Source organism: bacterium (assembly GCA_030699905.1).
Classification (GTDB): Bacteria; Patescibacteriota; Minisyncoccia; order Phycocordibacterales.
This window is the reverse complement of record JAUYKQ010000022.1, coordinates 1-48,347: the sequence shown is the minus strand read 5'-3', so window position 1 is coordinate 48,347 and position 48,347 is coordinate 1. Positions and strand designations below refer to the sequence as shown.

General features: G+C 43.9%; 46 protein-coding genes. 29 read left to right on the top strand and 17 right to left on the bottom strand.

Annotated features, from left to right (window positions below; all coding sequences use genetic code 11):
* A partial coding sequence (locus Q8P86_02725; GenBank protein ID MDP3996583.1) for a hypothetical protein occupies positions 1 to 213 on the bottom strand: 213 nt, incomplete at its 3' end.
* Here Q8P86_02725 and Q8P86_02720 point away from each other — a divergent pair.
* The 4 genes from Q8P86_02720 (at position 212) to Q8P86_02705 (ending at position 5,686) form a co-directional block, all read left to right on the top strand.
* On the top strand, positions 212 to 2,332 hold the full coding sequence (locus tag Q8P86_02720) for a polyribonucleotide nucleotidyltransferase (protein ID MDP3996582.1): 2,121 nt from the start codon (positions 212 to 214) through the stop codon (positions 2,330 to 2,332). The two genes, Q8P86_02725 and Q8P86_02720, sit on opposite strands and share 2 nt — an antisense overlap.
* 163 nt (positions 2,333 to 2,495) lie before the next feature.
* Positions 2,496 to 3,440, top strand: coding sequence for a hypothetical protein (locus tag Q8P86_02715; protein MDP3996581.1), 945 nt, complete (start codon positions 2,496 to 2,498; stop codon positions 3,438 to 3,440).
* 231 nt (positions 3,441 to 3,671) lie between these two features.
* Entirely contained in the window at positions 3,672 to 4,031 is a 360-nt protein-coding gene (locus Q8P86_02710; GenBank protein ID MDP3996580.1) for a TraR/DksA C4-type zinc finger protein, read from the top strand.
* A gap of 86 nt (positions 4,032 to 4,117) precedes the next feature.
* Entirely contained in the window at positions 4,118 to 5,686 is a 1,569-nt protein-coding gene (locus tag Q8P86_02705) for a YifB family Mg chelatase-like AAA ATPase (protein ID MDP3996579.1), read from the top strand.
* 223 nt (positions 5,687 to 5,909) lie between these two features.
* Here Q8P86_02705 and Q8P86_02700 read toward each other — a convergent pair whose 3' ends face one another.
* Positions 5,910 to 6,920 carry a M23 family metallopeptidase gene (locus Q8P86_02700; protein MDP3996578.1) on the bottom strand — a complete coding sequence of 337 codons (1,011 nt, stop codon included), beginning with the start codon at positions 6,918 to 6,920 and terminating at the stop codon, positions 5,910 to 5,912.
* A 366-nt stretch (positions 6,921 to 7,286) separates the two neighbouring features.
* Here Q8P86_02700 and Q8P86_02695 point away from each other — a divergent pair, with 366 nt between their 5' ends.
* Together Q8P86_02695 and rsmA are read left to right on the top strand one after the other, a co-directional pair.
* Positions 7,287 to 9,251, top strand: coding sequence for a UvrD-helicase domain-containing protein (locus Q8P86_02695; GenBank protein MDP3996577.1), 1,965 nt, complete (start codon positions 7,287 to 7,289; stop codon positions 9,249 to 9,251).
* A gap of 107 nt (positions 9,252 to 9,358) precedes the next feature.
* Positions 9,359 to 10,207 carry a 16S rRNA (adenine(1518)-N(6)/adenine(1519)-N(6))-dimethyltransferase RsmA gene (rsmA, locus tag Q8P86_02690; GenBank protein ID MDP3996576.1) on the top strand — a complete coding sequence of 283 codons (849 nt, stop codon included), beginning with the start codon at positions 9,359 to 9,361 and terminating at the stop codon, positions 10,205 to 10,207.
* A 232-nt stretch (positions 10,208 to 10,439) separates the two neighbouring features.
* Here rsmA and Q8P86_02685 read toward each other — a convergent pair whose 3' ends face one another.
* Positions 10,440 to 11,489 (bottom strand): peptidoglycan-binding protein, encoded by a 1,050-nt coding sequence (locus Q8P86_02685; GenBank protein MDP3996575.1) that lies wholly within the window; start codon positions 11,487 to 11,489, stop codon positions 10,440 to 10,442.
* Positions 11,490 to 11,599: 110 nt separating this feature from the next.
* On the opposite strand from Q8P86_02685, the gene Q8P86_02680 reads away from it, so the two are divergent.
* From Q8P86_02680 to Q8P86_02625, 12 genes are all read left to right on the top strand, one after another.
* Positions 11,600 to 12,559, top strand: a complete 960-nt coding sequence (locus Q8P86_02680) for a hypothetical protein (GenBank protein MDP3996574.1) — start codon at positions 11,600 to 11,602, stop codon at positions 12,557 to 12,559.
* A 130-nt stretch (positions 12,560 to 12,689) separates the two neighbouring features.
* Positions 12,690 to 14,555 (top strand): hypothetical protein, encoded by a 1,866-nt coding sequence (locus Q8P86_02675; GenBank protein MDP3996573.1) that lies wholly within the window; start codon positions 12,690 to 12,692, stop codon positions 14,553 to 14,555.
* 8 nt (positions 14,556 to 14,563) lie between these two features.
* A complete protein-coding gene (locus Q8P86_02670) occupies positions 14,564 to 17,815 on the top strand; it encodes a hypothetical protein (GenBank protein MDP3996572.1) in 3,252 nt (1,083 codons plus the stop codon).
* Positions 17,816 to 17,832: 17 nt separating this feature from the next.
* Positions 17,833 to 18,777 (top strand): hypothetical protein, encoded by a 945-nt coding sequence (locus Q8P86_02665; GenBank protein MDP3996571.1) that lies wholly within the window; start codon positions 17,833 to 17,835, stop codon positions 18,775 to 18,777.
* Positions 18,778 to 18,902: 125 nt separating this feature from the next.
* Entirely contained in the window at positions 18,903 to 19,358 is a 456-nt protein-coding gene (locus tag Q8P86_02660; GenBank protein ID MDP3996570.1) for a PrgI family protein, read from the top strand.
* Positions 19,359 to 19,374: 16 nt separating this feature from the next.
* Positions 19,375 to 19,773 (top strand): GxxExxY protein, encoded by a 399-nt coding sequence (locus tag Q8P86_02655; GenBank protein MDP3996569.1) that lies wholly within the window; start codon positions 19,375 to 19,377, stop codon positions 19,771 to 19,773.
* A 91-nt stretch (positions 19,774 to 19,864) separates the two neighbouring features.
* The gene (locus Q8P86_02650; protein ID MDP3996568.1) at positions 19,865 to 20,512 is read left to right on the top strand and encodes a hypothetical protein; all 648 of its coding nucleotides are present in this window, start codon (positions 19,865 to 19,867) and stop codon (positions 20,510 to 20,512) included.
* A gap of 144 nt (positions 20,513 to 20,656) precedes the next feature.
* A complete protein-coding gene (locus tag Q8P86_02645; GenBank protein ID MDP3996567.1) occupies positions 20,657 to 22,468 on the top strand; it encodes a DUF87 domain-containing protein in 1,812 nt (603 codons plus the stop codon).
* Between the two features lie 12 nt (positions 22,469 to 22,480).
* On the top strand, positions 22,481 to 22,975 hold the full coding sequence (locus Q8P86_02640; protein MDP3996566.1) for a hypothetical protein: 495 nt from the start codon (positions 22,481 to 22,483) through the stop codon (positions 22,973 to 22,975).
* 65 nt (positions 22,976 to 23,040) lie between these two features.
* Positions 23,041 to 24,042 (top strand): hypothetical protein, encoded by a 1,002-nt coding sequence (locus Q8P86_02635; protein MDP3996565.1) that lies wholly within the window; start codon positions 23,041 to 23,043, stop codon positions 24,040 to 24,042.
* 4 nt (positions 24,043 to 24,046) lie between these two features.
* The gene (locus tag Q8P86_02630) at positions 24,047 to 24,874 is read left to right on the top strand and encodes a pilin (GenBank protein MDP3996564.1); all 828 of its coding nucleotides are present in this window, start codon (positions 24,047 to 24,049) and stop codon (positions 24,872 to 24,874) included.
* Between the two features lie 11 nt (positions 24,875 to 24,885).
* The gene (locus Q8P86_02625) at positions 24,886 to 26,106 is read left to right on the top strand and encodes a hypothetical protein (GenBank protein ID MDP3996563.1); all 1,221 of its coding nucleotides are present in this window, start codon (positions 24,886 to 24,888) and stop codon (positions 26,104 to 26,106) included.
* A 184-nt stretch (positions 26,107 to 26,290) separates the two neighbouring features.
* On the opposite strand, the gene Q8P86_02620 is transcribed toward Q8P86_02625, so the two are convergent.
* From Q8P86_02620 to rpmH, 4 genes are all read right to left on the bottom strand, one after another.
* Complete coding sequence (locus Q8P86_02620; GenBank protein MDP3996562.1) at positions 26,291 to 26,776, bottom strand: R3H domain-containing nucleic acid-binding protein; 486 nt, start codon at positions 26,774 to 26,776, stop codon at positions 26,291 to 26,293.
* 4 nt (positions 26,777 to 26,780) lie between these two features.
* On the bottom strand, positions 26,781 to 27,584 hold the full coding sequence (locus Q8P86_02615; GenBank protein ID MDP3996561.1) for a YidC/Oxa1 family membrane protein insertase: 804 nt from the start codon (positions 27,582 to 27,584) through the stop codon (positions 26,781 to 26,783).
* 31 nt (positions 27,585 to 27,615) lie between these two features.
* Positions 27,616 to 27,957 carry a ribonuclease P protein component gene (gene rnpA / locus Q8P86_02610; protein ID MDP3996560.1) on the bottom strand — a complete coding sequence of 114 codons (342 nt, stop codon included), beginning with the start codon at positions 27,955 to 27,957 and terminating at the stop codon, positions 27,616 to 27,618.
* 70 nt (positions 27,958 to 28,027) lie between these two features.
* Positions 28,028 to 28,174, bottom strand: coding sequence for a 50S ribosomal protein L34 (gene rpmH, locus Q8P86_02605; GenBank protein ID MDP3996559.1), 147 nt, complete (start codon positions 28,172 to 28,174; stop codon positions 28,028 to 28,030).
* A 303-nt stretch (positions 28,175 to 28,477) separates the two neighbouring features.
* On the opposite strand from rpmH, the gene dnaA reads away from it, so the two are divergent.
* From dnaA to Q8P86_02590, 3 genes are all read left to right on the top strand, one after another.
* The gene (gene dnaA, locus Q8P86_02600; GenBank protein MDP3996558.1) at positions 28,478 to 29,830 is read left to right on the top strand and encodes a chromosomal replication initiator protein DnaA; all 1,353 of its coding nucleotides are present in this window, start codon (positions 28,478 to 28,480) and stop codon (positions 29,828 to 29,830) included.
* A gap of 245 nt (positions 29,831 to 30,075) precedes the next feature.
* A complete protein-coding gene (dnaN, locus tag Q8P86_02595; protein ID MDP3996557.1) occupies positions 30,076 to 31,194 on the top strand; it encodes a DNA polymerase III subunit beta in 1,119 nt (372 codons plus the stop codon).
* Between the two features lie 59 nt (positions 31,195 to 31,253).
* Positions 31,254 to 31,508, top strand: a complete 255-nt coding sequence (locus tag Q8P86_02590; protein ID MDP3996556.1) for a hypothetical protein — start codon at positions 31,254 to 31,256, stop codon at positions 31,506 to 31,508.
* A 199-nt stretch (positions 31,509 to 31,707) separates the two neighbouring features.
* On the opposite strand, the gene Q8P86_02585 is transcribed toward Q8P86_02590, so the two are convergent.
* Positions 31,708 to 34,218, bottom strand: coding sequence for a transglycosylase domain-containing protein (locus Q8P86_02585; protein MDP3996555.1), 2,511 nt, complete (start codon positions 34,216 to 34,218; stop codon positions 31,708 to 31,710).
* A gap of 84 nt (positions 34,219 to 34,302) precedes the next feature.
* Between Q8P86_02585 and tyrS the strand changes: the two genes are divergently transcribed.
* Entirely contained in the window at positions 34,303 to 35,712 is a 1,410-nt protein-coding gene (gene tyrS / locus Q8P86_02580; GenBank protein MDP3996554.1) for a tyrosine--tRNA ligase, read from the top strand.
* A 33-nt stretch (positions 35,713 to 35,745) separates the two neighbouring features.
* Here the strand turns inward: tyrS and Q8P86_02575 are convergent, their stop codons facing one another.
* The 5 genes from Q8P86_02575 to Q8P86_02555 form a co-directional block, all read right to left on the bottom strand.
* Positions 35,746 to 35,874, bottom strand: coding sequence for a hypothetical protein (locus Q8P86_02575; GenBank protein MDP3996553.1), 129 nt, complete (start codon positions 35,872 to 35,874; stop codon positions 35,746 to 35,748).
* Between the two features lie 225 nt (positions 35,875 to 36,099).
* Complete coding sequence (locus tag Q8P86_02570; protein MDP3996552.1) at positions 36,100 to 36,864, bottom strand: crossover junction endodeoxyribonuclease RuvC; 765 nt, start codon at positions 36,862 to 36,864, stop codon at positions 36,100 to 36,102.
* Positions 36,861 to 37,193 (bottom strand): four helix bundle protein, encoded by a 333-nt coding sequence (locus Q8P86_02565; GenBank protein MDP3996551.1) that lies wholly within the window; start codon positions 37,191 to 37,193, stop codon positions 36,861 to 36,863. Before Q8P86_02565 ends, Q8P86_02570 begins: the two co-directional genes overlap by 4 nt.
* A gap of 58 nt (positions 37,194 to 37,251) precedes the next feature.
* Positions 37,252 to 37,785, bottom strand: coding sequence for a YebC/PmpR family DNA-binding transcriptional regulator (locus tag Q8P86_02560; protein ID MDP3996550.1), 534 nt, complete (start codon positions 37,783 to 37,785; stop codon positions 37,252 to 37,254).
* Entirely contained in the window at positions 37,755 to 38,606 is an 852-nt protein-coding gene (locus tag Q8P86_02555) for an LAGLIDADG family homing endonuclease (GenBank protein ID MDP3996549.1), read from the bottom strand. The genes Q8P86_02560 and Q8P86_02555 overlap by 31 nt, the downstream gene beginning before the upstream one ends.
* Before the next feature lie 165 nt (positions 38,607 to 38,771).
* On the opposite strand from Q8P86_02555, the gene Q8P86_02550 reads away from it, so the two are divergent.
* Entirely contained in the window at positions 38,772 to 39,074 is a 303-nt protein-coding gene (locus Q8P86_02550; protein ID MDP3996548.1) for a hypothetical protein, read from the top strand.
* 64 nt (positions 39,075 to 39,138) lie between these two features.
* Here Q8P86_02550 and Q8P86_02545 read toward each other — a convergent pair whose 3' ends face one another.
* The 4 genes from Q8P86_02545 to Q8P86_02530 all read right to left on the bottom strand — a co-directional run bounded on the left by Q8P86_02545 (position 39,139) and on the right by Q8P86_02530 (position 42,982).
* Complete coding sequence (locus tag Q8P86_02545; protein ID MDP3996547.1) at positions 39,139 to 39,300, bottom strand: hypothetical protein; 162 nt, start codon at positions 39,298 to 39,300, stop codon at positions 39,139 to 39,141.
* A 14-nt stretch (positions 39,301 to 39,314) separates the two neighbouring features.
* Entirely contained in the window at positions 39,315 to 39,533 is a 219-nt protein-coding gene (locus Q8P86_02540) for a hypothetical protein (protein MDP3996546.1), read from the bottom strand.
* Positions 39,534 to 39,926: 393 nt separating this feature from the next.
* Complete coding sequence (gene ruvB / locus Q8P86_02535) at positions 39,927 to 40,955, bottom strand: Holliday junction branch migration DNA helicase RuvB (GenBank protein ID MDP3996545.1); 1,029 nt, start codon at positions 40,953 to 40,955, stop codon at positions 39,927 to 39,929.
* A 350-nt stretch (positions 40,956 to 41,305) separates the two neighbouring features.
* A complete protein-coding gene (locus Q8P86_02530; GenBank protein MDP3996544.1) occupies positions 41,306 to 42,982 on the bottom strand; it encodes a GspE/PulE family protein in 1,677 nt (558 codons plus the stop codon).
* Positions 42,983 to 43,117: 135 nt separating this feature from the next.
* Here Q8P86_02530 and Q8P86_02525 point away from each other — a divergent pair, with 135 nt between their 5' ends.
* The 6 genes from Q8P86_02525 to Q8P86_02500 form a co-directional block, all read left to right on the top strand.
* Positions 43,118 to 43,663, top strand: a complete 546-nt coding sequence (locus tag Q8P86_02525; protein ID MDP3996543.1) for a hypothetical protein — start codon at positions 43,118 to 43,120, stop codon at positions 43,661 to 43,663.
* 355 nt (positions 43,664 to 44,018) lie between these two features.
* Complete coding sequence (locus tag Q8P86_02520; protein MDP3996542.1) at positions 44,019 to 45,029, top strand: hypothetical protein; 1,011 nt, start codon at positions 44,019 to 44,021, stop codon at positions 45,027 to 45,029.
* An 81-nt stretch (positions 45,030 to 45,110) separates the two neighbouring features.
* Positions 45,111 to 45,359 (top strand): hypothetical protein, encoded by a 249-nt coding sequence (locus Q8P86_02515; GenBank protein ID MDP3996541.1) that lies wholly within the window; start codon positions 45,111 to 45,113, stop codon positions 45,357 to 45,359.
* Between the two features lie 96 nt (positions 45,360 to 45,455).
* Positions 45,456 to 45,911, top strand: a complete 456-nt coding sequence (gene tsaE, locus Q8P86_02510; protein ID MDP3996540.1) for a tRNA (adenosine(37)-N6)-threonylcarbamoyltransferase complex ATPase subunit type 1 TsaE — start codon at positions 45,456 to 45,458, stop codon at positions 45,909 to 45,911.
* Positions 45,912 to 46,146: 235 nt separating this feature from the next.
* Positions 46,147 to 46,905 carry a hypothetical protein gene (locus Q8P86_02505; protein ID MDP3996539.1) on the top strand — a complete coding sequence of 253 codons (759 nt, stop codon included), beginning with the start codon at positions 46,147 to 46,149 and terminating at the stop codon, positions 46,903 to 46,905.
* 100 nt (positions 46,906 to 47,005) lie between these two features.
* On the top strand, positions 47,006 to 48,347 hold a 1,342-nt coding region (locus Q8P86_02500), incomplete at its 3' end, for a 5'-3' exonuclease H3TH domain-containing protein (protein ID MDP3996538.1).

Sequence of the window (48,347 nt, the reverse complement as noted above, 5' to 3'; positions counted from 1 at the left end):
ATCCGCGTCTTTCTTTTCAATTTCGGCTACGGCTTCGCAAAAATTATTCAACAGATACTCTGTATATGCCTCATAATTTTTGCTTCGCCTCGCTCGAAATTGAAAAGAAATCCATCGGAAGCGAGTTTCGTAACTCAAAGTATTAGAGAATAGAAATTTCGCGCCGACTCCTTCGCGAATATTTGTGAATTCGCATCCATCCTCAATTAGCATGCGCAATCAAAAGTATTCCATTGAAATTGGCGGAAAAACTTTAACCGCTGAATTTACGGATTTAGCCGAGCAAGCAAACGGCTCTGTCATAGTGCGTTATGGCAACACAACCGTTTTGGCAACCGCCGTAATGTCGGAAAAACCAAAGTCGGGAGTTGACTATTTACCCCTCTCCGTTGAATACGAAGAACGTTTCTATGCCGCCGGCGAAATACTGGGCAGTCGTTTTATAAGACGAGAAGGCAGACCAACAGATGAGGCGGTGCTTTCGGGACGGGTCGTTGACCGCACGATACGGCCTCTTTTTGACCATTCAATGAGGCATGAAGTGCAAGTGGTTCTTACCGTACTTTCAATAGAAGAGGATGACCCTGATATACTCGGAGTTTTAGGAGCTTCTTTGGCTTTGGGCGTATCAAATATTCCTTGGAATGGGCCGGCATGCGCGGTTCGCATAGGTAAATTGAAAGATAATGGACTTGTCATAAATCCGACTTACAAAGACCGTGAACAAAATGATGCTTTTGAAGCCGATATCGTGGCTTGTGGCAAAGACGGGCTTATAAACATGATAGAAGTTGGCGGAAAAGAGGTATCGGAAGAAGTTATTATCTTGGCCTTGGAAGAAGCGGGCAAGGAACTGGATAGATTGCAAAAATGGCAAGAAGACATAATAAAAGAACTGGGCTCGGAGAAAAGAGCGGTAGAAAAACCGGTCTGTCCCGAAGGCGTGAATGTTTTGTTTGAAGAGAAAGTGCTTCCAAAATTTGAAACGGCGGTAATGAGCGGTAAACCGGGTAAAAAAAGCATAGATGACCTTAAAAAAGAGTGGCTGGAAATTTTTTCGGAAAAAATGCCGGAGAGTTCCATCTCTTTTGCAGATGATTTTTACGAGGAAAAAGTCAACGAAATGCTTCACAGAGAAGTTATAGAGAACGACAGACGACCTGACGGGAGAGGGATGGATGAGGTAAGACCTCTTTTTGCCAAGGCGGGAGGGGTGTCACCCATACTTCACGGTTCGGGAATTTTCTATCGCGGAGGCACTCATATTTTATCCGTTTTGACTTTGGGTGGCCCGCAAGACGCGCAATTTATTGACAGCATGGAAATCCAAGAGTCCAAAAAACGTTTTATGCACCACTACAATTTTCCGCCATTTTCAACAGGTGAGACGGGAAGAACCGGCGGAACCAACAGACGAATGGTCGGACACGGGGCGCTTGCCGAAAAAGCACTGCTACCAGTAATTCCTTCCAAAGAAACTTTTCCTTACACTATCCGATTGGTTTCAGAGGCCTTTTCTTCAAACGGCTCTACTTCCATGGGTAGCGTTTGCGGTTCCACTTTGGCTCTGATGGACGGAGGAGTTCCTATTTCCTCGCCGGTTGCGGGTATTGCCTCCGGTCTTATGATGGAAAACACAAAACGCTACAAGATACTGACAGACATTCAAGGGCCTGAAGATCATCATGGAGACATGGATTTAAAAGTGGCGGGCACAAGAAAGGGCGTCACGGCAATACAGATGGACGTCAAAGTTTCCGGTGTTTCAATAAAAATCCTCACGGAGGCCTTGGAAAAAGCCAAGATGGCGCGGTTTCAGATTTTGGACGTTTTAGAAAAAGAAATTTCCGCGCCGAGAGCCGATATTTCTCCTCGAGCTCCAAAAATTTTGGTTATGAAAATAAAACCGAGCTTAATCGGCATGGTTATCGGTTCAGGAGGCAAAACGATAAACGAAATTCGTGAAGCCACCGGCACGGAAATAGAAATAGAAGATGACGGCACCGTATTTATTACAGGAAAAGACGGTGGAGCGGAAAAAGCCAAAGAAATCGTTGAAGAAATGACCAGAGAATACAAAGCGGGGGACAAAATGCAGGGAGTCGTCACTAAAATAGCGGACTTTGGAGCTTTTGTCCGTATAGGGTACAACACCGAAGGGTTGGTTCATATTTCCGAAATTGCGCCGTTTAGAGTGAATAAAGTCAGTGATATTTTAAAAGAAGGCGACAAAGTGCCGGTTGTAATCAAGGAAGTTGATTCTGAAAAAGGAAAAATCCGCTTGTCTATAAAAGACGTTGACCCGAATTTTGCCAAACAGAAAAGTGTTTAAGGAAAACCGCCCCGTCCGCGACAAGCGCGTACGGGGCGGTTTTTGTTTTTGAAAAGATATCTTTTGCGTGTAACCGAAAAATTTGAGAGAATTAACTTAACTTCGCATCGCGAACGCCTTTATGTTTGCTCAAAAACAATCAAACAACTTGATACCGCAAGACATGGTACCGTCCACTCCTTTTCCTAACGGGGAATACATTCCAAAAGAACCGCCGGAACGGACAAAAAACAACGACCGGATTTTGAAACCTTTGCGCACATACGAAGGCGACGTAGCCGAAGCTCTCAAAAGTAAAAAAGGAAGTATCGGTAAAATAGTAATAGCCGAAGACAAAAGACGCAATGAAAAGGAGGGTTACAGTTTAACGGCTCCTGAAAAACCTGAAAGAAGAACCGGCCTTGTGGTGGTCGCTTTATTTCTCATTATATTGGGAGCCGGAGCATGGGGAGGAGTGTATTTTTGGAACAAAAAAAACAGTCCGCTTGAAAACAATTTCTCTTTTTCTCCTTTGTTTTCCGCGGACACCCAGAAAGAGGTGGATATTACCGGTAAAAAGGGGAGCGATGTTTCGGCTTATTTAAACGCTTCGGTGGAATCACCCCTCTCTCTGACTTCAGTAGTCGGAATGTACTTTGTTCAAAACGACGGTCTTGAAAAAACAGTGGTTTCGGGTGGCGACTTCATATTGATTCTGGAAACTGACGCTCCGGCGGCTCTTTTGCGCACGCTGACAGGCCCGGCGATGTTTGGCATTCACTCTCTCATAGAAAACCAGCCGTTTTTCATAACGCGAGTGGACAATTTTGAAAATGCTTTTGCCGGAATGCTTTCTTGGGAAAAGAACTTGACTCATGACCTTGGACCGATTTTAAGTCCGGCCATAAAGAAAATGACTGCGGGCGCGACAACCACCAGACCGACTTATTACGGCGAATTTCAGGATTTTATAATAAAAAACAAAGATGTAAGAGCCCTTAAAGACCAGTCCGGCAATATTTTGCTTCTTTATTCTTTTCCCGACCGTTCCACTCTTGTAATAACTTCAAACCCCGACACATTTGAGGAAATTCTAAGAAGACAACTTACGATAAAAATGGTCAGATAGTGAGTGGAACATGTTTCGTGTCATATGTCCCATATTTTCTGTGAATTACGAAATGTCTTTTTCGGCGAGGTCTTCGTGGCGCACAAAGATTTTTTACTAAAAATCTTCTCTCTCCGGCGCCAGCCGCGCCTCCGAAGGCGCCTCTCAAACCTCGCCTCAACACCATTTCGTAATTCAAGGATATTTTTTCAATGTCTTGCATGTTTCACGAGCCATGCTATGCTTTTCTTCATGACCATAGACAAAGAGCATTTTAAAAAAGAGCTGGAAAAAGAGCTTTCAAACATTGTGAAAGAGCTGAAAAGTGTCGGCCGAATAAATCCCGACAATCCGGCGGACTGGGAAGCCCTGCCGGACAAAATGGATGTTTTAGCCTCGGACGAGAACGAGACGGCGGACAGTATAGAATCATACGAGGAAAATACCGCCATATTAAAACAGTTGGAAACCAGATACAACGAAATCATAAAAGCTCTAAAAAGAATCAAAGACGGGGGATATGGTGTTTGTGAAGTGGGGGGAGAAGAAATAGAAAAAGAACGATTGGAAGCAAATCCCGCCGCCACGACTTGTATAAAACATTTGGAGTAGCCAGAGCCATATAACCTGCGACCAAAAAAGTATCAAAGTCAGCAGAATAGTTAATATTATTTTCAATCAATCATTGGTTGTCTAACATGTCTTTCGCTCGCGCTTACAGTGCCCAACCATCTATTTTAGGCGCCGATATAATAACGGTGGAAACCGACATTTCAAAAGGCCTGAATGCTTTTTCACTAATCGGACTTCCGGACAAAGCAGTTGACGAATCACGAGGCCGAGTATCGGCCGCGGTAAAACACGCCGGTTTTACTTCTCCCAAACAATCAAATCAAAAGACGGTCATAGCATTGGCCCCTGCGGATCTTAAAAAAGAGGGTCCTTTTTTTGACCTGGCCATGGCTCTTTCTTACCTTTTGGCGGATGAAGAAATAAAGTTTGAAACGGAAAAGAAACTTTTTGTGGGGGAACTTTCTCTTGACGGAAACCTTCGTCCGGTAAAAGGAATTTTGCCCATAGCCAAAGAAGCAAAAGAAAAAGGATTCCAAGAGATTTTTGTTCCTAAAGAAAACGCCGCCGAAGCCGCTCTTATAGACGGTATTTCCATTTTCGGGGCCCATACTTTAAAAGAAGTTTTAGACCATCTGGACGAAAAAGACGGTCCTGACGACAGTGAGATAAATTCTCAAATAAAAAAATTCATAACGAAGCAGGAAAAAACCAAAGTAAAATACAGGGAACCGGAATATGCAATTGATTTAAGCGACATAAAAGGACAGGAGAACGCCAAAAGGGGACTGGAAATAGCGGCCGCGGGAGGCCACAACATCGCCCTCTACGGACCTCCGGGCACCGGAAAAACGCTTTTAGCCAAAGCATTCGCTTCTCTTTTGCCACCTTTGACGTTTGAAGAGATTCTGGAAGTAACTTCCATACATTCAGTAGCCGGAACCGTTTCAGGAGAACTCGTGACACACCCGCCGCTGCGGTCACCTCACCATACCGCTTCGCACATTGCCATTACAGGGGGCGGTTCAGTCCCTAAACCGGGCGAGATAACTCTGGCTCACAGAGGGGTCTTATTTATGGACGAGTTTCCGGAATTTGACCGCAGGGTTATAGAAACCTTGCGCCAACCGCTTGAAGAAAGGACTGTTTCCGTTTCCCGCGCTCGCGGTTCCGTTTTGTTTCCGGCAAATTTTATTCTCATCGCCACGTTAAACCCATGTCCTTGCGGCAACTTTGGCAGTAAAAAGAAAATTTGCACTTGTTCGCCTTTACTGATTCAACGCTATAAAAGAAAAATTTCCGGTCCTATTATGGACAGAATAGACATGTGGATAGAGGTTCCCCATATGGAGTACGAGGACTTGCAGGCGGACAAAAAAGAAGGAAGTAGCGTGGAAGCGAAAGAAAAAATATTGTCGGCGCGTAAAAAACAAAAAGACCGTTTAAAACGTCTCGGTTTCCTCGGCGACTTAAATGGAAACTTATCCGCAAAAAACATTGACGCGGTTATTCCTCTTTCTGACGAAGTGAAAAACTTTGTCCGCCTTTCGGCGGAAAGGTTGTCTCTTTCACCCAGGGCTTATCACAAAGTTCTGAAGCTGTCCCGAACCATTGCAGACATGCTGGGAGATGACGAAGTCAATATTGAGCACATAAAAGAGGCGTTAAGTTACAGACCAAAGGAAGAGATAATGTAATATGAGTGCGGGGCACGGAGCATCTTAAATGCAAAGAAAGGGCTTCTTTTCTTACTCTACTTTGAGTTACGAAACACCTGCTTTACCCCCCCCACGAGGAAAGTCACAAAAAAGTGACTAAGACCGGGCAAGCGCCCTTGGAGCGGTTACTTTTTTGGGAGCTTTCCCTCGTGGGGGGCACTTACCGTATTTCGTAATTCAAAGTTTCTTACCGTTTTGTGACTTAAAATGGATTTTTCGCTCCTCTGATTTCAAAATGCACGTGAGGACCCGTGGTGCGACCGCTCATTCCTATATACGCGACAACTTGCCCTTTTACAACCTGCTGACCGACAGATACGATGTTTTTGTTAGTGTGGGCATAAAGCGTTTGAGAACCGTTACTGTGAGATATGACAACGTAGTTTCCATAGCCCCCGTTCCAACCGTACTCTTTGCTTACAATGACAGTTCCACTCGCTGAAGCCATTATCGGTGTTCCCACCGGAGCGGCAAGATCTACGCCGTTATAACTGTGGAGTCCTTGGGTTTTTCTGCCTCCAACGATAGGTCTTATATAATAACCTTCATAGCTCGGACCGCTCGCACCTTTAACATACTTGGCTGAAGAGCCGGCAGAAGAAGGCGATGGTTTTGGAGCGGCGATTTCTCCATCAGGAATAACAACCGTATCCCCAATAGCAACGGAGGCGTTTTCAGGCAAGTTATTAAAGTCAAGCACTTCTTTTAGGTCGGCTTTGTATTTTTTTGCAATACTCTCTAACGTGTCACCTTTAACTACCGTATGTTTTACACCCGTTATGGGCAAAATCACAAGGGTTTGTCCTTCGCGAATAACAGAACCGCGAATGTCGTTAGCCCATATAACGGTATTGACCGATACGTTAAACATCCGAGCAATCTGGGAAAGAGAATCCCCCGGGCGAACCACGTATAAACTTATTTGACCGGAAGAAGCGAGATGGTCTTCTATGTCAACGAGAGTGCCTTGTGGCCCCGTTTCAGACAACAGGGCGGTTCCTCCCACTATGGTTATGTCGCCACCTCCTTTGGCCGGATTGGGGTCTGTGTTTAAAGCCGCCTTTAAAATGTCCATGTTTTGAGAGTTAAGGACACTCGCCGAAGCATCGGTAGCGATTTTTTCAGAACTAAAAATGCCGGCAACAAATGACATTATGCCGGCATGCGCAAAAACGGGTACTCCCACAATAAAAACACCCACTGCAAACCGCAAAACAAATAATTTTGCAGCGAAACGTAAAACTTCTCTTTTTTTCGCCTTCCCCGACAAGTAGAATTTCTTAGGTGAGGAAGGGTCTTTTTGTTTAAGTAAAATAAGCCGATAAAATTAAGGTATTTCTGTCTTACTCTCGATAAAATGGCTTTGTATAGCCATTTAAGCTTTAGCCCCCGTAACAAACATGCTGTTCATTATATCCTCATGTGTTTAAAAGTCAATCAAAAGGTATTGGACGACAATGTCCAAAAATGTTGCCGTTAAGGCGTATTTGAAGAGGACTTTTGGTTATCCACAATTTCCTGGAACACACGACATTTTGGAATACAAAAATATTCCAAGCTACATGTTATAGTATCCCCCATGACCGACTACTTAGACGAGCTAAACGATCGACAAAAAGAAGCCGTCCTCCACAAAGACGGCCCTCTTCTTATCATAGCCGGAGCGGGGGCGGGCAAAACAAAAACAATCACCCACAGAATTCTCCATTTGATCAAAAACGGCGTACCACCGGAAAAAATCCTGGCAATCACTTTTACCAACAAAGCCGCGAAGGAGATGAAAGACAGGGTCGCGCGTTTGCTTGGCGGCAACTTTTCGCTTTCCGATTTGAATTTTAAACTCCCTCATGTTTCCACATTCCACTCTCTCGGTGTTAGAATTTTGCGTTCTGAACACTTGAAGCTCCGTCTTCCCAAGCATTTCACCATTTACGACAGGGACGACTCCAAAAAAGCCATAAGAGAAGCCATGAAAAGGGAAGGAATTGACCCAAAGTCCTTGGAACCGGGAAAGGCACTTTCAATAATAAGCCGTGAAAAAGGCGACCTTGTCACTTCCGCCGATTACGAGAAAAGAGCATCAAGAAGTTTTTTAAGCGACACCATCTCAAAAATCTGGAGGCAATATGAAAAAATACTGGAGTCGGAAAAGGCGGTGGACTTTGACGACCTTCTTTTAAAAACAGCATTTCTTTTGAAAAAAGATCCGGAAGTTCGCGCGAAGTACCAAAGAATGTGGCAGTATGTGCACATTGATGAATACCAAGACACCAACGAAGTCCAGTACCAAATCGTTAAAATAATTTCGGCGGAACACCGAAACATAACCGTCGTCGGAGATATAGACCAAAACATTTACGCGTTTCGCGGAGCCAGCATAAAAAACATTTTGGATTTTGAAAAGGATTATCCTGACGCCAAAGAGGTTCTTTTGGAAGAAAATTACCGCTCTACGCAGACAATTTTGACTGTCGCCAACCGCATTATTGAAAAAAACAAGGAAAGGAAAAAGAAAAACCTTTTCACCCGCAAAGAAGAAGGCGAGAAAGTAACGCTTTACGAAGCGTACGACCAAAACGACGAAGCTCGCTTTGTGGCGACAAAAGCCGGTGAAATTATAAACGAACGCGGTGTACCGCCCAAAGAAATAGCCGTTCTTTACAGAGCCAACTTTCAAGGACGGGCTCTTGAAGAAGCGTTTCTTGCCGCCGGAGTGCCTTATCAAGTTTTAGGAGTAAGGTTTTTTGAAAGAAAAGAAATAAAAGATGTTATTGCATATTTGAGAGCTTCGCTATCTTCCGAAAACCTTACGGATATTAAACGGATAATAAACGTTCCCACTCGCGGTATCGGCAAAGTGGCGATGCTTAAGATTTTTTCGGGAAAGGACTCCGAACTTCCGCCAAAAACCAAAGACGTATATTTTCGTTTTAAGCAAACATTGTCGGGTATAAAGGAAAAAGCTTTTAAAGAACCTTTGTCTCAAACGGTAAAATTCATCATGAAAGAGAGCGGGCTGGAAGAAGAATATCGCGACAGGGCAAAAACCCGTGGCTATGGTTCGGAGGAAGGCGCGGAAAAACTGGAAAACATGCGAGAGCTTGTAACGTACGCAACCAAATACGACAACCTAAAACCGGAAGAAGCGGTAGAAAAATTTCTAACGGAAACCGCTCTGCAGAGCGACCAGGACGAACTGAAAGAAGAACTGAACGCCGTTCGACTGTGCACCGTTCATTCATCCAAGGGTTTGGAATTTGACTACGTATTCGTAACCGGACTGGAAGACGGCCTGTTTCCACACAAAGGGTTCTCGGAAGAAGGGGAGTTAAGCGGTAAAAGAGCCGAGGAAGAACGACGCCTCTTTTACGTTGGCATTACGAGAGCGCGCGCGAAAATATATCTTTCTTGCGCCAGCACAAGAGCGATATACGGCTCTATTCAAGTAAACGTCCCGTCAGAATTTATCTTTGACATTGACGAAGAGTTTATTGAAAGGGAGGAGAGGTTTGAAGGGGGAGGAAAGACCATATACTTGGACTAAATTTATGGAACACGGGACATGGAACATGTAACAAAGACACAAGAAAATTCTTTTCTTTGCGTTTCAAAATGTTACATGTTCCGTGTGGCGTGTTCCATCGAGTGGCAATGAACTACCGAAATAAAAACAAAATATTAGAAGATAAAGAACGTTTGTTTCCTCGCAAATCATTAGGCCAGCATTTTTTGAAAGACAGAAACATTTTGAAAAAAATTGTTGACGCCGCCGAACTGTCGCCGGAAGATGCGGTGCTTGAAGTCGGGCCCGGAGAGGGAACTTTAACAGAACTTCTTTTGGAAAAAGCGGGCAGAGTCATTGCCGTTGAAAAAGACGCGCGCCTCATCCCGAAACTGGGCGAGAAATTCAAACAAGAAATTGATAACGGACATTTAATTCTACTCAATAAGGACATATTGGAATTGGATTTCAATGACTTGTGTTCCATGTTGCATGTTCCATGTTACAAGATAGTAGCCAACCTGCCTTACTACATTACCGGTCAATTTTTGCGGAAATTTTTAAGTACAGAGAAACAGCCGGAAATGATGGTTGTTCTTCTTCAAAAAGAAGTGGCTAAGCGGATTGTTGGGCAGGGCGCCACCTCCACCAAAAGCGACAGGCCAAAAAAAGAGAGCTTGCTTTCAATAAGCGTCAAGGCGTACGGAAACCCGATTTACATTGACACCGTAAAAGCAGGCAGTTTTTCGCCACCGCCAAAAGTGGACTCGGCGATTTTAAAAATAGAAAATATTTCAAAGAAAAACTTTGAAAAAATCTCTGAAGAAAAGTTTTTTGAAATTTTAAAAAAAGGATTCTCAAGCAAACGAAAACTTCTTTCAAGTAATCTGGGTATCAAGGCCGACATTTTTGTTTCATGCGGGATAGAAGTGAAATCTCGCGCCGAAGACGTTTCTTTGGAAAAATGGAAGAAGCTCACGGAAAAAATAATGAATTAACCGCTCTTTCCTTTAAGGGACTGTTACCGAATATCCATTTTGGCTGATTTCCCCAAAATTCGGCTGCGGCTTGTTTCAAATTTTTGGCCAATACTTCCAGCATTAAGCCATAAATTTGAAACTTCGCCTCGCACGAATTTTGAAAAAATCACCTCAAAAGCCTATTCGGCAACAATCCCTTAATTTCTTAATGAATTCTTGACTCTTCTCTCTTGTTTCTTCTTTCGCGATTCTACGGTGTCCGTGACGAACCCAACCTCGGCGAGGTTTGCCCTTGAGAAGGCAAACTTACACAAGATATTCCGGCATAGAATTGACATTGGCCTCCTTGCTGGTAAAAACCGACAAGCCACCGCGTAAATGGCGTATTATAAGAAAGATATGCCTGCGCGCCCTGATAGTGAGTAAGAAGCGCTATGTACCTTGGTGGAAAAGGTCTCATTGTTATAAGCCAGTTCCCCGAACAAGTGCAGAGGAACGGGAAAATCACCATACTACCAAAACATATCTGGTTACCCTGTTCGCATCTGCCTTGTGGCGCTTGGGCATGAGCTGTTGGCAGAAGATAGTTCCCTATGTTGCTGAAAAAACTCCCGAAGCTCGGGCCATTTGTGTCGTAGATAGAGCTAAAATCAGGAAGTTCGTTGTTCTTTAGTTGTTCTTGCAAAAAAAGCGCTTGATAATCGGTAGTTGTGGCCAGCGCTTCAGTGACTTTTTCCTGCATAAAATCAAGCTCCTCAAGCGAGTAGCCCTGTTCGGACCCAACAGTTCTAATAGCCCCGACAAACTCTTCATAATGTTCAAAGTTCGGATGATTTTCATATCCTTCCGGAATATTTGGATTCTTCATTGGCTCTTCCACGGCAATTTTCGTCTCATCCGAGTTCATAATTTCCGGCCTTTGACCATGACTCTCCGAGGACTGGATTTCAGTTCTAAAATCATAAATTTCGTTTATCTTGGCCCTTGTCATTCCACCGACATACCCCGTAGCGTAATAAAGTCCTATGGGCAAAAGTACGTCCTGACGATATTTATTCTGAAAAGAAATCACCGCCTTTTTTGTCAAATTACCGAAATATTCCGTCTCATTACCCAAAGAGCCCTGCCCGCTTAAAGCGAGAGCGGTGTCCGGGTCCTGATTTAGAAAAACTTGGAGAGCGCGAACGTCTTCTCCTCTGCTCCCAACCCGCAAATCGCGCGAAAGTTGAAGGGCCGACGACACCGTGGGCGTGGCGCAAATTAAAACCACCAAAACAAAAAGGGAAGAAGTTCTAAACATGCAATGATTATACACCCGAAAAGCCGGTCGCCCAAAACTTGGGTTCCGGAAAGTCGCGTTGTGCCAGACAAATATTCGTATTGGTTTACGCTTCGTAGTATAATTTTATCATGCGAATATTACTAACTTTGGCAATCTCCACCGCCATCATAGCTTCCGGCGCTTACTTTTATTTTTCCGGTAAAAATGGTGGCAGTCACAATATAGCCGTGGGAGAAAGCATGTCGGCCGAAAGGCAAGAGTTCTTATCAAAAGACAGTGACAACGACGGCCTTAAGGACTGGGAAGAGGAGCTTTGGGGGACTGACCCGTTTAATCCGGACACTGACAAAGACGGTACGTCCGATTTTGACGAAGTTAGAGATGGCAGAGACCCGACAAAGGCGGGGCCAAACGACAAAATGGACAGTGACACGGCCTCTAAAAAGATAAATCCGGAAATAGAAGCCGATTTAAGCGAAACAGACAAACTCGGTCGCGAGCTTTTTGCCGAATACATAGGCGAAAAAAACGTCGGAAGCTCTCCTTCTTTGGCAAATTATCAGGAAATATTGCTCAAAGCCATGGAAAGAGGAGAGACAGAGCCGGAAAAAATATATGGCATAAACAACTTAAATACATCTCCGGACAAAACCGTCGCTTTTTTAAAGGAATACGGCAACAATGTTGGGGATATACTGTCACGCACACCGAAAGAGCAGTATGAACACGAACTTTTCCTCTTTCAGAAGGCCTCTGAAACGGAGAAAGCGGACGCTTTTGATGAATACGACGGAATTATCGCCTTTTACAGCCAGGCGAGAAACGACTTGCTCGCCATGAAGGTTCCGGAAGACGCCTCTTCGTCCCATTTGCTACTCGTCAATAGTTTTACGGCCATAATAGACGGACTTAAAGATATGCGAAAACTTTTGACCGACCCCGTAAAGGCAATGTCGGGTTTCCGCCTTTACGCGGCCGGAGCTGAAAACATCGCCAAGTCCATAAAAAATATTTCTGCTTTTTTCAATGAGAGAGGAATTTCTTTTACACAGAATGAAGGTGGTTACTTGTTTAGTTCCGAGATATAATTAAATCAACATGGAGCATGAAACATGCAACATAAAACATTAAGAGATTATTTGTTCTTAAAATCTCTATTGTTGCGTACTGCAAGTTATATAGAAATATAGCATGTAAGCTTCTTGTTTCGGCGCACAAATGTATAACAAGAATTTTGCTTGGAAAAAAGGAGTGGTGCTTTTCCTTGTCGTCTCCATTACGGCGTCAGGCGTGCTTTTTACGCGACCGCAAAAAACTGACGCATTTCTCGGCTGTCTTCTTAACAAATTTATCGGAAAAGGTATAACCGCCGCTTCAGGCGCGGCAGACGCAGCCACTTCCGTTCCAATATATAGCCGAATTCTTACTTCGCTGGTAGGAGACATAAAGGCAGAAGAGCAAGCCCAGACAACTAAAGAATGCGTCTGGGACTTTGCCGTTAAAGTTGTCGGCAAAATACTTATAAAACAGATTACCAAGTCAATAGTAACTTGGATAAACAGCGGTTTTAATGGCTCGCCGTCTTTCGTTACGAACATTGACGGATTTATGGAAGACATAGGAGACCAGGTGATAGGCGAGTCAATAAGGAGCTTGGGTGGTATAGGAGAACTGCTTTGCAGTCCTTTTGACGTGGACTTGCGTTTTGCTTTGAATATTCATTTTTCAGCCACCTATAGCGACTATGTGGCCTGTCGTCTGACGGATATTCAAAAAAATGTCCAAAATGCTTTTTCAGGCGGTACTTTCGGCGGGCGAGCGGGCTGGAATCAGTGGTTTGCTCTTCATTCAAGTCCGCAAAACAACCCCTACGGCTCTTTCTTGTCTCTCACAAGCAACATGGAAGCCAAAATAGCCGGAAGACATGAAATAGGTTTGAGAAAACTTGATTGGGGTCGCGGTTTTATGTCTTGGGAGACCTGCCCTTCCGGCGATACCGACAGCGAAGACGCATACGCGGAACGTCTACAGGGTAAATGCACTATAAATACACCCGGTTCCGTTATAGAAGGCCAACTGCAGGAGGTTTTGCCATCACAACTTCGTGAACTGGAGGTGGCAGATGAAATAAATGAAATAATGAACGCTTTAATGAACCAAGCGTTAGTACAAGTCATAAGCGCCACGGGGCTCGCCGGAACAAGTCGCCCTCGCTCCGACCAAAGAGGGTCATATTTTGACACTTTTGTTAGCGGAAACACAGACGATGACTTTAACAGAGAAGTAGCCGGCGCAATCGCTGAAATACCCCCGGGAATCGGCATTGAATGCGAACAATTCAACAGAGACAAATATGTTGTCCGAGAGAATATCGTCTATTTACAACCGTATTTGCTGGGGAGTGGAACTTTTGGAGCAGAAGATCGCCCAATGAAAGACGACCAGACGCCATGGACAGTCGGTGAATATGAAGCCGTTAAAAATTACTGCGCGGGCCAAACCTTGCGTGGACACTACACAGGCGAGGATGCCAACAGGCCGGAAGATGGCACTTCCCAGCTCGGAACAACACCCGAAGAGATAGAAAGCCAACGAGAAAATATCGCTCTTTTAAAAAAGACAAAACAGTCCAGCACATACCATTTCAACGATTTGATATCGTTTTATTCCGACCAAGCCGTGGACGGCAGCACATCTCTCAGTTCAATGACAGGAGAACAGTCGTCTGAAAGCTGGTGGGAGGTAGATTTGGCGGAAGACAATTCTGGAAAGTTCTACGTCATAGAAGATATGGATAAAATAGAAATAGTGTCAAGAGGAACCGATTGGAGTTCCTACTTTAAAGTGTTTCTTTCCAACACGCCGTTTAAAGCGAACGCCACCACACCGGAACTCATAAGCGACCCCAACGTGGACGCTTACGACGTCTTCAGCAACCTATCTTCCGTAACGATAGAAATCCCGACTGGCCCGAGGCGGTATATAAGGATGCAAAGACAAGAAGGAGGTCTCTTGGCCTTTGGTGAAGTTCGTGTTTACGGAATTCAAAAAAGAAGCGACGCGCCGGCAGTGCTTGAACAATAAAAAAACGGATGAAAAAAATCATTGTTTACACTTTTATAGCGATAACATTAGCGACGAGTATCTTCTCGCCATTTTCGGCAGGGGAAGCAGTGGCACAGGGGGTTGGGCAGGGAATAGTAGATGCTGTTACGAGTGTGGCGAATGTGGCTATTCCGTTAACTAACTTTGTGCCACAAGGAAGTCCATGTCTTCCAACACCAAGCAGTTGGGACACTAAGAAATGTATCGCCTCTGTTGTCACGATGACATCAGAGCTTGTAATGAGCGTGGCCGGACTTTTTCTTTGGGCATCGGGACAAATTTTAGACCTTTCCATATCACACACGGTTAATTTTTCGGCTTTTCTTGAGAAGGTTCCGGTTGTTGATATTGGCTGGACTATTTTTCGCGACATAGCAAATATTATTTTTATCTTTATTCTTCTTTACATATCCATAAGCACGATACTTGGTCTTTCGGGGGGTAGTACAAAACGCATGCTTGCCACTTTGGTAATTTCGGCTCTTCTCATAAACTTCTCTCTTTTCATTTCAAAAGCCGTTATAGACGCGGCCAACATAATGACAATACATTTTTACGACCGCATATTGAGCGCGGACCCGGATACAGGGGAGCCGAGTTTTTCCGCCAGTTTTATGGAAGGCCTAAAACTCTCTACTCTTTACAAAACCCAAGACATAGGCAGAGTGTCTTCCGAGGACGCTTTGGAGCGTATCGGCGACAACCCGGCAGATAAAACGCTAAACTTTGGAAATATACTCATAATAACGGCCGGCGGGACCATCTTGATACTGGTAACGGCTTTTACATTTTTAGCAACGGCGCTTATGTTTCTCGGCCGAGCGGTAGCGTTGATTTTCCTCATGATACTGTCGCCCTTGGCTTTCGCGGTTCTTGTACTGCCGGGTCTTTCGGGAAAATCGCGCCAGTGGTGGGATTTGCTTATAAAACAGTCATTTTTCGCTCCGGCGTTTATGGCCCTCGCTTATGTTGTCGCTTCCGCCATTCACAGCGACGCTTTTAGAAATTTCTTATACGACGCAAGTTACGTGGCGGCATTTACAAGCGGGGCAAAGATGGAGATATTGCTTTCGTTTATTGTTCTTACCATGCTTATGTACGGTTGTCTTATCGTAGCCCAGCAGATAGGAGGCAAAACGGCGGAATTTGGAATGAAAGTCGCCGATATGGCAAAGAATAAAATCGCCGGAGGCGCGGGTTGGGCGGCAGGCAGAGGATTTACCAGATTGTTGAGGGAGGGAGGTCTTGGCTTACCCGGAGTACGCTATAACAGCGAAACCGGAAAGATGAATATTTTAGGTATTGGCCGAGGGGGCGACTCTAAAACACTTGGGTTCAAGTGGCACGGTGGAGAAAAAAACAGAGCGTTATCTACCCGAGAACTTAACGATAAAATGCAGGAAAGCGCCTTCTGGAAAGGAAATATTACAAGTGCTTTAAGGGAAAGTACCGTAGGAAAATTGGTAAATACTAAATTTGCCGGTCGTTCAACAGAAGAAGCTTTTCAAAGAGACCAGCGTCTTGCCGGCGAACGCTACAAAATAGAGGAACGCAGTGACGCCATAAACCAAATAAATGCAGGGTCGGATGAAATGAACACCGCCAAAGAAGAACTGAAGAAAAACGAAATGGTCAAAACCGCCGAAAACACAAAGTCCGTAAATCAGAGGAGTGTCCAAAAAATCCGCGATGCCGAAAAAGCCATAGAAAACGCGAAAGACAAGATGGAAAAGGCCGAAGAAAAAGTCGCCTCCGCTTTGACGCGACTTTCCGGAAAAGAATTCGTCAAATTCATGCCCGAAGACCTGCTTTCTGATCCTAAGATTATGCAACGCGCCACAAGCGCGCAAATTGACGCCCTGATGGAGGATAATGAGAAGTATGTAAATCAGGGAGATAAGGAAAAAATGCTTGCCGCCCGACACAACCGTCTTGTCGGCAGAAAAGAAAATGTTGATACCGCAAAAATAGAGGCGAAATACAACAACATTGATACCGCTCAAAAAATAATTAACAGCCAAAAATTACTTCCTAAAGCCAGCCGAAACGCCCAAGTAATAGAAGGAGCTGAAAAAGTTATTAAAAATGCCCGAAAAGAGATTAGCAACCTACAGGACGGAATGGGCTTTGTGCAAAAATACGAGATGGAAACCGCGGCATGGCAAAAAAGCATGGAAAAATGGGAAGAGGACATCAAAGCGTGGAAATCGGCCGGAGGGACAGAAGAAAATAAACCGCAAGTGCCGCCAAGGCCAAGTATGTACGCTATAGACAAGAAACTTTTTGACGATATGCGCGCCATGTCTTCAAGTGAAATGGACCATTTGTTCTTCGGACTTAATAAGGAAGAGCTTATGAAAAATGTCGGGGTGATGCAGATGCTTCGTGGCGGGCAAATACAAGATATAATGAAAAGTTCCAAATACACCAGAGAACAGAAAGACGGCTTGCGCGAACTTAAATTCCAAACTCACCAAGACGCCATTGACATGGCTTACGGCATTAAACTGTCGTTGCCGAAAGAAGAGAGAAAGAAGATGCGCAAACTTCTTATCAAAGACGATGACGAACGTTTTAGAATGAGATGGCAAGACATTGAAGCCACACTGAAAGACAAACTGAAAGAGGATGGAAAAAGCCAACCGGAGATTGACGCGGAAATTGAAGCCGCAAAACTTCGCCACGGTGCCCACGAATCAATGATGCGTGAAGCCAACGACGGAAAAACGGACGGAGAGCTCGCGGAAATGGCAGAGAAAAAAATTAATACAAATCCTTTTGCAGTCAGAACTTTCGGCCCGGGTGTAATCAAAAAGTTTGTCGGCAACATGGACCGCGGAGACCTGAAAGACCCCCTGAAGGCCATTATGTGGGAGTATGAAAAAGAGAAAACAGACCCAACAGGTAAATACCTTATGACGGAAGAGTCGTTCCAAACCCTAAAAAGAATGGTGAAAGAGAAAGAATACGCGCCACTGCTTACGACACTGGAAGGAGAAGTTCTCCCTAATGGCACACCGGTAGAAATGCCGGACGAGAACACCATACGAAATTTTGAAGCAACCCATAAAGGAAAAAGGACGGCTAACGTCATCCGAGGAAGGCAAGGCGGGACAGGAGGAGGACAACCGCCACCACAAGGCCAAGGAGCAGGCGCCACTCCAAGAGGAGGTCAAAACCCACAGCCACCAGGTCCCACGACAGGCACAACAACAACGGGAAACGCGGGTACTCCTTAAAAATCAAAAAATAAACTATGGTTACATACGATGATATAAAACTTCATATAGAGATAGACGAAAGCAATATGCCTCAAAAAGTGAAAGAGGCGATAAAAGCCGTGCCTGTGGCGGAGCCGATTGTAGAAATAGGGAGTAGCCGAGAACTTACCATTCATGAAATCGGTGAAATATATAACGCCACGGAAGAACTTATCTTAGGTAAAATGTTAGCCGCGGATTTCGTAGAAAATATCAGATCAAGAATGGAAACGGAAAACAAGAAAAAGGCGCCGGAAATAGCTGACGCTATAAACAAACAAGTGCTTTTAAAAATACGGGAAGCAATGAGAGGAAACGGACAAAAGCATGAATCAGAGGTTGTTAATCAAGAACCAAAAGCCGTAAACCAAGAATTAGAGAGCGAGAACCAGAAACTAAAGAGGGCGGAAAAAAACATACCGAAAGTACCGGAGAATTTGCCGGTGGCAGAAGCGACAGAACAGGGAGCATGGAAAAAAGAACAGAAAGACAGAGAGCCGAATACGGTTTCTGATTCCAATTCATTAAATACCGAGAACTTGCCTCCTCGTTCCCATACCCAAAGAAAGCCGGCTTATGGGGGGATGGGAACGTTTGATCCGAATTCAACTTTTAAAAATCAAAATTTAAAATCAGAAGACCGGGAAGAACGCTCTAAACCGCCTGAACCGGCGCCAAAAACGTCTTTTGCGGAGCACGAAAGTCCGAAAGAAGAAATGCCAAGCAGAGAAAAAATACTCTCTGAAATAGAGAAGCCGGAAAATTATTTGCCTCCTTCGCCCCGAAAGGACACGGAACATGGAACACGAAACATGGAGCAAAAAAAACAAGAAGGAACGATTATGCAAGAAAGTATAGAGACGCGCAGTACTGTCCCGCCTCAAAGCCACGGCGTACCGAAGCAATACACGATGGATCCTTATAGAGAACCGACAGAGTAGCATAATGCAAATGCTACGAACGACATGCGAATACTACGAAAACCTTCTTCTTATCCCTTCTTCTTATTCGTAGTATTCGCATAGTTCGTAGGTTCGCATTTAATTCGTAGGTTCGCATTATAATTATGAAATTTCAAGTCCCCCAATTCATAGAAGTAGAGGACAAAATTTTCGGTCCTCTTACAATAAAACAGTTTATATACCTCGCCGGTGGGGGAGGTTTGGCTTTTATCGTTTACCGTTTTTCTCCACTTCCTTTTTTCATTACGCTGTTTCTCATAATCCCGGTAATACTTTTGGCCCTGGCTTTAGCGTTCTATAAAGTCAACAACAAATCATTTATCGCCGTCTTGGAAGCGGCGATAAAGTATTTTTTCGGAAACAAGCTTTATATTTGGAAAAAAACTCCGAAAACGCCCGAACACAGAGAAAAAGACGAGAAAGAAGAACCAACTCTCTTTGTTCATCGTCTTTCTGACAGTAAACTTAAAGACCTGACATGGAGCTTGGATATCGCGGAAAATGTCAACTTGGGAGCGAATGAAAGTATGGGGAAAAATAATGCGAATACTACGAAATAAATGCGAATACTACGAAATGGAAACCAATGATTCAAAAATACTATACAAGGATTTATCGTATAAACTTAATGGCTTGTTTTTTGCAATTCATAAGGAATTAGGATGGCAGAGAAGCGAAAAATCTTATGCTGACGCTTTAGAGCAGAAATTAAAGGATAATAATATATCATATGAAAGAGAAATGCCCTTGTTGCCTTCATTTACCGGAGAAGGGGAAAGACGAAACGTGCCGGATTTCGTGATTAACGGTATAATAATCATTGACCTCAAAGCCAAGCGCTTTATATCAACAGACGACTACTATCAAATGAGAAGATACTTATCGGCAAGTGACTTGAGATTAGGAATTATTGTAAATTTCCGCCAGTATAGGATTTATCCGAAACGAGTTCTACTCCCATCAGACCGTTCGTAGTATTCGCATAGTTCGTAGGTTCGCATTATAGATTTCCGTAGTATTCGCATAGTTCGTAGGTTCGCATTTAATTCGTAGGTTCGCATTAACTATGGCCTTAAACGCTAAACCAACCCAGGACTTTGTCCCCATAAAAGAAGTCCGAGATGGCATCGTTGTTTTAAAAGATGGGGGCATGCGGGGGCTACTTTTGGCCTCATCGCTAAACTTCGCCTTAAAATCGGCTGAAAACCAGCAGGCAATAATATCTCAATTCCAAAATTTCTTAAACTCATTGGATTTTCCAGTTCAGATATACATGCAATCGCGCCGTCTTGATATTCGTCCCTATATCGCTCTTTTGGAGGAAAGGTACAAGGAACAACTGACGGAGCTTATGAAAATACAAACACGGGAGTATATAGGTTTTATCAAGGACTTTACGGAGAGCGCCAACATAATGACCAAGACCTTTTTCATTGTTATCCCTTTCACGCCGACGTTTTTGCAGGGCAAAAGTGGAGGTCTGTCAAACATCACGGGCATTGTGGGCAGAAAGGAGAAAAAAGAGAACGTGGAACAAAGAATGGAGATTTTTGAAGAAAACAGAAGCCAACTTGAACAGCGGATGAGTGTCGTTGAACAAGGACTTCTCCGCACGGGGATAAGAGTGGCGAAGTTAGGCACCGAAGAAGTGGTAGAATTGTTTTATAAGATTTTCAATCCGGGGGATACCGAGAAGCCGATACAAATCAATTAAATATAATGCAAATGCTACGAACGAAATGCGAATACTACGAAAGTCCTCTTCCTGTTCGTAGTATTCGCATAGTTCGTAGGTTCGCATTATAGATTTCCGTAGTATTCACATTTAATTTGTAAATTGGAATTATATTAATTGTATATGGGACTTTTAGACATATTCAAAAAGAAAAAGCAGCCGGAAATAACATCCATTCTGCCTCAAGAAATATATGAGGCGGGTGTTTTAGAGTTAAAAGACGTTATCGCTCCGTCCGCCCTTAAAGTCACGCCTCGCGCTCTTAACTTGGGCGACAAAATCGTCCGAACTTTTTTTGTTATTTCCTACCCGCGTTTTCTCACTGAAGGGTGGTTTTCACCTATTATAAATTTAGACAAAATATTTGATATCTCAATCTATATTCATCCCGTGGAAACATCCAAGGTTTTGAGACAATTTCAGAAAAAAGTGGCTGAAGTTCAAAGTCAAATACATACAAGAGAAGACAAGGGTCTTGTGCGAGACCCCATGCTGGATACGGCCTATCAGGACTTGGAACGCCTGCGCGACGACTTGATGCAGGCCCAAGAGCGCCTTTTCGACGTAGGACTTTATATTTCAATTTACGGGGAATCCGAAGAAGAGCTTGACAAAGTGGAATCGGAAATAAAATCCATTTTGGAATCAAAATTGGTTTACGTAAAACCGGCTCTGTTCCAACAGGAAAACGGTTTTAAAACAGTACTGCCAACCGAAACGGACAAACTTTTGGTTCATTCCAAACTTAACTCTTCACCTCTTTCTTCTCTTTTTCCATTTATTTCTTTTGACCTCACTTCCGACAAGGGAATTCTATACGGAATAAACAGACACAACTCTTCGCTTGTTCTTTTTGACCGATTTTCGCTGGACAACTACAACTCAATAACCTTCGCCAAGTCGGGTTCGGGAAAATCCTACGCCACGAAATTGGAAATACTTCGGACCCTCATGTTTGAAACGGAGGTTTTGGTCATAGACCCCGAAAGAGAATATGAATATCTTGCCGAAGCGGTTGGTGGAAAATATTTCAATATTTCACTCAATTCAGAACACCACATAAATCCGTTTGACTTGCCTACGCCGAGAGAAGACGAGTCCGGTTCGGACGTTTTGCGTTCGCATATAATAAACTTAGTCGGACTTTTCCGTATCATGATGGGAGGACTTACACCGGAAGAAGACGCCGTCATAGACCGCGCCATCACGGAGACCTACGCGCTGAAAGATATAACTCCGGATACCGATTTTGGCAATATTGAACCTCCACTTCTGTCCGATTTTGAACTGGTTCTTGCCGGAATGGAGGGCGGGGAGTCGCTGGCTCAACGCCTGTCAAAATACACTCGCGGGACTTGGGCCGGATTTATAAACCGACCTTCAAACGTTGATATAGACGGAAAATTTGTCGTGTTTTCTCTGCGAGACATGGAAGAAGAGCTAAAGCCCGTGGCGATGTATATTGTAACCCACCATATTTGGAATGCCATACGAAAAAACCTGAAAAAACGCCTGCTTGTAATAGACGAGGCATGGTGGATGATGAAATCGGAAGATACGGCATCTTTCCTTTTGGGGCTTGCCAAAAGAGGCCGGAAATATTATTTGGGAGTTGCCACCATCACACAAGACGTTGACGACTTTCTGAAATCCCCGTACGGTCTTCCCATAATCACCAACTCTTCAATACAAATCCTTTTGAAACAATCGCCATCAAGCATTGACAGAATACAAAAGACATTTAATTTAACGGACGAAGAAAAATATCTGCTTTTGGAATCGGACGTGGGAGAGGGGATTTTCTTTGTGGGACTTAAACACGTAGCCATAAAAATAATTTCTTCCTATACCGAAGACCAGATAATCACATCTGACCCTTCACAGCTTTTGGCTATTAAGAAGGCCAAAAACGACCTCAAAACCGCTACAGGATAAAATAATCAGCAAATGAATGAGCAAAGTGAACAACGAAAAAAAATAATTCCTTTCGTGGTAAGCGCCCCTCTCCTTACTTTGGCGGCTATATTTGACGTAGTAAACGGTTTAATCAACTTGATACCGGCAGTAGGACAAACCATTTCCGTAACGGTCACGGTTATCGCTTATATGATTTTCGGCTTAATCTTTTCGTTGATGGGAGTGCGGATTATGACAAAGAAAAGGGCGGCCAGATTCTTTGGTCCGATGTTCATAGAAATGATTCCGATTATAAATGTTTTGCCTGGCATATTCTTAAGTGTTTTGCTCACGATACTCATTCAGAATTTTGAAAGCAAAATAGCCGTGGTAGCGGTAAAAAATGTAAGAAGGGGAAAGAATCTGCAAAACCGATTGAAAAAAGGACTTGGAACGGCCACTGCCGAAAATGCGAGTAAGTTGGTAAAAACGACTGCAAGTTACAGACCGCCACCCTATCCCTCCTCTTTACCTAAAGAATCTTAAACTTTTACCTGCACAAGAAAAAGATTTTGGGGTAGAATATAGTCATGTTGCATGTTACATTGCGTATGAAAACAACACTGAAAAAAACACTTGTAATTCTATTTTTTGCTATTTCTTTTATTCTTCCGGGCGTCGCGCATGCCCAATTCGGCTCTAATATTTCCGAAAACCTTTCTGTTACCTTAAATCCTCCGCGACCGGGGCCTAACGAGCTCACCACTATCCGAGTGGAAAGTTATCTGGTGAACCTGAACACGGCCGAGATAGCGTGGTTTGTAAACGGCACCCTTCAGAAGAAAGCCCGTGGCGATAAAAGTTTTGCTTTTACGACCGGAAACTTAGGGAGTAGGAGCGAGATTACGGTCGTCATTACGTTTGACGACGGCGCGACATACCCTAAAACCTTGACCATATATCCCGCGGACGTAACTTTGCTTTGGGAAACAGAAAGCTACACTCCGCCATTTTACAAAGGCAAGTCGTATTTTCCCCATCAAGGCGTGGTAAGAGCTGTCGCCATTCCCAACATCATAAACTCATCCGGTAGGCGTCTTTCAGTAAATGAAGTTGTTTTTACTTGGAAAAAAGACGGCAGAGTATTGGGGGATAAATCCGGCTTGGGCAAGGACACTTTCATAGCGGAAGGCGGCACACCTTCGCGAACGGTAACAATCGCCGTTGAAGTTACGGCGGAAGACAACCAGTACGTCGCAGAATCGTCTTTTTCAGTAAGTCCCGTAAGGTCAGAAGTCGTCCTGTACGAAAAAAGCCCTCTTTATGGCATTTTTTACAACAACGCTTTAAATTCTCCTTACCAAATGAAAGACCAAGAGGTTGAAGTGGCGGCAGTGCCTTTTTTCTTCACGACCACGGGACGCGACTCGCTCCAATATGCTTGGAATATAAACGGTAGCGCGATTTTAGGGGGACAAGGAGGTTCTCCTGACATCACCTTAAGAAACGATCGCTCTGTCTCCGGTTCTTCTTTTATTTCGCTTCGGGTCACGAACACGGAGAGGATGTTCCAGTTCTCGGACAACAACATTGTTGTTTCTTTCGGCGAATAACACCATGTTAACTAAAAAAATTTTATTGAAAACAGTTTTGGCGGTAGTCGTGTTTGCGATTCTTTTTGGCGTAGGTGACAATGTTATCGCCCAAAGCAACGACACCTACGTGCCTCTTGCGCCGATTGAAGGAACTTTCGCTGAGTCAACGGGAAAAACCAGCTTGACCACATACATAGCCGGCGCGTTTCGCATAGCGATCGCCCTGTGTGGCGTTTTGGCGTTTCTAATGATAGTTATAGGCGGTTTCCAATATATGTCCACAGACGCCATAGGTGGCAAAACGGAGGGCAAAGAGAGAATACTTCAGGCCGTAGGCGGATTGGTGCTCGCTTTGTCTTCTTGGCTTATAATAAACACATTAAACCCCGAACTTCTGTCGCTTGAGGGCATAAACAAAATAGAGCCCCTTAGTGAAAAGATCGCCCAAACAAACCTTTTGTCGCAGTCGGCGCCGGTGCCTACCATAGGCGAGCGATTGAGAGAGGAACGGCGGGAAGTTGAAAGTTTGGAAAGGGAGGCCGAGGCGCTCCAGTCAGCCGGCCAAACTGAAGAAGCGGAGGCCAAGAAAGATGAGGCCCTGTTGGCAAGAGACGAGGCCGTCAGTAATTCCATTAAGGTGACTTCAGCGGGCGTCAATAGGGCATTACAGTCAAACGACCCTGAAGAAGCCCGTAGGGCTTTAAACACTTACGTCACAAGTGTAAGTAAAAGACTTGACAGTTTGCGAAAACAAGAAGTTTACAGCCCGGAAGCCATTGCCGAAATATCGGATTTTCACCGCATGATTTCAGCGAGGTACCTGGAAAAAATTATAGCTTTAGAAGAGTAGTAATATTTAAAATGTCCAGAAAAACCGCGTTTATCATCATAATAGTTATTGTCCTTATTCTTTTGGGCGTTCTTTTTTGGCTTTATAGTTCGCAGAGTGAAAAAGATGGCGGGATGTTCGGAGAGTTTCCAACTTCTCCTATATTTCCGGGAGGCGGTTCGGGAGGTGAAGAAGAACCTACGGAAGAACAGGGGGGAGGGACGTTTACCGAAAACCCGCGCCTTCTTAACAAGATTTCAGAGACCCCCGTGGCCGGAGCGTCTATATTTTCAAAAACAGAAGACGACGAAGAAACAGTGTACATAAGACACGTTGACCGCGGTATAGGAAATATTTTTGAAACAGACCTGCGAACTTTAGAGCAGATTCGCATATCAAACAAAACCATACCGAAAGTTTACGAAGCCCTATGGAAAAACGACGGTAGCGAGGTAATACTGCGCTATCTTGACGAAAGCGAAAGGATAATAAGTTTTCACGCGGAAATATCGGATGAACTGCCGGAAGAAGAGACCTTGCAAGGAACCTTTCTTCCGCAAGGTATTCCTCATATCGCTGTTTCGCCGGACAGTTCTTCCATTTTTTACATTTCTCCGAACTCGGGAGGCAGTACAGGCATAACGGCCGATTTTGACGGGGGAGGCAGAAGTCAGATATGGTCGTCTCCTCTTCGGGAATGGTTGCCATCATGGGCGTCTCTTTCAACCGTCGCTTTGTTTTCCAAACCGGGGTTTGCAGTCGCAGGTTCATTGTTTTTTGTAAACAACCAAAACGGAGCCGTGAGAAATATTTTGAATGATGTTTCAGGTCTTACGGCGTTGCCAAACCCGGACGGAACTCTGATTTTGCTTTCCTCGGGAGACAGGACGGGCTTGAGTACGAGCGTTCTTACCGTTTCAGATGGAAAAACGGAAAACTTTCTGACGACAACTATGCCTGAAAAATGCGTCTGGAGCCGTGAAGAAACATCCACTGTTTACTGCGCGGTGCCTATTACACTGCCTCAAGCCGCTTATCCCGATGAATGGTACAAGGGGAAAGTGTCTTTTCTTGACGACATATGGAAAATTGACGTGGAAACCGGACTAAGTGAATTTGTCGCGAACCTGAAATCGGAATCGGGTGAAGAAATAGACGCCATAGAATTAAAACTATCTCCAAATGAGGACTATTTGATATTCACAAACAAAAAAGACCTTTCTCTATGGTCTTTAAAACTTGAAAACCTTTAGCGTTTTTTTCTGACTCAATTGGTTATTGACTTTTGTTGAATTACGAAATACAGCGACCCCCCAGGGAAAACTCCCAAAAAAGTGACCGCTCCAAGGGCGCTTGCCCGGTCTTAGTCACTTTTTTGGGAGTTTTCCCTGGGGGGAGGGGTAAAGCGGATGTTTAGTAATTCACAATGACTTTGAATTACGCGCTTGTTTTGCCCACATATTTGATCACAATCCTTCTTTCTCTTCCCACACCCTCCGACTCCGTCTTTAAATCACCGACGCCCTGAAACATAGTGTGAATAAGCATTCTCTCGTAAGAAGACATGGGAGGCAGTGGTACATCAACGCCAAAAGAACGCGCTCGTTCGGCCATTATGCCGGCTCTGGTTTTTAGCTCGGCCAAAAGCTTTTCTTGATAGTTGTTTATGTCAACGTAAAACTTGGTTGCCTCTTCATAGTTTTCGTCTCCATGTATATTTTTAGCCGCTATTTTTTTCAAAATAAGATTAAAAGCGTTTAAAGTGCCTCCTCCATTCCCTATAAGAAGCCCTGAGTCATCCGTTTTAACAATAAAACACATCATCCTTCCTGTTTCGTCAGTGCGGACTTCTATGGGCTCATGATTGATATCCATGCGCTCTAAAATGTCGGATATTATACTTTTAATCTTTTCCTGTTCCATAAATTTATTTTCCTCCATACGCCACTTTACCACTAATTTTCTGTTGCGAATCTTTTTGCTGTTTTTCCGCCTTAACCTTGTTCCTCATATACAGCTCCTGTCCAATTGCAAAAAGGTTGCTTGTTATCCAGTATAGAGCTATGACAGAAGGTATGGTGGGAAATATACGCGAAAACGGCGGAAACGGATACAGTATCACAAAAATCAAAATCGGCATCATTATTCTCATCTGCGAATTCAAACTTTTTGCCAAGTCCTGTTTGAAGTCGCCTTTGGCAGAGCCGTTTTGAGACGGCAAAGGCATTGCAAGCCGTATTTGGAAATATTGAGTTAGAGCCGCCAAAAACGCCAATATAAAACTGGACTGGCTCAAGTCAAAAATACCCAAAAAATGCATTCCGACTTCCGACACCGGCACAAAAGAGTACAGAAGGTGCTCCTGAAGAACCGGCAGACCTCTAAAAAACATGAAGTACAGAGAAAGGAGAATTGGAATCTGTATTAAAACCAAAAGAAGTCCTGAAAAAGGGTTTATGCCATTTTCTTTATAAAAAGACATTATGGCGCGAGCTTGCTCTTCTTTGTTGTTTTTATATTTTTCCTTTATTACATTCATTCCGCTTTCCATTTCCCGCATTTTTAGCTGTGTTCTGGTGGCTTTTGTGGAAAGAGGGAACAGCGCCAATTTTATTATCAAAGTAAAGATTATAACCGCAAAACCGGCGTTTCCACCGGGTAAAATACTTATAAGTAGAACCAGTCCGTTATAAAGGGGCCCGTATACCGCCGCGACAAAAAAAGCTTTCATCCGGCTATTGTAGCTTATTTTTCGTCTCTTTTCAAATCAGAATACGCGCTTTTCCAAGCAAATTTTTCATTTCTCCCTCCAAATCATCGCGTTGAAGGTCTGAAATATCGCGTTTAAGAAAAAAAATCCCCGCGAATCCGGACTTTATGACGGGAAAAACGACTCTTAAAACCGCCATCGCTTTTCTTTTTATTTTATTTCTATAGACAGCTTTGGAAGCCAGTCGTTTTGGAACGGCCACGGTAAACCTTTTTTCTTTATCATTTTCAAGTTTCAGCAGGCGAAAGGTTAGAAAAACCGAGTCAAATCTAAATCCGGAACGCAAAACTTGATTAAACAAAGCCGTGGAAACGCGTTTGGATTTTGGTAACATTGGGAGTCCTTAAGAACCTACCTTAAATTACGAGCTATTGGAGTTTACGCCCCCATTAGGAGTGTTGACTTTAGCGGTGAGAGCTTACGGAGAGATTTTTTCTGCCTTTTCTCATTCTCCTTTTAAGAATATTTCTGCCTGATTTGGTTTTTGAGCGAACTAAAAACCCGTGTGTTTTGGCTCTTTTTCTCTTTTTTGGTTTGTAAGTAAATGACATGGTGTGTAGCGTGTAGCGTGTAGCGTGTAGCGTCAGAGTATTTCTTTCCCGGCGTTACACGTTACAAGTTACACGTTTTAGATTATGGTATTACACGTTACAAGCTACGCGTTTCGGTTATCCACAATTAATACACATATTATTAACATAAACGGATGTTTTTCACAAGTTTTAATTTACGCTCAAAGGAGTATACTGTGATGACTTAACTTCTGTAACTAAACAATCTTCACTCTCTTTGCAAGCATCTTTCTAACTTTTTGCGATTCGGTCTCGGGTTATAAGTTATTAGTTTGATTATATATGGACAACAAACAACTCTGGGACAGCGCGCTTGTTGATATTGAACTTTCTGTTTCAAAGGCCAATTTCAGCACATGGTTTAAAGACACTTACGTCCTCAAACAAGAGGGTGGAACGGTACATTTGGCTGTTCCCAACCCATTCGTGCGTACGTGGCTTCAGGACAAGTATCATAAATTTATCCTGAAATCACTGCGTAACCTTTCTGAAAATGTCCGCTCTTTGGAGTATATAGTCGCGAAAAACGATCAACGGAAAACAGAGAATCGTAATCCGTTAGGTAGCCAACCCATAAACTCCAATACAGAACTGCCACTCGAAGAAAACCGTATAAACAAAGACAGTAATTTAAACCCGCGCTACACTTTTGAAGCCTTCGTAGTCGGACCTTTTAATGAGCTGGCCCATGCCGCCTCCCAAGCAATAGTAAAAAGGCCGGGAAGTGTATACAACCCTCTTTTTGTCCATGGAAACACAGGGCACGGCAAAACACACCTTATACAAGCAATCGGCAACCAAATAAAGAAGAATTTTCCGGAAAAAAAGGTTTATTACATAAACTCGGAGCGTTTCGTAACCGAGCTTGTAAACGCCATCCAATCAAACAGAATAAACCAATTCAAAGAAAATTATCGGAAATACGACGTTTTGATAATGGACGACATTCAATTCGTGGCTAATAAAGAAAAAAGCCAAGAGGAGCTTTTCCACCTTTTCAACGGCCTTTACGAAAACAACAAACAAATCATATTTTCATCCGATAAACATCCGAACTTTATTCCAAACCTTGAAGACCGATTAAAGACACGTTTTGCCGCCGGAATGATAGTGGATATACCCGCCCCCGACCACGAATCTCGCCTCGCAATACTAAGGACCAAGTTCTCTCAACATGACGTTTTGATGTCCGATGATGCCCTTGAATTTATAGCGGTAACCACGGGGGGCAGTGTGAGGGAATTGGAAGGTCTCGTGAACGGAATAATATGCCAAACGCATTTAAAAGGCAGGGAACTTAACATAAATGAAATAAAAGGCCTTGTAAAAAATAATGACCAGCCAAAAAAGGCGGTGGCAATAAAAGATGTTATAAAAATAATAGCCGACTTTTATAACATAGAGGAACAGAGCATATATGAAAAAACCAGACGAAAGGAAATAGTGAAGCCAAGACAACTGGCTATGTATATTTTAAGAGAAGAGTGTAATGTTTCTTTCCCCCTTATAGGCCAAAAACTTGGAGGTCGCGACCACACCACCGTCATACATTCTTGTGAAAAAATAAAAAATGAATTGAAAACCGATTCCATATTAGCAGGGGAGATCACTCAAATAAAATCCATGATAAGTTGAAAAACCTGTTGATTACCTGTTGAAAACCTTCTTATATCCACTGGATAACCCGCTAAAAACTTTAAAGTTTTCCACAGGTAACATTTAAATTTTTTACTTAACCCCAAACAATCCCACTCAACACAAAAGTAATCCACAGTTAAAAACATTAAAAACACTTTATTTTAAAGCACCAAACCCATAACATCCCCATATCCACACCCTTAGTAGTAGTAATAATCTCTTTAAATATAAAATATACTAAAATGAAGGAACAACAAGGTCTTAAAATCAGTTGCGTTAAAGAAAAACTCAAACAAGCGCTTTTTCTTGTTGAAAGGGTGACAGGAAGAAACACTACGTTACCGATACTTTCTTGTGTTTTATTGAAAGCTAATGATAAAAAAGTTTCGTTGCAAGCGACAAATTTGGATATGGGTATAGATGTTACTTTTCCCGCCAAAGTTGAAAATGAAGGTGTTTCGGCCATTCCCGGCAGTGTTTTGTATTCTTTTGTTTCAAATTTACAAACAGAAGGCGGTGTTTCTTTTGATGGACAAAATGGCGCTGTTTCTATTTCTTCGGAGCAAAATAAAACTTCAATAAAAACATTAAACCATGATGATTTTCCAACAATACCAAAACTTTCGGGGGAAGATTTGTTTACTATGCCGGCTTCGGATATTGTCAGGGGTTTTAAGTCAGTTTGGTATAGCGCGGCGGTTTCCAGTATGAAACCGGAGCTTTCGTCGGTATATATTTATCCCGATGGTCAGACGGTTGTTTTTGTGGCGACTGACTCTTTTCGGTTGGCGGAAAAAAGGGTGAAAAGAAAACAAGATAAAAAATTTCCACCCATCCTTGTTCCGTTTAAAAACATCCCGGAGATGATAAAAGTTTTGGAGGCAAAAAACGAGGATGTTGAGGTTCATATAGGTTCCAATCAGGTTTCTTTTGTTTTTTCCGATGTCTATTTAACATCAAGGATAATAGAAGGGTCGTTCCCCGACTATAAGCAGATTTTGGCAAAAGAATTCAAAACAGAAGCCATTGTGTTAAAACAAGACCTTTTAAGTTCGCTAAAAATCGCTTCTGTGTTTTCCGATAATTTCAACCAAGTAAATATTTCAGTTGACCCTCAAAAGAAAAACTGTGAGATAAAAACAAAAAACAACGAGATAGGTGAAAACTATAACACTTTAAAGGCGTCGGTAACCGGAGAAGCTGTTGATATAAGTTTTAACTATAAATACATTTCGGACTGTCTTGCTTCCATTGAAGCGGATAGCGTTTCTCTCTCCTTTAACGGGTCCGGTAAACCTCTTGTAATAAGGGGTGAAAATAACTCCACATTCACTTATTTGGTGATGCCTATGAATAAATAGTGGTAGGACAGTGGATTAGTTTGATGGGTTGGTTCTACTCTGGATACTTTTTTGTTGCTATGCATCAAATATCTATTTATTTAGAAAAATTTAAAAACGCCGAAACAGATGCTGTTTCGGCAAAAACCGCTATTATTGAAGCTGTTTTTGAGGTTGTGAAGCGTCCTTTGAAAAAGGAAAACGTTTCTTTTGAGAATGGCAGGATAAAAATAATGGCTGGGCCCGCTCTTAAGAGTGAAATTTTTATGCGTCAAAAAGAAGTGTTTGCCGCTATTGAGTCAAAAATAGGAAGGAAGATTGAAAAGTTTTTTTGAAATTTGGGTGAGAGTGTGAGCAATTACTTTTTGCTGCAGCTCAACGGTTATTAACCTTGAATTACGAAATGTTGTTGAGGCGAGGTTTGAGAGGCGCCTTCGGAGGCGCGACTGGCGCCGGAGAGAGGAGATTTTTAGTAAAAAATCTCCGTGCGCCACGAAGACCTCGCCGAAAAAGACATTTCGTAATTCACAGTTATTAAATACCCGACACTGTAAAATCAATACTCGCTTCTTTACTGTTTAAGAACTCGTCATAAGCAATGACTTTCAGGATGTTTGTACCGCTTATGTTTGGAATATTGATTGGTGTAAAACTGAAAAGAGGATTGATGTTTTTTGCCTCTCCTATGTACGCCCCGTTTATGAAAACTTCAAATTTTTGCAGAGGGTAAACCCCGTCGTAGTTTATGGAAACCGTTATGCGATCGTTTGCAAGGTGGGGGGTATTGGCAATCGGCGTGATTATGGAAACATCGCGTATGTTTGAAGGGTTTCTGATGTCGTCTCTCGCCCCCGGAATAATATCAGGTGTTTCGTCCATGTAGCCGTTTTGAATAGCCCAAAGCCGAACCGGATATTCCCAGTTTGCGTACTGGGAGTCGTTTCCGGGATTTGTTGGCGAGTCGCCTTGCGGGTTGTCCTTGTCAATCCAGTTAAGTATTGAGTGGACTGATGTAAGAACTTTTTCCTGTTTCAACTCTTGTGGCGTGTGTTCCGTAGCCAACCCTCCTGTGTAAGCGTCTATGTAGTAGACGTCTCCGCCTTTCCAAATACCGCGAAGTATCGGTTTTAGGTCCTCGGTTTTTGAAGGCGACGGTTCGGGAAACGCTTCAGTGTCTTTTGTTTTGAGCGCCTCTGTCATATAGGCGTGCCAAAGGGGCAGAATGCTCGCGCTTGATGCCTTACCTATCGGGCGGTTATCGTTATTGCCCACCCAAAGGCCCGTGGCAAGGTTTTTGGTATACCCCAAGACCCACAGGTCTCTGACGTCATTTGTTGTACCGGTTTTTATAGCGACGTCGTGTCCGGGTATAACCATGTACTGGTTGACCCTTCCGAAAACCGGCGCTCTGGCTTGCGAATCGCTTAAAATGGCCGATATTTGCAAAGTTATCTGTTCGGGAATAACTTGCCGTTCGTCTTGTTTAAATTCTTCCAGTATTTTACCATCCGGCGTTTCCACTCTAAGTATAGAGGTTGCCGGATTTCTTTTACCGCCGTTTGCGAACACCGAATAAGCGGATGCCATATCAAGAGGCGACACCTCGCCTCCACCCAAAACCAAAGATAATCCAAGGCGGGAAGGGTCGTTAAGAGAAGTAATCCCTAAATCTCTCGCTGTGTATATCGCGTTCTGTACTCCAGTAAGATATAGGACTTTTACTGAAGGGACGTTGGCGGACTGGGCCAAGGCGTCTTTCATCATAATTGGACCGGAAAAACCGCCTGTAAAGTTTTTCGGGCTGTAGCACGGGTATTCATTTGAAAAGTCATGAGGTTCGCAAGAAGATGAAAACTGTGTCTGTAAGTCAAAAATAACCGTTTCCGGCGTGTATCCTTTTAAGAAAGCCGAAGCATAAACGATGGGTTTAATAGATGAGCCGGGTTGGCGGTACGCTATCGCGACGTTAAAATTTCCGTCTATTTCCGTGTCAAAATAGTCGCGAGAGCCGACCATGACCAGTATTTGGCCGGTTTTCGGGTCTATGGACACCATGGCGCCATTTTCGGCATCCCATCTTTCTTTGTTATCTTTCAAAAAACTTGCCACAAGTTCTTGGGCTTTTTCCTGTAAACCGTAGTCAAGGGTGGTTATGACTTTAAATCCTCCGCTTTGTACCGCGTCTTTGCCGTATTTTTTTTCAAGATACTCTCTTACAAAAAAGACGAAATGCGGAGCTTTGATTCCGGTTTTCTGTTGTTCTTTGAACTCTACCTCTTCTTTGAGGGCTTCCTGGTACTCTTCTTCGCTTATAAAACCGCTTGCTTTCATTCTGTGTATAACAAAATTTTTCCTCTGTTCCAGTTTGTCGCGGTTGTTGCCGTAGGGGGAGTAGTACGTGGGGGCGTTGGGAAGGGCCGAGAGATAAGCCGATTCCGCTATAGTCAGGTCTTTGGCGTCTTTGCCGAAAAACGACTGACTGGCTTCTTGTATGCCGTAAACACTGCCTCCGTACGGCACTTCGTTTAAGTAGATGGCCAAAATCTGTTCCTTTGAAAAAGTTCTCTCAAGCTTTAAAGCCAAAACCCACTCTTTCAGTTTTCGTGAAATTTTCTTTTCAGATGTCAAAAGGGCGTTTTTTATAACCTGTTGGGTGATGGTGGAACCGCCTTGCGAAAATTCTCTGTTTTGCAGGTTGACAAAAACCGCTCGTAAAAAAGCCACCGGTTTTATACCTTTGTGTTGCCAAAATTCGTCGTCTTCTATGGCAACGGTGGCGTTTTTTATGTTAGTGGAAATTTCAGTGTAGGGAACAACGGAGCGTTTTATGTTTTCATGAACGTCGTACAGAAGTATTTCTCCCGTGCGGTCGTAGATTTTGGTGGACTCGGACACTTTCCTTTCATCAAAAGTGGAAAGATCGGGAATTTTAAAAGTGGAAACCCATAAAAGACCGGCTCCGGCAAGAAAAAGGAAAGCCATGCTTGCCACGATAGCCGCTTTTTTTATAAAACCTTTGAAAAGGCGAGCTTTTTTACGAACCATAGGGGTATATTATCATACTTTAAGTTGGGACAGATGAAAGTCACGCGTATTACAAATTCAGTATTTTATGTTACATTATTAATCATGTCAGAAAACATAGACGCTAAAATCAACGCGGTATTACGGCGAGGTGTCGCGGAGTTTATTGATCCGGAAGGAAAATTCAGCGAAAAACTGATGAAAAAAGTTCGGGGGGAGTACGAAGGCGACATCGTGATAAAGCATGGTGTTGACCCGACTCGTCCCGATATTCATCTTGGGCACGCCGTTGTTCTTAGAAAACTTCGCGCCTTTCAGGAGCTTGGTTGTAAAGTTATTTTTCTGATTGGCGACTACACTACTCAAATCGGCGACCCCACGGGAAAAAGCAAAGTCCGTCCGGAACTTGAACAGAAAGAAATAGAGGAAAACATGAAAACCTACGTAGATCAAGTTGGTAAGATTCTGCTTACTGACAAAAAGGTTTTCTCTTGGATAAGAAACTCCGATTGGTTCACCGCTATTACCGACTTGGGTTTTCCGTCCGGTCACACTGTCAGTTTAAACATTAATCAGGACGGCAAGCAGGTTACTATAAATTACGATGCCAACTCTTTTCCCGGCAAAGCTGCTGTTTTTGAGAAAACGCGAATGCAGGCAAAAGAAAATCCAGACAAAGGTGTGGCGGTCATAACATTACGCGGTTTTCTTTGGACTTTGAGACGCGTGTCACACAGCCGTCTTATCGCCCGTGATATGTTTCAGGAGCGAATCAATAAAGGCGAGGAACTTTACATGCACGAGATGATGTATCCGGTTCTTCAAGGAATTGATTCGTATGTTCTGTCAAAAATTTACGGCTCTTGCGATTTGGAAATAGGAGGCACAGATCAGACGTTTAATATGCTTTTTGGCAGGGACGTTATGAAAATAAACGGCGTCGCGGAACAAGCTGTTATGACGGTGCCTTTGCTTTCAGGAATAAGTGGAGACGAAAAAATGAGTAAGAGCGCCGATAATTATATTGCCATCACCGACAGTCCGGAAGACATGTACGGTAAAACAATGTCGTTGCCCGACAGTTCCATTGTTTCGTATTTCGCTTTAACGACTTACGCGAGCGATGAAGAGAGAGAAGAAATAAAGGTCAAATTGGAAAAGGGAAGTGTAAATCCTAAGGAAATAAAAATGCGTTTGGCTAGAGAAATCGTGGCCTCTTATCATGGCGAAGAAAAAGCCGAGGGTGCTGAAAAGGCCTTTGAAGAGACGTTCAGGGCGGGTAAAATGCCCGAAAATGCGCCGGAAACAGTAGCGCAGAATGGGTCAAGTTTGGCGGACATTCTGATTGCTTCAGGAACCGTGGAGTCAAAAACCGAGTTCAGGCGACTTATTGAAAAAGGAGCAATTTCTGTTGTTGGCGGGGAAAAGCTTCCACCCGATCCTAAGATAACAGTAACAAACGATATGGACATTCGCGTGGGCAAACACCGGTTTATAAGAATTAAAGTAAAGTAAAAAGAAAACCTCCGCCAAGCGGAGGTTTTCTTTTTACAGTTCGTCAATGTCGTCAAAGGTGTCCTCTATCAAACCAAGCCCGTCCTCTTTTTCGGCGAGTTCGTCAAGCGAAGCATCGCCTTCTTCCAAGCTCGCGGTTTCTTCTAAATTTTCTTCTTCCATATTAAAAATTATTTGCCTATAATTTCAGTCCAACAAATATATTTTTACCAAAAATAAAAAAAATTGCAAGGAGATAACTCGTGGAGCAAAAATCATGTAATACGAAACATGGAACATGGAACATGGAACATGGAACTACGAATTCAGAATTACAAAGCGTGAATTTCTAATGAATAATGAATTTCGGATTCAAAATTCATTATTCGTATGGCACTTTGTTCCATGTTACAAGTTCCGTGTTGCAAGGCATTTTTCCGTGGCGAAAAACGTGAGCCCCACCGCTATGGCGTCATACTCGTCGTCTTGTTTTTTGTGTCCGAGGGGAAGAGTTATAAGCCGAGAAATCATGGATATTACTTGATGCTTGTCACTGCGTCCGTATCCTGTTACGGCGATCTTTATCTGCAAAGGAGTATATTCGCATATTTTGAGACCTGCTCTGGCCGCTTCATAGAGAATTACTCCTCGCGCTTCGGAAACCGACATGACCGTTTTGTGGTTGGTGTTTAGGAAAAGTTTCTCAACGGCGAGAGCTTTCGGCTCGTATTTTTTTATGACATTTTCAAGCTCTGTTCCTATAAGACGTAATCTTTCCGCGTGAGGCAACTTGGAGGAGGTTTTGAAACATTCCGAAAAAAGAAGCTCTTCCGCCAATATTTTTTTTCCAGAATACCCAACCTCTCCTCTTTGAGGAGGAGGGGTGTTGGGAGAGGAGATATCCGCGGGTGAGGTGGGGGAATAAGTAGGTGTACCAACCTGTCCCAAATCTTTTGAAAGAAATTGGAGAGTATTTTCATTGATATCCTCTTTGACGGGTTGAGGATAAGGGTTTGGAGTGGAAGGAAAACCCGGCAATTTCTTTCCGAGCAGAGAGTTGCGCAGGATGCTTTCTTTTTTCTCCAAAACGGCTATTCCCAGGCGTTCGTAGCCGGGATCAATGGCGAGGACGCGTGTAGCGTATGGCGTATAACGTATAGCGTTTAAAGTCATTTGTTTTTTAGGCCAATTAGTATACCCCACAGCATTTTGCCAATTCGTTCCGCAAGTTTGATTAGCTTGTCGTGTTCCTTTTCCTTCAGATAATTTTGCGTAAGTGAGAAATAGACAAGATATTTACTTTCTTTCAGTGAGCCGTAAGAAATTTCTATAAAATTTCGGAGTACCTCTTTTCTTTGCCTGGCGTAACCTTCAATATAATTTAAAACAATGGACAACGAAGCTCTGCGTAGTTGCGAAGTTACTCCAAACATCTCGTCTTTAGGGAAACTTTTTGTCACTGCGTAAACCTCTCGCGCGTACTCGTCTAATAACCGCTTCAATTCTTCATGATAAGTTTTGTGTTCCATCTTTCGTTACACGTTACACGCTACACAATTTTTATTCTGCATTGGTTACAACTTCTTGCACTTCGTCGTTATTTTCAAGCTCTTCGGCAAGCGCTTCCAGTTTGACGATGTCGTCTTCAGATAGGGCAATAGTAGTAGTCGGTTTCCATTCGCCGGTTGCCGGTTGCTTGGTGAATGCCCACAAGGCGGAACCTTGGGCGGCCAGAGAGTAGCCGTTTTTGGAAAGAATAAATTTTACTTCCTGGGCCGCCTTGTTTCTGTTGTCGGTCAGCGCTTCTATAAGCATCGCAACCCCACCCGGCCCGTAGGCCTCATAGACAATCGCCTCCATGGCGGTTTTCTGTTCCGTAGCTCTTTTAATAGCCCTTTCAATGTTGTCGTTTGGCATATTTTCGGCCTTGGCGCGCTCAATGGCCGTTTTAAGTCCGGGGGAATTCCTGTTTCCACCCGATTTTTTAGCTTCATCGGTAATACTCTTGGCAAATTTGCCGAAAATCTTTGATTTAGCGGCATCTGTCTTGCCCTTTTGGCGTTTTATTTGAGACCAGCGATTGTGTCCTGACATTTTTTTATATGGCTAATCACTTTTAACGCGTCTATCTTTCTTTTTGCGTGTTTAAGAATAGGGAATATTGCGGAGAGAAGAAGGTTGAGGTCTCGTCTATTATATATAAAAATTCCATACACGTCTTTATTTGATACTATACCATTCATAACAGACCCTTTAGCTCGCACAAAATGAAGTTTGGTATCAATTGTAAGTTTGGGAAGTATGATGGATTGTATTGCCGACATTATCTCCTTGTCCTGGCTTTTCATGCTGAAGAATGGCTGTGTCCTCGGATTTAGTCCAAAAGACCCCTCCGCGTCTATGTAGCCGGCAAGAAAAGAAAGTGAACAGGGTACGGAGCTTAAAATCCATGATGCAATTTTTTCTTCCTTTGGAAAGAGAAAAAGAAAAGAATTATTCAAGAAACATCTAACTTTCGTAGCTCCTCGTTTGTCTGGTCCGTTCGCTTTAACATAGCCGTACGGTTCAAACAAACGAAACATCAAATCGACCTGATCTTGCTTAGTACTGTTTGTATGTACCTGGACAGTGGGGCTGTTCGGGTGTGTTTTTCTGACATGCAGATCTCCCAAGCGAAATCCTATGAGGTAAGACATTTCTTCTTTTGTCCCGTCGAAATCTTTCCTTGGGTATTTGGGCTTAGTAAGAGCCTTTCCTTCCTGAATTGTACGCGTCTTGATTTTGTATCGCGACAGTCTCTCCATTATGGTATTTTGGCTACAACAAAAAACCTTGGCTATTTGGTAGGAGCTTAAACTCTTCCGGATATACAAATTCTCCAAACGAACCCTGGAGATTTTTATAAAATTGGGCATAGATTAAGTGTACCACGTTTTATGACCCGTCATGGTTTAGAAAGTAGATAGTAATAAGTAGTTAGTAGCATAAGAAAAAACCGATAAAATTGCCACTGTTGGCTTTGTTATGTATCATAGTAGCTATGTTTAACTAATATCGCATGCGAACGTAAGATAACAACAATGAAAGATTTTTTGGAACAGCCAAATCAAAATCCGGAAATTTCTCTGGACGAAAGAGTCAAGTTGCGCAAGCTGATGCAGGTCGCCATGGCAGAGAAATTTTACGGTTTTTCTTCAGGCGAAAAACTGCTTGAGTGGATAGATAAATATCCTAAAGATTTTGGTGACACGATTGATTCTCTCCAATCCGAAAAAAATATTGACCTTGTCGCGATTTATAAAAACGACCCCGAACGAGCCCTGCTTCTGGCAGAGGACACTCTGTACGCCAAACAACCTTCAAAGTTCAACCAAAATTCTTAGAAATACACCATGTCAGAACACTTTGAAAGCCCCACGCTGATGGAAAAGACCGCGGATGAAAGCTCTAAAGAGCTTTTTCTTTTGGGGACAATTTCTCTGTGTTAAGAGAGGGATGAAAGGGATTTTTAGAGAACATTTCTTGCTGTTTCGCGGCTTTCTTTTGAATTATCTTTGGTAATTCGGCAAAAAGAGTTTCAAATTTATCGGTAACAACAAGTTCAATCATGATAAACTGAAAAGTTACTTGATGAGGGCATTCAGGGATTTGACTTTTCGAAACCTGCCTGCTTTGTAGTCCTGTTCCGACTGCTCTATGGTTTTCAGAAAATCAGGATTAAGCATGCCGAAGTCCGCCGCCAGCCGTTCTAAGCGGTTGGCATCCATTTCCACGACAATCTTCCTGTTGCGAGAAGAAGCGGTTTTTCTCCTCGGTTTTATTGTGAAGGTAATGCTGGTCATTACATTATAATAACAAAAATTAGTGAAAATTCAATTGATTCAACGGATTTTTATCCAGCAAAAAAGTCAGTATAGAGACAAACTTTTGAAAATTTAGTTCGGCGCTCAAAAATGTGTGCGCGGAATAAATCCCCGCGGGGCTATGGGTCGGGCGGTTTCCTTCGCTCCTTACGGAGCTTAGGAATACCGAAGACGGAATTGAACAAAAAAGCAGTGTGAGTGTGTTTGAAAAAACTCTCTCCTCTAAACACCGCTCTTTGGTTCATATAATTTCTGTCGCTCTCGGCCCGTAGCCCCGCGGGGATTTTTTGCATTTTTCTGCGCCTTAAATCTTTAAGAAAGTCGCTGACGATAACCCTCGTTTTAAAACAAGAGAAAAATTAGATGAGTAAGTTATAGCAATTTCTTCTGCAAATTTTTTGGAACTTGGAGACCCAGATGCGTATAGCCACGCGGGGTAAGAACGCGACCGCGAGGAGTTCTCTCTAAAAACCCGAGCTGGAGCAAATACGGCTCGTGCACTTCTTCTATGGTCGCCTGTTCTTCTGACAGCGCCGCCCCTAAAGTATTGAGTCCCACGGGCCCGCCGTCAAATTTGTCCGCTATGGCGAGAATCAGCGTCCTGTCTGACTGGTTTAGCCCCGCGCTGTCAATACCGAGAAGTTCCAAGGTCTCTTTAACCAGTTCTGTGGTTACCTGCCCCTTGCGCACTTGGGCCAAGTCCCTCGCGCGTTTCAGTAAAAAATTCGCCGTGCGGGGAGTAAAGCGGCTGCGTCTTGCGATTTCTCTGCATGCGTCATTTTCTATTTCAACCTGCAGGATATTCGCCGACCTTTCTATTATTTTTGCTATTTCATCGTCGGTGTAAAATTCAAGACGATGCACGCCGCCTGAAAAACGGCTGCGCAGAGGAGATGAAAGAAGAGCGATTCGAGTTGTTGCGGCGATTAACGTAAAAGGCGGTAAATCAAGCTGTATTGTCCGCGCCGACGGCCCTTTTCCGATTATAATATCCAAAACGCCGGATTCCATCGCCGGATAAAGAACTTCCTCTACGGCTTTGTGGAGTCGGTGTATTTCGTCTATGAACAAAACGTCGCCTGGGGAGAGGTTAGTCAATATGGAAGCGAGATCGCCCACCTTTTCTATTGCCGGCCCGGACGTTATTTTTATCTGCGCGGTCATTTCACGGGCGATAAGGTGAGCCAAAGTCGTCTTGCCAAGACCGGGCGGTCCGTAAAAAAGAAGATGTTCCGGCGGGTGGCCTCTTTCGGCTGCCGCTTCAAGCAGTATTTTCAAGTTGCTTTTGATTTTTTCTTGGCCGATGTACTCATTCCAAATGCCGGGACGCAGGGTCTGGTCTAAAAATACGTCTGCTGTGACTGCTGATGAGGTCGGAGAGTTGTTATCCTTGTTTTCCATTTGTATATTTTACCAGAGACGCCGAGGACTCTTTACTTGACACAAAAGTTCTTTCGTGCTAAACTTGCTTTTCAAGCAGAAACAACAGGGCGTATGCCTTGTTGTTTAAAATGTTCCAGAACAGTACTCTCTAAGCAAACTATGTGTATAAACGAGGACGTTTCGGTATTCCGCTTTGGCGTGACCGCGGAAACTATCCTTAGTTAATATGCGAACTTTTACCCAAAATAAAAGTCTTGCTTAGAGAATGTTGGGCTGGAACATTTTTGTTTTTCTTTCTTTCCACTATACTTGTGGCGAGAACTTATGCAATAGGCACAAACGGTAAAAAGTGTTTTGTAGTATTCATGTTACATGTCTATCTCTATCACTCTCTCTAATTCTTCAAACGAAGTCACTCCTTCTAATATTTTCAAGAGTCCGTCCTGTTCCATGGACAAAATTCCTTGTGGCGCGGCCGCTTTTTTTATTTCTCTCTCACTGGGGTTGTTTAAAACCATGACCTCTACCGCCTCATCCGCGATAATTGCTTCAAAAATGCCTATTCGTCCTTTGTACCCCGTGTGGTCGCATTTGTCGCAACCGTTTTTTTCAGGCGTCCAAACAACCGAAACGTTTGTCGGTTTGGCGTCTTTCGGCAAAGAAGCGATTATTTTATCTGCTATGTCTTTCTGTCTTCCTTCAAGGGCGACTTCTTTTTTGCATTGGTCGCAAAGACGGCGCACGAGACGTTGCGCCATGGCCGCGTTTATGGCAGAGAGCATGACTTTAGGATTTATGCCAAGGTCAAGAAGTCGGGGAAAAGCTCCGGCGGCATTGTTGGTGTGAAGTGTTGAAAAAACAAGGTGGCCGGTTAAAGCCGCGTTTATAGCTATAGAAGCTGTTTCTTTGTCGCGGATTTCGCCCACTAAAATAACGTCCGGGTCTTGGCGCAGAGCGCTTCTTAGTCCGGAGGCGAAAGTGTAGTCCTTGTCCCTATTGACTTGCGTTTGGACTATGCCGGGCAGGTGGTATTCTATTGGGTCTTCTATTGTTATGATTTTCACTCCCGGGTCGTGGACTGTTTTCAGAAAAGAGTAGAGGGTGGTGGTTTTTCCGGAACCGGTGGGGCCTGTCGTAAGAAGCATGCCGTTGGGCTTTTTGATTTCCCGCATCAAAATGTCAAACAGTCGTTTCGGTATACCCATTTCGTCCAGTGAAACCGAAATTGCTTCCGGATTTAAAACTCTAAGAACAAGCGATTCGCTGTACGCTCCGGGCAGAATAGACGTTCTGATTTCAATGTCGTCTCCTTCCAGTTTTATGCTGAAGCGTCCGTCTTGAGCCGAAGTTTTGACGTTTAATTTCAGGCCGGATATGAGTTTAACCCGCGAGATAACAAGTCGGTATGTTTCGTGGTCAAACTGCAGTACTTCTTTTAGGACGCCGTCCAAGCGGTAGCGAAGACGAACATAGGTTTCCTCCGGCTCAATATGGATATCAGAGGCCTTAAGAGCCAAAGCGCCGGCTAAAATTATTTCCACGATACGCGACACCTTTAAGCTCTTTTTTAGGGTCAAAACTTCCTCCAGGATTTTCTTGACGTCCGGCAAAGAGCGCATTTTACCAAGAAGGTCTTTTACATCTTCGTTTGAAATTTCAAAAGCGCCGGCTTTGCTTTCGGTCGCGAAAGAAAGGTCTTTGTACAAGTTCCAGCATTTTTCCAAACTGGCAGTGGTAGCCATGAAAATCTGAACCTCGTATCCTTTGGCGGACAGGTCCTCGGTGATTTTTTGGGACTCCGGATTGTTTGGAGAAGTCAGAGCGATTTGGAGTTTTTTGCCGACTTTGGCAAAAGCGGCTATCTTGGCCGTTCGCGCTTGATTTTCAGGTATTGTCCGCAAAGCGTCCATGTTTATTGATAGGGGAGTAAGGTCAATGTATTGGACTTTATACTTGACTGCCAACCCGCGCAAAAGCTCTTCCTCTTCCGATTTACGAAGAGCTTCAAGTTTCTGTTTTTGTTTTTCTTCGTCAAAAGTTACCATAGAGCGTGAAGCGTGTAACGTGTAACGTATAGCGTGTAGCGGGGAACGGGGAACGGGGAACGGGGAACCGTTAAATTTTCTTTTATTATAACTTTTTCTCGCAAAGTTAAGTAGAGTTGACGTCAGCATGAAAGTATGCTTTTATACCAAAAGAGTAAAAGGAGAGAAAACAGTGAAAAAAGGAATGAAATGAATTTGAAAATCTTCAGCTTGGGACTTGCGACGGCTCTTGCCGGCTGTGGCACGACAGAGCAGAAATCGTCTACTGTCGCGCCTGAAAATATGACGCGTTACACGCTCGTCATTTACGACAAAACACCCGGGAGGGAAAGGGAAGTCGCGACTTTACCGCCGTACGAACCGGTAAAGCAGACGGTTCCTGCGCGGGCAGGTTCTTACTTGGTGGCCTATGGTTTTGACCACGGCGGTAATTATGTCGGCTGGGCAAGCATGTATATAAAGCCGGATCAGAGGGCGTGTTACAACCTGTCGCCATATTGGGTTGCCTACGACATGTTGGGGTACAAGGGTTCGTACTATCAAATGTACGGACATAGATACGAGCCGAGCTATAGTTATGGCTTTCGCTTAGGATACCACTATCCGCCGATTGGTTTTTCGCCGGTTGTGAAAGTTTATCCTTGGGTTATCCGATATCTTGAGGCGCCTGCTTTGCCATGAACACTCGCGTCTGTATGGCTGTGTGGACGAAGATGTACACAACTCATTTTGTCAGTCGGTTGTTTTAAGAGACGGCTTTTGTGGCCGTCTCTTTTTCCGTAAAAACTAACCCCTCACACTCTTAATTCTCCCTTTTGTAAAGGGAGTACCCGAGTCGGCGAGGGGGAGGGATTTTTAAATCCTCCGTCATCGGAATGACCACCCTCCTTTAGAAAAGGAGGAATAAAACCACTTTCTGATAGGTGTGAGGGGTTACCGAAAAATGCTTGACTCTTGGTTAAAGAGGTTGTATAATTAAAAGAGAACAGTTGTAAAAAAAAACAAAACCCGCGACAAAGCAGGGGAAAGGAGAAAGATGGACTTTTTAGAAAGTTTAGCGCCGATAGTGTTATTGCTCCTCTTGGTCGGATCTTTTGGGGGAGGAAAAGGAATGGGTTTCTTTCTTTTTCTCCTTGTACCGTGGCTTCTTTTGACACAGTGCGGAAACGGAAGAAAAGAAGATACGGTTATGGTCAAAAGGACTTTAGTGGCCGGTGGTAACAAAGGGACGGAAAAGTCATTTCCGCTACCGGAAACTTCAGTGGTTCAAGACCCAGAGGTCAAGAGTAGAGAAGAAAGCTTCCTCGCATCTCTTCAGAGCGGAGCGCAGTCGGCTGAAAGTGAAGAGGAGGAAGGAAAAAAGGCATTTCTGCGGGCTCTGGGTATGTCTATTCCACCTCCACCCGCCACTGCAAACGTGACGGAAAAAACAAGAGTCGCTGAGCCGAAAGAAAAAGAGCCACTCAAAAAACCGGAGACGGTTGACGAATGGCAACTTCTCGCCCAAGTGGTGAGGGAAAGACAGGAGGCAGGGAAGAAGCCGATTCCTTACAACTTGGCAACAATACCCAAGGAAGAAGTTAAGCCGACGCCGCCGGTTCCTGCAAAGAGGGAACGGAAGCCCTTTGCGACCACGCGGGACGTTGATCCGAGGCAGTACATGTGGATGACACCGGATTTGCGGCCGTCTCGCGAGCCGAGACATTCCCATGTCGCGCCACCCCATGTCGTTGTGACTTCCGGGCCGCGGTACGGAGGACACACGGAAACGGCGGATGTGCCGTACGTGCCCGGACAGAGTCGCATGGTTCACCAAGCAAGGGAAGAGAAGACATCTTGGTTTAGGAGGATGTTCCATGGCGGGGGTTCCTTGGAACTCTACGTCAACAAAAACGTCCGGCCGGCCGTAAATTCCAAAGGTGTGCCCTACGGGGAAAACACCTTCCGGCAGACGACAGAGGTTGATGTAGACCTATATCGGTACGGTAACAATAAAAACCGTAGCCGGTCGTACGACCCGTCCCGCGACTACTACGGTGGTCGCTGAAAAGGGGAAATTTCAAAGGCGCGCACTGTCAGTGCGTGCCTCTTTTTTATAAATGCAAAAAGGTGTAATCTATTGTTTACTTTGAGTTACGAAACTCGCTTCCGATGTATTTCTTTTCAATTTCGAGCGAGGCGAAGCAAAAATTATGAGGCATATACAGAGTATCTGTTGAATAATTTTTGCAAAGACGTAGCCGAAATTGAAAAGAAAGACGCGGATCTGGAGTTTCGTAATTCAAAGTGCTTTAGAGTTAACCTTTTGGAGCGGAATTGCCTTCGGGTTCTGCTGTGTCGGCGTTCTCTGTCTTATAATCCTCGGTTTCTGCTGTAACCGAAAAGGACCGCCGATTTGAAATTCAATCGGGCGCGGGGAAGCGAAGCTTCCCCGCGCCATTTCTTTTATACGGAAATTATGTAAAATGCTGTTATGGAAATTTTAAGCAGAGGCCTGAAAGATACGGAGGATGTGGCGCAAAATTTTTTGAAAAATCTTACGCCGAGGACAGACGTTGCTACGGTTGTCGGTCTTTATGGCGACTTGGGTTCCGGAAAAACGACATTTGTGCAGGCGGTTGCGAAAGCGCTTGGTGTCGTTGAGGTGGTTAACAGTCCAACGTTTCTTATTCTTAAAAGCTATAAGCTAAAAGCTAACAGCTATAATCTTCTTCATCACATTGACGCCTACCGTCTGGAGAGCGTGGAAGAACTTCGGAAACTTCAGTTTGAAGAACTGCTCCGTGACCCGCGCAACCTTATTTTTATTGAATGGGCCGACCGTGTTGCCACCATCCTGCCACAGGAACACATCAAACTCTTCTTTGAGTTTTTTGACGAACACACGCGGGGAATTACTTTTTCCGATTCTGTATCAGGCACGTCTTGATTTTTTCTTTGTCTGTCCGCCACTCTCATGCCTTAGGTAACTTCTACGCGGTCGCGCAGAAATTGCGTATTGACGAGGGGGGATAGGTGTGGTAGGTTTCGGAGCAGAGAGTTACAAGGTTCCTCTTCGGTTTCGCGTCCGCATGAAGCGGAGTGAAAACGTACGACGTGTTGTCTGAAAGGGCAAAACAAAGGAGCGCTGAAAGGCGAATGGACTTTGAAAACAACATTTCAGTATGCCCGCTCTGAAAGGAATGGGAGGAACGAATGAACCTGAAAGGGTAGTCGTTATGAGTACTTGTAATTATAGCGGAGCAGTTATTCTTGCTCTGTTTAAACCCTACTATGACACGAGGGCCAAAGTAGCCACCGTGTTGTTGTCGGACATGCCGGTTGAAGACAAGATAGACACGGTCTTCGGAGCCGATTTTAAAGTGCCAGATTATTGTGGCAATTCCGTTTTAAACATCGATTTTGAGGCACTCCACGATACCGAGGTTGTCCGCATCATAGCTGCAACCACTGTAGCCGCGTACCAGTACCAGTGTGTCCACGGGCTGTACGCGCGTATGTACACCTACATTAGCGCGCACTCACCTCTTTTACTTCGGGTTCGGCGCGGATTAATTCTTGGACTTTTAGAGGGGGCGAATCGGGCGGCCTCGCTTCGCGGAGGACAACCCGAGGCACAAGACGGCAAGATGTTTGGGTTGTTGCAACGTCTTATCTGGGTTAAAGGTGAGGATATTGAGTTCTCTCGCGAAACAGCCGGGACATTCAACAACGAGGTGACACGTTTTTTGAACAGAATGAGTACCGCTCGGGCACGATGTCTCGCATCCTTTCTGGAGCAGGTGGCCACGGAATATAGCAAAACCGGAGGATACCCTTCTCTGCTTGCCAAACAGGTGGTAACGGAGTTTGTTCAGCAAGCGAAGAATAAGGTACCTCCAGACATATTTCTTCGCTGGATTGCCGACATGCTCGTGAAGTAACAAGCATTGCAACAACAAAACAAACAGTTTTCGCGCGGGACAAGGACACACCTTGTCCCGCTTTTTTTATGGCAAAGCGATGTTAGAATGATATAACATCATGCCAAAAGCAAAATCAAAGGAGGAAAAAAGAGGAGAAAAAGTCAAGCCAAAACGCCTTGTGATTCTTGACGCGCACGCCATAATACACAGGGCCTATCACGCCCTGCCGGAGGATTTTGCGACAAGCGCCGGCGTGCCGACAGGCGCTCTTTACGGGCTTGCCACGATGCTTATAAAAATAATAGGCGAGTTAAAGCCCGACTATATGGCGGCCGCGTATGACTTGCCAAAGCCGACATACAGACACGCCGCTTACGAGGATTACAAAGGCAAGCGCGCCAAAACCGATGATGCCCTTGTAGCACAGTTAAAACGTTCACGCGAAATTTTTGAGGCATTTAATATTCCCGTCTACGACGCTGAAGGTTTTGAAGCCGACGATGTTCTGGGGACTATCGTCCAGACGCTTCATGCTACACGCTCCACGCTACACTGCGATGTAATCATCGCCTCGGGCGATATGGACACTTTACAGCTTGTAGATGGCGATAGAGTCCGAGTTTACACACTCAAAAAAGGCATACAGGACACGATTCTTTATAATGAGGAAAAAGTAAAAGAAAGGTTTGGTTTCGGGCCGGAGTTTTTACCCGATTTCAAGGGCTTGCGAGGCGACCCTTCGGACAACATAATAGGCATTCCGGGAATCGGCGAGAAAACCGCGACCGAGCTTATTCAAAAATTCGGACACATTGAAGACATTTACGATAAATTGGGAAAAGATAAAAAAGCGTTTGAAAAAGAGGGGGTCAAAGCGCGCGTCGTTCTGCTTTTGGAGAAGCACAAAGAAGAAGCCGAGTTCAGTAAAATGCTCGCGGTCATTCGCCGAGACGCTCCGGTTCTTTTTAAACTGCCTGAAAAGGAATGGAAGGAGAGCGTTGACGAAAAAAAGGCCGAAGAAATCTTCAGTCGGTTTGAATTTCGGACAATGGCGGCGCGGTTTAGGGAAGCGGTAGGAGGGAATAAGGAAGTAGGAATAAGGAATAATGAATTAGGAATTAGGAACAAGGAGGAAGAAGATTTAGACAAAGATGAACTGAAAGAGACCCAAATCGCTCTCTGGCTTATAAACTCTTCCATTACGTCGCCAAAACTGGAAGATATTTTCAGTTTTGCCAAGACAAAAGATTTTGCAAAAGCTCGCCAAGCAGTTTTTAGCGAGCTTGAAAAAAGAAACCTAAAAAAGGTCTTTGAAGAAATAGAGAGACCTCTCATCGCTGTAGTTCGAAAAATGAACAAACGGGGAGTGAAAATTGACACGGAATATTTAAACAAACTTTCAAAGGAATATCACAAAGAGCTCACAAAACTTGAGGAAAATATTTGGAAAGAAGCGGCGC

Bases quoted from the DNA above. Each gene is read 5' to 3' on its own strand.
- Q8P86_02720 (MDP3996582.1), top strand. From the start codon at position 212: ATGCGCAATCAAAAGTATTCCATTGAAATTGGCGGAAAAACTTTAACC.
- Q8P86_02570 (MDP3996552.1), bottom strand. From the start codon at position 36,864: ATGACTTTAAACGCTATACGTTATACGCCATACGCTACACGCGTCCTC.
- Q8P86_02620 (MDP3996562.1), bottom strand. From the start codon at position 26,776: ATGGAACAGGAAAAGATTAAAAGTATAATATCCGACATTTTAGAGCGC.
- Q8P86_02525 (MDP3996543.1), top strand. From the start codon at position 43,118: ATGCTTTTATACCAAAAGAGTAAAAGGAGAGAAAACAGTGAAAAAAGG.
- Q8P86_02615 (MDP3996561.1), bottom strand. From the start codon at position 27,584: ATGAAAGCTTTTTTTGTCGCGGCGGTATACGGGCCCCTTTATAACGGA.
- rpmH (MDP3996559.1), bottom strand. From the start codon at position 28,174: ATGTCATTTACTTACAAACCAAAAAAGAGAAAAAGAGCCAAAACACAC.
- Q8P86_02540 (MDP3996546.1), bottom strand. From the start codon at position 39,533: ATGACCAGCATTACCTTCACAATAAAACCGAGGAGAAAAACCGCTTCT.
- Q8P86_02705 (MDP3996579.1), top strand. From the start codon at position 4,118: ATGTCTTTCGCTCGCGCTTACAGTGCCCAACCATCTATTTTAGGCGCC.
- Q8P86_02675 (MDP3996573.1), top strand. From the start codon at position 12,690: ATGTATAACAAGAATTTTGCTTGGAAAAAAGGAGTGGTGCTTTTCCTT.
- dnaN (MDP3996557.1), top strand. From the start codon at position 30,076: ATGAAGGAACAACAAGGTCTTAAAATCAGTTGCGTTAAAGAAAAACTC.
- Q8P86_02685 (MDP3996575.1), bottom strand. From the start codon at position 11,489: ATGTTTAGAACTTCTTCCCTTTTTGTTTTGGTGGTTTTAATTTGCGCC.
- Q8P86_02710 (MDP3996580.1), top strand. From the start codon at position 3,672: ATGACCATAGACAAAGAGCATTTTAAAAAAGAGCTGGAAAAAGAGCTT.
- Q8P86_02505 (MDP3996539.1), top strand. From the start codon at position 46,147: ATGCCCGCTCTGAAAGGAATGGGAGGAACGAATGAACCTGAAAGGGTA.
- Q8P86_02520 (MDP3996542.1), top strand. From the start codon at position 44,019: ATGGACTTTTTAGAAAGTTTAGCGCCGATAGTGTTATTGCTCCTCTTG.
- rsmA (MDP3996576.1), top strand. From the start codon at position 9,359: ATGAACTACCGAAATAAAAACAAAATATTAGAAGATAAAGAACGTTTG.
- Q8P86_02665 (MDP3996571.1), top strand. From the start codon at position 17,833: ATGGTTACATACGATGATATAAAACTTCATATAGAGATAGACGAAAGC.
- Q8P86_02660 (MDP3996570.1), top strand. From the start codon at position 18,903: ATGAAATTTCAAGTCCCCCAATTCATAGAAGTAGAGGACAAAATTTTC.
- Q8P86_02590 (MDP3996556.1), top strand. From the start codon at position 31,254: ATGCATCAAATATCTATTTATTTAGAAAAATTTAAAAACGCCGAAACA.
- Q8P86_02545 (MDP3996547.1), bottom strand. From the start codon at position 39,300: ATGATTGAACTTGTTGTTACCGATAAATTTGAAACTCTTTTTGCCGAA.
- Q8P86_02695 (MDP3996577.1), top strand. From the start codon at position 7,287: ATGACCGACTACTTAGACGAGCTAAACGATCGACAAAAAGAAGCCGTC.
- Q8P86_02555 (MDP3996549.1), bottom strand. From the start codon at position 38,606: ATGCCCAATTTTATAAAAATCTCCAGGGTTCGTTTGGAGAATTTGTAT.
- Q8P86_02585 (MDP3996555.1), bottom strand. From the start codon at position 34,218: ATGGTTCGTAAAAAAGCTCGCCTTTTCAAAGGTTTTATAAAAAAAGCG.
- Q8P86_02560 (MDP3996550.1), bottom strand. From the start codon at position 37,785: ATGTCAGGACACAATCGCTGGTCTCAAATAAAACGCCAAAAGGGCAAG.
- Q8P86_02670 (MDP3996572.1), top strand. From the start codon at position 14,564: ATGAAAAAAATCATTGTTTACACTTTTATAGCGATAACATTAGCGACG.
- Q8P86_02550 (MDP3996548.1), top strand. From the start codon at position 38,772: ATGAAAGATTTTTTGGAACAGCCAAATCAAAATCCGGAAATTTCTCTG.
- Q8P86_02680 (MDP3996574.1), top strand. From the start codon at position 11,600: ATGCGAATATTACTAACTTTGGCAATCTCCACCGCCATCATAGCTTCC.
- Q8P86_02650 (MDP3996568.1), top strand. From the start codon at position 19,865: ATGGCCTTAAACGCTAAACCAACCCAGGACTTTGTCCCCATAAAAGAA.
- Q8P86_02625 (MDP3996563.1), top strand. From the start codon at position 24,886: ATGTCCAGAAAAACCGCGTTTATCATCATAATAGTTATTGTCCTTATT.
- Q8P86_02715 (MDP3996581.1), top strand. From the start codon at position 2,496: ATGGTACCGTCCACTCCTTTTCCTAACGGGGAATACATTCCAAAAGAA.
- Q8P86_02640 (MDP3996566.1), top strand. From the start codon at position 22,481: ATGAATGAGCAAAGTGAACAACGAAAAAAAATAATTCCTTTCGTGGTA.
- tsaE (MDP3996540.1), top strand. From the start codon at position 45,456: ATGGAAATTTTAAGCAGAGGCCTGAAAGATACGGAGGATGTGGCGCAA.
- Q8P86_02630 (MDP3996564.1), top strand. From the start codon at position 24,047: ATGTTAACTAAAAAAATTTTATTGAAAACAGTTTTGGCGGTAGTCGTG.
- Q8P86_02530 (MDP3996544.1), bottom strand. From the start codon at position 42,982: ATGGTAACTTTTGACGAAGAAAAACAAAAACAGAAACTTGAAGCTCTT.
- Q8P86_02645 (MDP3996567.1), top strand. From the start codon at position 20,657: ATGGGACTTTTAGACATATTCAAAAAGAAAAAGCAGCCGGAAATAACA.
- Q8P86_02655 (MDP3996569.1), top strand. From the start codon at position 19,375: ATGGAAACCAATGATTCAAAAATACTATACAAGGATTTATCGTATAAA.
- tyrS (MDP3996554.1), top strand. From the start codon at position 34,303: ATGTCAGAAAACATAGACGCTAAAATCAACGCGGTATTACGGCGAGGT.
- Q8P86_02575 (MDP3996553.1), bottom strand. From the start codon at position 35,874: ATGGAAGAAGAAAATTTAGAAGAAACCGCGAGCTTGGAAGAAGGCGAT.
- dnaA (MDP3996558.1), top strand. From the start codon at position 28,478: ATGGACAACAAACAACTCTGGGACAGCGCGCTTGTTGATATTGAACTT.
- ruvB (MDP3996545.1), bottom strand. From the start codon at position 40,955: ATGGAAAACAAGGATAACAACTCTCCGACCTCATCAGCAGTCACAGCA.
- rnpA (MDP3996560.1), bottom strand. From the start codon at position 27,957: ATGTTACCAAAATCCAAACGCGTTTCCACGGCTTTGTTTAATCAAGTT.
- Q8P86_02635 (MDP3996565.1), top strand. From the start codon at position 23,041: ATGAAAACAACACTGAAAAAAACACTTGTAATTCTATTTTTTGCTATT.